This is a genomic window from Rhodoferax sp. GW821-FHT02C08 (assembly GCF_059421805.1).
Window position 1 is genome coordinate 230,059 of sequence record NZ_JBWKVR010000006.1, and the last position, 57,359, is coordinate 287,417.

General features: G+C 59.2%; 55 protein-coding genes and 1 tRNA gene (2 of these 56 only partly in view). 8 read left to right on the plus strand and 48 right to left on the minus strand.

What is annotated here, in order from left to right:
* The 10 genes from ntrC to AC07VY_RS10075 all read right to left on the minus strand — a co-directional run.
* Positions 1-583, minus strand: the 5' portion of a protein-coding gene (gene ntrC / locus AC07VY_RS10030) for a nitrogen regulation protein NR(I) (protein ID WP_495076715.1). 971 nt of this gene lie to the left of the window's left edge; only the first 583 of its 1,554 coding nucleotides appear in the window; the start codon lies at positions 581-583; its stop codon lies beyond the left edge, outside the window.
* Positions 584-622: 39 nt separating this feature from the next.
* A complete protein-coding gene (glnL, locus tag AC07VY_RS10035; protein WP_495076716.1) occupies positions 623-1,696 on the minus strand; it encodes a nitrogen regulation protein NR(II) in 1,074 nt (357 codons plus the stop codon).
* 5 nt (positions 1,697-1,701) lie between these two features.
* The gene (locus tag AC07VY_RS10040; RefSeq protein WP_495097379.1) at positions 1,702-2,193 is read right to left on the minus strand and encodes a hypothetical protein; all 492 of its coding nucleotides are present in this window, start codon (positions 2,191-2,193) and stop codon (positions 1,702-1,704) included.
* A gap of 160 nt (positions 2,194-2,353) precedes the next feature.
* A complete protein-coding gene (gene glnA / locus AC07VY_RS10045) occupies positions 2,354-3,769 on the minus strand; it encodes a type I glutamate--ammonia ligase (RefSeq protein ID WP_495076717.1) in 1,416 nt (471 codons plus the stop codon).
* 211 nt (positions 3,770-3,980) lie between these two features.
* Positions 3,981-4,820, minus strand: coding sequence for a competence/damage-inducible protein A (locus AC07VY_RS10050; RefSeq protein WP_495097299.1), 840 nt, complete (start codon positions 4,818-4,820; stop codon positions 3,981-3,983).
* Positions 4,786-5,691 carry an EI24 domain-containing protein gene (locus tag AC07VY_RS10055; RefSeq protein WP_495076719.1) on the minus strand — a complete coding sequence of 302 codons (906 nt, stop codon included), beginning with the start codon at positions 5,689-5,691 and terminating at the stop codon, positions 4,786-4,788. The genes AC07VY_RS10050 and AC07VY_RS10055 overlap by 35 nt, the downstream gene beginning before the upstream one ends.
* Positions 5,692-5,715: 24 nt before the next feature.
* On the minus strand, positions 5,716-6,693 hold the full coding sequence (locus tag AC07VY_RS10060; protein ID WP_495097300.1) for a sterol desaturase family protein: 978 nt from the start codon (positions 6,691-6,693) through the stop codon (positions 5,716-5,718).
* A 7-nt stretch (positions 6,694-6,700) separates the two neighbouring features.
* On the minus strand, positions 6,701-7,522 hold the full coding sequence (locus tag AC07VY_RS10065) for a polysaccharide deacetylase family protein (protein ID WP_495097301.1): 822 nt from the start codon (positions 7,520-7,522) through the stop codon (positions 6,701-6,703).
* On the minus strand, positions 7,488-8,471 hold the full coding sequence (locus AC07VY_RS10070) for a YncE family protein (protein WP_495097302.1): 984 nt from the start codon (positions 8,469-8,471) through the stop codon (positions 7,488-7,490). The genes AC07VY_RS10065 and AC07VY_RS10070 overlap by 35 nt, the downstream gene beginning before the upstream one ends.
* A gap of 87 nt (positions 8,472-8,558) precedes the next feature.
* Positions 8,559-9,314, minus strand: coding sequence for a 16S rRNA pseudouridine(516) synthase (locus AC07VY_RS10075; RefSeq protein ID WP_495097303.1), 756 nt, complete (start codon positions 9,312-9,314; stop codon positions 8,559-8,561).
* A 154-nt stretch (positions 9,315-9,468) separates the two neighbouring features.
* Between AC07VY_RS10075 and AC07VY_RS10080 the strand changes: the two genes are divergently transcribed.
* Both AC07VY_RS10080 and AC07VY_RS10085 read left to right on the plus strand, forming a co-directional pair.
* Entirely contained in the window at positions 9,469-9,972 is a 504-nt protein-coding gene (locus AC07VY_RS10080; protein ID WP_495097304.1) for a hypothetical protein, read from the plus strand.
* Positions 9,973-10,051: 79 nt separating this feature from the next.
* The gene (locus tag AC07VY_RS10085; RefSeq protein ID WP_495097305.1) at positions 10,052-11,533 is read left to right on the plus strand and encodes a DegQ family serine endoprotease; all 1,482 of its coding nucleotides are present in this window, start codon (positions 10,052-10,054) and stop codon (positions 11,531-11,533) included.
* An 87-nt stretch (positions 11,534-11,620) separates the two neighbouring features.
* On the opposite strand, the gene AC07VY_RS10090 is transcribed toward AC07VY_RS10085, so the two are convergent.
* Genes AC07VY_RS10090 through AC07VY_RS10105 form a run of 4 tightly spaced genes read right to left on the minus strand, consistent with a single transcriptional unit; the run spans position 11,621 to position 16,701 of the window.
* On the minus strand, positions 11,621-13,186 hold the full coding sequence (locus AC07VY_RS10090; protein WP_495097306.1) for a DHA2 family efflux MFS transporter permease subunit: 1,566 nt from the start codon (positions 13,184-13,186) through the stop codon (positions 11,621-11,623).
* Between the two features lie 33 nt (positions 13,187-13,219).
* A complete protein-coding gene (locus AC07VY_RS10095) occupies positions 13,220-14,587 on the minus strand; it encodes an HlyD family secretion protein (RefSeq protein WP_495097307.1) in 1,368 nt (455 codons plus the stop codon).
* Positions 14,588-14,633: 46 nt separating this feature from the next.
* Entirely contained in the window at positions 14,634-16,154 is a 1,521-nt protein-coding gene (locus tag AC07VY_RS10100) for an efflux transporter outer membrane subunit (RefSeq protein WP_495097308.1), read from the minus strand.
* Entirely contained in the window at positions 16,144-16,701 is a 558-nt protein-coding gene (locus tag AC07VY_RS10105; protein WP_495097309.1) for a MarR family winged helix-turn-helix transcriptional regulator, read from the minus strand. Before AC07VY_RS10105 ends, AC07VY_RS10100 begins: the two co-directional genes overlap by 11 nt.
* Before the next feature lie 77 nt (positions 16,702-16,778).
* On the opposite strand from AC07VY_RS10105, the gene AC07VY_RS10110 reads away from it, so the two are divergent.
* The 3 genes from AC07VY_RS10110 (at position 16,779) to AC07VY_RS10120 (ending at position 22,320) form a co-directional block, all read left to right on the plus strand.
* Complete coding sequence (locus AC07VY_RS10110) at positions 16,779-18,584, plus strand: ABC transporter transmembrane domain-containing protein (RefSeq protein ID WP_495097310.1); 1,806 nt, start codon at positions 16,779-16,781, stop codon at positions 18,582-18,584.
* Positions 18,585-18,709: 125 nt separating this feature from the next.
* Positions 18,710-20,902, plus strand: coding sequence for a YccS family putative transporter (yccS, locus tag AC07VY_RS10115; RefSeq protein WP_495097311.1), 2,193 nt, complete (start codon positions 18,710-18,712; stop codon positions 20,900-20,902).
* Positions 20,903-21,012: 110 nt separating this feature from the next.
* Entirely contained in the window at positions 21,013-22,320 is a 1,308-nt protein-coding gene (locus AC07VY_RS10120) for a Glu/Leu/Phe/Val family dehydrogenase (protein WP_495097312.1), read from the plus strand.
* A 36-nt stretch (positions 22,321-22,356) separates the two neighbouring features.
* Here the strand turns inward: AC07VY_RS10120 and AC07VY_RS10125 are convergent, their stop codons facing one another.
* From AC07VY_RS10125 to ypfJ, 24 genes are all read right to left on the minus strand, one after another.
* Positions 22,357-22,824, minus strand: coding sequence for a DUF1178 family protein (locus tag AC07VY_RS10125; RefSeq protein ID WP_495097313.1), 468 nt, complete (start codon positions 22,822-22,824; stop codon positions 22,357-22,359).
* A 6-nt stretch (positions 22,825-22,830) separates the two neighbouring features.
* A complete protein-coding gene (locus AC07VY_RS10130) occupies positions 22,831-23,430 on the minus strand; it encodes an NUDIX domain-containing protein (protein ID WP_495097314.1) in 600 nt (199 codons plus the stop codon).
* Between the two features lie 79 nt (positions 23,431-23,509).
* Positions 23,510-23,812, minus strand: a complete 303-nt coding sequence (locus AC07VY_RS10135) for a DUF2818 family protein (RefSeq protein ID WP_495097315.1) — start codon at positions 23,810-23,812, stop codon at positions 23,510-23,512.
* Positions 23,813-23,849: 37 nt separating this feature from the next.
* Positions 23,850-25,337: an NADH-quinone oxidoreductase subunit NuoN gene (gene nuoN / locus AC07VY_RS10140; protein WP_495097316.1), complete on the minus strand. Its 1,488-nt coding sequence runs from the start codon at positions 25,335-25,337 to the stop codon at positions 23,850-23,852.
* Between the two features lie 25 nt (positions 25,338-25,362).
* On the minus strand, positions 25,363-26,835 hold the full coding sequence (locus AC07VY_RS10145) for an NADH-quinone oxidoreductase subunit M (protein WP_495097317.1): 1,473 nt from the start codon (positions 26,833-26,835) through the stop codon (positions 25,363-25,365).
* Positions 26,836-26,847: 12 nt separating this feature from the next.
* Complete coding sequence (nuoL, locus tag AC07VY_RS10150; RefSeq protein ID WP_495097318.1) at positions 26,848-28,908, minus strand: NADH-quinone oxidoreductase subunit L; 2,061 nt, start codon at positions 28,906-28,908, stop codon at positions 26,848-26,850.
* 6 nt (positions 28,909-28,914) lie between these two features.
* Entirely contained in the window at positions 28,915-29,223 is a 309-nt protein-coding gene (nuoK, locus tag AC07VY_RS10155; protein ID WP_490590185.1) for an NADH-quinone oxidoreductase subunit NuoK, read from the minus strand.
* Entirely contained in the window at positions 29,223-29,882 is a 660-nt protein-coding gene (locus AC07VY_RS10160) for an NADH-quinone oxidoreductase subunit J (RefSeq protein ID WP_495097319.1), read from the minus strand. The genes nuoK and AC07VY_RS10160 overlap by 1 nt, the downstream gene beginning before the upstream one ends.
* Positions 29,883-29,930: 48 nt before the next feature.
* Positions 29,931-30,443: an NADH-quinone oxidoreductase subunit NuoI gene (gene nuoI / locus AC07VY_RS10165; RefSeq protein WP_495097320.1), complete on the minus strand. Its 513-nt coding sequence runs from the start codon at positions 30,441-30,443 to the stop codon at positions 29,931-29,933.
* A gap of 12 nt (positions 30,444-30,455) precedes the next feature.
* A complete protein-coding gene (gene nuoH, locus AC07VY_RS10170; RefSeq protein ID WP_495097321.1) occupies positions 30,456-31,538 on the minus strand; it encodes an NADH-quinone oxidoreductase subunit NuoH in 1,083 nt (360 codons plus the stop codon).
* The gene (gene nuoG / locus AC07VY_RS10175; RefSeq protein WP_495097322.1) at positions 31,535-33,679 is read right to left on the minus strand and encodes an NADH-quinone oxidoreductase subunit NuoG; all 2,145 of its coding nucleotides are present in this window, start codon (positions 33,677-33,679) and stop codon (positions 31,535-31,537) included. The genes nuoH and nuoG overlap by 4 nt, the downstream gene beginning before the upstream one ends.
* 14 nt (positions 33,680-33,693) lie before the next feature.
* Positions 33,694-35,046: an NADH-quinone oxidoreductase subunit NuoF gene (nuoF, locus tag AC07VY_RS10180; RefSeq protein WP_495097323.1), complete on the minus strand. Its 1,353-nt coding sequence runs from the start codon at positions 35,044-35,046 to the stop codon at positions 33,694-33,696.
* Positions 35,046-35,549 carry an NADH-quinone oxidoreductase subunit NuoE gene (gene nuoE / locus AC07VY_RS10185; RefSeq protein WP_495097324.1) on the minus strand — a complete coding sequence of 168 codons (504 nt, stop codon included), beginning with the start codon at positions 35,547-35,549 and terminating at the stop codon, positions 35,046-35,048. Before nuoE ends, nuoF begins: the two co-directional genes overlap by 1 nt.
* 7 nt (positions 35,550-35,556) lie before the next feature.
* Entirely contained in the window at positions 35,557-36,810 is a 1,254-nt protein-coding gene (locus AC07VY_RS10190; RefSeq protein WP_495097325.1) for an NADH-quinone oxidoreductase subunit D, read from the minus strand.
* Between the two features lie 14 nt (positions 36,811-36,824).
* Entirely contained in the window at positions 36,825-37,433 is a 609-nt protein-coding gene (locus tag AC07VY_RS10195) for an NADH-quinone oxidoreductase subunit C (protein ID WP_495097326.1), read from the minus strand.
* Position 37,434: 1 nt separating this feature from the next.
* Positions 37,435-37,911, minus strand: coding sequence for a NuoB/complex I 20 kDa subunit family protein (locus tag AC07VY_RS10200; protein WP_495097327.1), 477 nt, complete (start codon positions 37,909-37,911; stop codon positions 37,435-37,437).
* Positions 37,912-37,915: 4 nt separating this feature from the next.
* Positions 37,916-38,275 (minus strand): NADH-quinone oxidoreductase subunit A, encoded by a 360-nt coding sequence (locus AC07VY_RS10205; protein ID WP_495097328.1) that lies wholly within the window; start codon positions 38,273-38,275, stop codon positions 37,916-37,918.
* 61 nt (positions 38,276-38,336) lie between these two features.
* Positions 38,337-38,421, minus strand: a tRNA-Leu gene (locus tag AC07VY_RS10210).
* Positions 38,422-38,537: 116 nt separating this feature from the next.
* On the minus strand, positions 38,538-38,927 hold the full coding sequence (gene secG, locus AC07VY_RS10215; protein ID WP_495097329.1) for a preprotein translocase subunit SecG: 390 nt from the start codon (positions 38,925-38,927) through the stop codon (positions 38,538-38,540).
* 37 nt (positions 38,928-38,964) lie between these two features.
* Positions 38,965-39,708 carry a triose-phosphate isomerase gene (gene tpiA, locus AC07VY_RS10220; RefSeq protein WP_495097330.1) on the minus strand — a complete coding sequence of 248 codons (744 nt, stop codon included), beginning with the start codon at positions 39,706-39,708 and terminating at the stop codon, positions 38,965-38,967.
* Between the two features lie 4 nt (positions 39,709-39,712).
* Positions 39,713-40,720 carry an NAD(P)H-quinone oxidoreductase gene (locus AC07VY_RS10225; protein ID WP_495097331.1) on the minus strand — a complete coding sequence of 336 codons (1,008 nt, stop codon included), beginning with the start codon at positions 40,718-40,720 and terminating at the stop codon, positions 39,713-39,715.
* Between the two features lie 72 nt (positions 40,721-40,792).
* Entirely contained in the window at positions 40,793-42,922 is a 2,130-nt protein-coding gene (gene pnp, locus AC07VY_RS10230; protein WP_495097332.1) for a polyribonucleotide nucleotidyltransferase, read from the minus strand.
* A 265-nt stretch (positions 42,923-43,187) separates the two neighbouring features.
* Positions 43,188-43,454 (minus strand): 30S ribosomal protein S15, encoded by a 267-nt coding sequence (rpsO, locus tag AC07VY_RS10235; RefSeq protein ID WP_495097333.1) that lies wholly within the window; start codon positions 43,452-43,454, stop codon positions 43,188-43,190.
* Between the two features lie 137 nt (positions 43,455-43,591).
* Positions 43,592-44,473, minus strand: coding sequence for a KPN_02809 family neutral zinc metallopeptidase (gene ypfJ, locus AC07VY_RS10240; RefSeq protein ID WP_495097334.1), 882 nt, complete (start codon positions 44,471-44,473; stop codon positions 43,592-43,594).
* 134 nt (positions 44,474-44,607) lie between these two features.
* Here ypfJ and AC07VY_RS10245 point away from each other — a divergent pair, with 134 nt between their 5' ends.
* On the plus strand, positions 44,608-45,834 hold the full coding sequence (locus AC07VY_RS10245) for an adenylate/guanylate cyclase domain-containing protein (RefSeq protein WP_495097335.1): 1,227 nt from the start codon (positions 44,608-44,610) through the stop codon (positions 45,832-45,834).
* Here the strand turns inward: AC07VY_RS10245 and AC07VY_RS10250 are convergent.
* The 9 genes from AC07VY_RS10250 to guaD form a co-directional block, all read right to left on the minus strand.
* Positions 45,831-46,649 (minus strand): M55 family metallopeptidase, encoded by an 819-nt coding sequence (locus AC07VY_RS10250; protein ID WP_495097336.1) that lies wholly within the window; start codon positions 46,647-46,649, stop codon positions 45,831-45,833. The two genes, AC07VY_RS10245 and AC07VY_RS10250, sit on opposite strands and share 4 nt — an antisense overlap.
* A gap of 12 nt (positions 46,650-46,661) precedes the next feature.
* The gene (locus tag AC07VY_RS10255; RefSeq protein WP_495097337.1) at positions 46,662-47,708 is read right to left on the minus strand and encodes a P1 family peptidase; all 1,047 of its coding nucleotides are present in this window, start codon (positions 47,706-47,708) and stop codon (positions 46,662-46,664) included.
* 5 nt (positions 47,709-47,713) lie between these two features.
* The gene (gene gsiD, locus AC07VY_RS10260) at positions 47,714-48,601 is read right to left on the minus strand and encodes a glutathione ABC transporter permease GsiD (protein ID WP_495097380.1); all 888 of its coding nucleotides are present in this window, start codon (positions 48,599-48,601) and stop codon (positions 47,714-47,716) included.
* Between the two features lie 14 nt (positions 48,602-48,615).
* A complete protein-coding gene (gsiC, locus tag AC07VY_RS10265; RefSeq protein ID WP_495097338.1) occupies positions 48,616-49,536 on the minus strand; it encodes a glutathione ABC transporter permease GsiC in 921 nt (306 codons plus the stop codon).
* 19 nt (positions 49,537-49,555) lie between these two features.
* Positions 49,556-51,091, minus strand: coding sequence for a glutathione ABC transporter substrate-binding protein GsiB (gene gsiB / locus AC07VY_RS10270; RefSeq protein WP_495097339.1), 1,536 nt, complete (start codon positions 51,089-51,091; stop codon positions 49,556-49,558).
* Positions 51,092-51,141: 50 nt separating this feature from the next.
* On the minus strand, positions 51,142-53,001 hold the full coding sequence (locus AC07VY_RS10275; RefSeq protein WP_495097340.1) for a dipeptide ABC transporter ATP-binding protein: 1,860 nt from the start codon (positions 52,999-53,001) through the stop codon (positions 51,142-51,144).
* Complete coding sequence (locus AC07VY_RS10280; RefSeq protein ID WP_495097341.1) at positions 52,998-53,834, minus strand: class II glutamine amidotransferase; 837 nt, start codon at positions 53,832-53,834, stop codon at positions 52,998-53,000. The genes AC07VY_RS10275 and AC07VY_RS10280 overlap by 4 nt, the downstream gene beginning before the upstream one ends.
* Positions 53,835-53,875: 41 nt before the next feature.
* Complete coding sequence (gene dcd / locus AC07VY_RS10285) at positions 53,876-54,442, minus strand: dCTP deaminase (protein WP_495097342.1); 567 nt, start codon at positions 54,440-54,442, stop codon at positions 53,876-53,878.
* 84 nt (positions 54,443-54,526) lie between these two features.
* The gene (gene guaD, locus AC07VY_RS10290) at positions 54,527-55,810 is read right to left on the minus strand and encodes a guanine deaminase (protein WP_495097343.1); all 1,284 of its coding nucleotides are present in this window, start codon (positions 55,808-55,810) and stop codon (positions 54,527-54,529) included.
* 34 nt (positions 55,811-55,844) lie between these two features.
* On the opposite strand from guaD, the gene AC07VY_RS10295 reads away from it, so the two are divergent.
* Both AC07VY_RS10295 and AC07VY_RS10300 read left to right on the plus strand, forming a co-directional pair.
* On the plus strand, positions 55,845-56,627 hold the full coding sequence (locus AC07VY_RS10295) for a tetratricopeptide repeat protein (protein WP_495097344.1): 783 nt from the start codon (positions 55,845-55,847) through the stop codon (positions 56,625-56,627).
* 23 nt (positions 56,628-56,650) lie between these two features.
* Entirely contained in the window at positions 56,651-57,061 is a 411-nt protein-coding gene (locus tag AC07VY_RS10300) for a hypothetical protein (RefSeq protein WP_495097345.1), read from the plus strand.
* A 73-nt stretch (positions 57,062-57,134) separates the two neighbouring features.
* Here AC07VY_RS10300 and AC07VY_RS10305 read toward each other — a convergent pair whose 3' ends face one another.
* Positions 57,135-57,359 carry the 3' portion of an acid phosphatase gene (locus AC07VY_RS10305; RefSeq protein WP_495097346.1) on the minus strand. 1,461 nt of this gene lie beyond the right edge of the window, so the window shows 225 of its 1,686 coding nt (coding positions 1,462-1,686); its start codon lies beyond the right edge, outside the window — the gene reads right to left on this strand; the stop codon is at positions 57,135-57,137.

Consider the following 57,359-nt stretch of genomic DNA (forward strand, 5'->3'; position numbering starts at 1 on the left):
TGGCCACGAACGGGCCGTTGGCACGTGGCGAGTGCTTGTGCAGTGCGCGCGCCACCAGCTCCTTGCCGGAGCCGGATTCGCCGGTGATCATCACCGTCACGTTGCTTTGGCTGAGCCGACCGATGGCACGGAACACGTCCTGCATGGCGGGCGCCTGACCCAGCATCTCGGGGGTGTCGGCCATGCGTTCTTCGGCCACTTCCTCGCGCTGGCTTTCTTCCACCGCGCGACGGATAAGCTCCACAGCCTTGGGCAGGTCAAAAGGCTTGGGCAGGTATTCGAAGGCCCCGCCCTGGAAGGCTGATACGGCACTGTCCAGGTCGGAGAACGCGGTCATGATGATGACCGGCAGGCCGGGGTGCTTGGCTTTGACCTTTTCCAGCAGGTCCAAGCCGGAGCCGCCTGGCATGCGGATGTCGCTCACCAGGATTTGGGGGCCGTCCTCTTCGCCATTTTCTTCCAGCGCCAGCAATACATCGCGCGGGTTGGTAAAGCTGCGCGTGGGCAAGTCTTCACGCAGTAGCGCTTTTTCGAGAACGAAGCGTATGGATTGGTCGTCGTCTACTATCCAGATCGGCTTCATAAGAGAGGGCACCTCGGGTCAAGCTGCGTGAATCAATTTCTACGGCAGCGGTATTAATAATTTAAAGTCCGTTCGGCCCGGAACACTGTCACATTCGATCAAGCCATGGTGTTGCTGCACGAAGGTTTGCGCCAACGTCAGCCCCAGCCCGGAACCACCATCTCGCCCCGACACCAGCGGGTAAAAAATACGGTCCTTGATCGACTCCGGTACACCCGGGCCGTTGTCGATGACATGCAATTCCAGTGCCAATCGATAACGTTGTTTCCCAAACGTTACCTGGCGTGCAATACGCGAGAGAAAAGTAATCTGCGCGTCCCCTTCGGCAATGCGTTCACTCAAGGCCTGGGTTGCGTTATGGGCCACATTCAGCACCGCTTGGATGAGCTGTTCGCGGTCGCCGCGAAACTCTGGAATCGACACATCGTATTCACGCTCAATCTTCAGCCCGCGCGGGAATTCGGCCAGTATCAGGGAGCGCACACGCTCGCAGATTTCGTGGATATTCACATCGCTGACCACGTGCGGACGGCGGTGCGGCGCCAGCAGCCGGTCCACCAGACTTTGCAGGCGGTCGGCCTCATGGATGATGACCTGGGTGTACTCAATCAGTTCGCGCGACTCGATCTCCATCTCCAGCAACTGGGCAGCGCCACGTATGCCGCCCAGCGGGTTCTTGATCTCGTGGGCCAGGTTACGGATGAGTTCCTTGTTCGCCTGGGCCTGGTCGATCAAACGTTCCTCGCGGTCCTGCTTGGCCTGCTGCTCCTGCGGCAGCAACTCGATGATGACCTCGCCCGGACGCTCGGTCTGCGCCAGGATCACGTGTACCGGCACCGGTTCGTGGTTCAGGCGCTTGAGCCAGGCGTCGTAGCGCAGGGCCGCGAACTCATTGCTGCCTGCCCCCTCCAACGCGTTCTGCAAAATGTGCGGCTCGGTGAAACAGTCCGGGAAGTGCGAGCCTTCGATGGTGCGGCGCGAGGTGCCCAGCGCGTCTTCCAAGGCTGCATTGGCAAACATCACCGCGCCGTCGCTACGCAGCACCGCCACCAGCGTGGCCAGCAAATCAAACGCCTGAAAGCGCGCAATATGGGGGTTGGTTGGGGTGTTCAAGGTAGTCAGGGGGTAGTTTTAGGAGGAGGAAGACGGGCCAGCTCACGCTTCAGCCCAGCGATATCGCTCTCATTGCGGGCAATGGCAGCCTTGAGCTCGGCTACACGGTCTATGTACTTCTGGTAGTTACGGGCTTCTCCGCCCTGCTTCTCAGGCTCGCCCTGGTTGTACTCCTTGAGCAGGTCTGCCTGCCGGGCTTCGGCCTTTTTCAGCTCGGCTTCCAGGATCATCCGGGCGTCGCTGTCGCGCGCACGCTGCTCGGCGCCGCCACCATTATTGGCCGCTGGCGCACGCACGGCCGCCGCGTTCGCATCGGGCCGCGGGGCCTGGATCACGCTGACATTGCCACCCTCTACCAATTTGCAGCCACGGGCTGCAGCGGCCTTGGGGTCTTTGATGGAATTGGTGTATTCGTTGCCGCAGCGGTAAACCGCGTTGTCTTGCGCGAAAAGCGGCGCCGAGGCAGCCGCCAAAATCAGTAGCCAATAGGGTTTCATGCTCATGGAATATGCCGACAGGGCCTTATCTGAATGGGTTGCCGCAACGGTACTCTGTTTCTATTGCTTTCCCAAGCCAAAACGCAAAAAGGACGGCTTGCGCCGTCCTTATGAGAAGCCTGGTTGCGCGTTGCGAGCGTTCCCAGGCTAGTAGCGCTGCTTACAGCGAATAGTACATGTCGAATTCCACCGGGTGGGTGGCCATGCGCAAGCGCGTGACTTCCTGCATCTTCAGGTCGATGTAGGCGTCAATGTAGGCATCGGTGAACACACCGCCCTTGGTCAGGAACGCACGGTCTTTGTCCAGGCATTCGAGCGCTTGGTCCAGGCTGTGGCAGACGGTAGGGATCAGCTTGTCTTCTTCGGGTGGCAGATGGTACAGATCCTTCGTAGCGGCTTCGCCAGGATGGATTTTGTTTTCCACGCCGTCCAGACCCGCCATCAGCAGAGCCGAGAAGCCCAGGTAGGGGTTCATCAGTGGATCGGGGAAACGTGCTTCCACGCGGCGGCCCTTGGGGTTTGCCACGAAAGGAATACGAATCGAGGCCGAGCGGTTCTTGGCCGAGTAAGCCAATTTCACAGGAGCTTCGAAGCCAGGAACCAGGCGCTTGTAGCTGTTGGTGCCGGGGTTGGTGATGGCGTTCAGAGCACGGGCGTGCTTGATGATGCCGCCGATGTAGTACAGCGCGAATTCAGACAGACCTGCATAGCCGTCGCCAGCGAACAGGTTCTTGCCGTCTTTCCACACGGACTGGTGCACGTGCATGCCGGAACCGTTGTCGCCAACGATGGGCTTGGGCATGAAGGTCGCGGTCTTGCCATAGGCGTGGGCGACGTTCTGGATCACGTACTTTTGCAGTTGGACCCAGTCTGCGCGCTGGATCAGCGTGCTGAACTTGGTACCCAGTTCCATTTGGCCGGCGTTGGCCACTTCGTGGTGGTGCACTTCGACGGGAATACCCAAGGATTCCAGCACCAAGCACATTTCCGAACGCATGTCCTGGAAGCTGTCAACTGGTGGCACGGGGAAGTAGCCGCCCTTGACTGCGGGACGGTGGCCGGTGTTGCCGTGTTCGTATTCCTTGCCGGTGTTCCAGGAAGCTTCTTCCGAATCGATCTTGGAGTAGCAGCCGGACATGTCGTTTTGCCAGCGCACGCTGTCAAACACGAAGAATTCGGGTTCTGGTCCGAAGTAAGCGGTGTCGCCCAGGCCGGAGGCCTTCATGTAGGCTTCTGCGCGCTTGGCCAGCGAACGGGGATCGCGCTCGTACGGCTTGCCGTCGGCTGGATCGACCACGTCGCAGGTCAGGATCATCGTCGTTTCTTCGAAGAACGGGTCGATGTTGGCGGTGTTGGCATCGGGCATCAGTTGCATGTCCGAAGCTTCAATGCCCTTCCAACCAGCAATCGAAGAACCGTCAAAAGCATGGCCTGACGTGAACTTGTCTTCGTCGAAGTGCGACACAGGCACGGTCACGTGCTGTTCCTTGCCGCGGGTATCGGTGAAGCGGAAGTCAACAAACTTGACTTCGCTTTCTTTCACCATCTTCATCACGTCTGCGACGGTCTTTGCCATCAAGAATCTCCTGGTTAGGTTGAGCAAAAATAAATCAACAAGATGGGAATGCAGTTTCTATGCCACCAGCCGAGGCCGTTTGTAAACACATTCACCCTTGTATTTTGCCTTGGCCGCAGCGGCCTTCGGCGGGAATACGGCCCATCCGAGAAACAAATACCTGCGCCAATGCACCAAATTGGATTGTCATTTTTGCACCAAATATGTGCAATCAAGAACGCACCAATTCCGGGCCCAATTGCACATCAAAATTGTGCAGGCCCGCCAACAAAGCCGGGTAAGCCAGCTCCACCAGGCTGGGCAAACCCTTCACGCCCAGCTCAATATGGCGGCCATGCTCGGCGTGGTCCACGCTGGGCAGACTGAATACCTTGACGCCTTCAAAACGCTGCTCCATAGCCTCCATCAGCGGGGTCAACGTGGCCTCCATGCTGCCGTACACGATGACCGATTTTTCCACCCAGGCCGCCTGCTGGAACCAGGGCTGGTAGTACTGGTCCAGTACCCATTCCACCATGGGCCAGGCCATCACCGGGAAGCCGGGCACAAAATGCACATGGCCCACGGAGAAGCCTGGAATCTTGTTGTAGGGGTTGGGAATGATGCGGGCACCTTGTGGAAACACGCCCATATTCAGTCGGTGGATATTGTCTGGACGGTCCGGCTCATACAAAGTGCCTTGTTCACGCGCCGTATCCTGCATGCGCTCGCGTATCAAGGCCTCGGCCTGCGGATGCAAGGCCAACGGCACATCCAAGGCCCGCGCGGCACACTGGCGCGTATGGTCGTCGGGCGTAGCGCCTATACCGCCGGTGGAAAACACCACGTCACCCGAGGCAAACGCGCGGCGCAAGGTACTGGTAATGCGCTCAGGATCATCGCCTACGTATTCGGCATAGCCCAGCTGCAAGCCGCGTGCGCCCAACAGTTCGATGACCTTGGGCAGGTGCTTGTCGGCACGCTTGCCAGACATGATCTCGTCGCCGACGATGACCAGGCCGAAAACCGGCGCCGACTCAAGGGGCTGGGAGGATGGGATTGGCAGGCTCATGGACAACAGATTCCGTTTTAGGTTCGACATCGACAACCGGGCCCGCAGCGGCGCGGGGCGGCACGGCAGACACAGGCACCTCGGCACGCAATGCCTGCAATGCGGCCAGCACATAGTGGGTAAACCACAGCGAGGAAAACGCAAACACCAGGGTGTAGATCCATATCGCTAGAGGCACCAGCACCACAAAAGCGGCGGCAAACAAGGCACCCGAGGCCCACACCAGGCTGGGCGCAGCGCCCAGGTAGCCGGCCAACACCCCCATACCCAGCAGCGTGACACGGTGGCGGCGGAATATCTCACGCCGCTCCTGCTTGCTGGCATGCACGGCCAGAGCGTCATAGGCCATGACGCGGTAGGTCAGCCAGCCCCAGATCAAGGGCGGCAGTACCAATATCAAGGGCGGCACCAGCCACAAGGGCATGGACACCACCATGGCCACCACCGCAAGCAGCACCGAACCCAGGGCCCAGAACAATCCGCCAACCAGGGTGCCGCCGTTTTTCTTCTCCAATTGCGGAAAGCGCCGCTCAGCCACCAGGGACACCAGGGCCGGCGTCATCATCAGGGCCACGGCCAGGAGGGACAACACCACGATCAGCGGGGTGATGGCAAAGATCACCAGCAAGGGCGCCAGCGCCACCTTGAGCTGGCCGACACCCGCAGTCTCCAGCCAGGTCCACATGCGGCCTACCCACTCAGATGCGTCCAGCATGCCGCGCACAGCATCCAGGGCAGGTTCCCAGTAAAAGTAGCCCAGGCCCAGCGACAAGGCCACCATCAACAACAGGGGTAGAAACGAGAGTGCAATTACCCGGGGGTGCACGCAGTACGCCACGGCGCGCCAGAAAGAATCAAGAAGCAACTTCATGGGGGCAAGCATACCCGCATGCGGTTAAGGCCTGGTAACGGCCAAACTTGCCCACAGCCGGCGCAAACCCAGCCACTGCTGGCGCCAGAAACCGCGGCCGTAGTCGCGCCCGCCCTCGCTCTCCAGTTGGTCGCGGATGCCTGTGGGGTCATAGCGCAGCTCGAAGTTCGCGGTACCGAACAGCATGTCCCACCATGGCAGCAGCACACCAAAGTTGTGGCCGCCCAGGGTGTTCTTACCCGCGGACTCATGGCCGATGCCAATGCTGTGGTGCAGGCGGTGAAAGCGCGGGCTGACCCACAGGCGCTCGCCCACACAGCCAAACCAGAGCCGCACATTGGCGTGCTGCAAGCTCTCGCTCAGTTGTGTAAAGGCCACGATGGCGATGAACTGTCCCGGCGCCACGCCAATCAGCTGGGCCACCACCACCACGATGATGTCACCAATCACGTCGTCCAGCAGGTGGTTGCGGTTGTCGCTCCACAAGGTCATTTGCTGCTGCGAGTGGTGTAGCGAGTGCAGGCCCCACCACCATTCAAACTGATGCTGGCCCCGGTGCACCCAGTAGCCCAAGAAGTCGAACGCTACCAGGTACAGCGCAAAACTGACCACCGGCAGATCGGTCACGCCGGGCCACAGGGCATCCAGGTGCCAGGTGCCCATGCCGGCGACCCGCAGAGTGCCAAAAATGCCGTCCATCACCGGGTCCAGGGTAAAGAACAATGCCAGGCGGAACAGGCCCAGGCGATGCACCAAGGTGTAGACCATGTCGATACGGATAGCCGCGCGGTCCTGCATAGCCTCTACCGGACGCCAGCGTTGCAAGGGCCCCAGCACCGCCACCAGCACCACCAGCTGCAGCAGGCCGACCAGCAGCCAGCCTGTGGCATCGAATGCATCTTCCACCAAGCCGCCCAGGCCCATGCCGAACACCAGGGGTTGCACAGCGGCCTCGAACAGCCATTGCTGCGCGTCAGAAAACAAATTGCTCAGTACATCCATGGGCAGATTATTGGGGATGGACAGAAATCCACGCGGTGTAGTCGGGATGCTCGCGCAGCGTGCGGAAGCAGAAGCCGCGCTCCTTCAGACCCACGATCAGCGGCTCCAGCACGGCCGGCGCCCATGGGTCTTTGCGCGACCAGATGCCCAGGTGGGCCATCAAAATATCGCCGCTGCGAATATTGCGCAGTGACTGGGCTAGCAACTGGGCATTGCTGGCGCGCTCGCTGGACAGCTCATCGCCCAGAAACCCGGCCGGCGCCCAGCCCACGTGGGCATAGCCACAGCCCTTTGCGGCCGCCAGCAAGGCCGGTGAAGTCTTGCCGCCAGGCGAGCGAAACAAGGGCAGCGGCACCTGGCCGGTCATGGCCTGCAGGCGCTGGTTGGCATGGCGGATTTCTTCGCAGTATTGTGCTGCCGTCCAGGTGAATTCCTTGTCGGCATCCGGCCCGGCCGAGGGCTTGACGCGGAATTGGCCGGGGCTGCCGGCCACATCGCCGCGCCAGTACACATGGTCGAAGGTGTGCGAGGCAAAGGCATGGCCCTCTGCGGCACGGGCCTTCCACCAGGGAGCCCAATGCTCGCCCATGCTGCCATCGCCCTCCTGCGTGCGCTCGTGGGCACCAAAGAAGGTGACCTTGACCTGCTGGCGGTTCAGCACCTCGGCGATCAGCGGGGCCACGCCCATATGGCCGGTGTCAAAGGTCAGATAGACCGGTTTATCACAAGGTTTTTCAGCTGTAGCACAGATGGCACCTGCGCCAGCCGCTATCAATACCGCAGCAAAACCAACTTTAGCGGGGAGCGTGGTCCAGCGTCCAAACGCCATGGGGAGATCTTCCAACATTGATTTGTCGCACCACTTTCTTGGATTCCACATCCACCACGGTGAGCTTGCGGGCCCAGCGCGAACCGACATACAGCAGCTTGCCGTCGCCAGACACGTCCATGCAGTCCGGCCCGCCGGGCGCAGGATAGGTAGCGACCGACTCCAGGGTTTGTAAATCGATCTTGCTGATGCTGTTGCTGACGCGGTTGCTGACGTAGACATGGCGCTTGTCGCCCGCCGCCCGGAAGGCGTGCGAGCCCTTGGCGGTGGTAATCACCTTGGTCCGCACCGGGGTTTTGCCGGAGACGTCATAGACCTCCACGCCCTCCCCGCCCGTCAGCCCCACCAGCAGGGTCTTGTCGTCGGCGGTGCCGAACACATCGGCCGGCATGGAGCCCGTGGGCGTGCGCCATTTGATGCTTTGCGTCGCCAGGTCCACCGCCACCAGCTCGTCACTGTCCTGCATGGTGGAGTAAATCGTGGTGCTCTTGCTGTCTATCCACAGGTGGCTGGGCGTTTTGCCAGTGGAGATGCGCTTGGCCAGCGTGATGTCCTTGCCGTCCCAGCGGTAAATGTCGATATGGTTCAGCCGATTCGCCGCCGTAACAAACCACTTCATGTCGGGCGAAAAGCGCAGCTGGTAGGGGTCGAGTATGTCGCGCACCACGCGCTGCACCTCGGCCGTTTTCGGATCGACGAAGGTCAGCGTATCGGCCAGGGCATTGGCGATGATAAGCGACTTCTCGTCCGGTGTCAGGTACAGATGATGCGGCTCTTTGCCGGTGGAAATCCGCTTGGTCTCAAGCCAGGTGGCGGGGTCCACCACGCTGACGCTGGCATCCAGCGAATTCAGCACAAAGATCGGAGAGGACTGGGCCTGGGCGGCCAAGGGCGCAGCGGCGGCGAAGACAAAGCCCCAAGAGGCAACACAACGGACAAACAACTTCACGGCACACCACAGGTAAAAGACAACCGTCAAGTGTAGCCGCCGGGGGCCAGCAACTTTTGCCAGCCGGTGTAACAAGCCCGGAGAGGACTACGCCAGATCTTTGGCCGACAGCAGCGCCAAATCTTCCGCGCTCAGCCAGCGCCACTGGCCGGGCAGCAGGTCCGCCGGCAGCGCAAAGCCGCCCTGTTGCGAGCGGTGCAGGCCCTCCACCCGGTTGCCTACCGCCGCCAGCATGCGCTTGACCTGGTGGTACTTGCCCTCGGTCAGCGTCAGGCGCAGGTGGTGGCTGCTGACGGCTTCACAGGCGGCTGCGCGCACCGGCTTGGGGTCGTCGTCTAGCACCACGCCCTCCAGCAGGCGCGACACCTGCTTCTCGTCCAGCGGATGCTTGGTGGTGACCTCGTAGACCTTGGGCACATGCTTCTTCGGCGATGTCATGCGGTGGATGAACTGGCCGTCGTCGCTGAGCAGCAGCAAACCTGTCGTATCCTGGTCCAGCCGACCCACGGCCTGCACGCCCTGCAGCGCACCCTTTTGCGGCCGCAAACGCAAAGGCGACGGCAGCAGCGTATAGATGCTGGGGTAGGTGGAAGGTTTTTGCGAACACTCGGTGCCCGCAGGCTTGTTCAGCAGCACGTAGGCCAGCTGGTGGTACGACCAGTCCACGCCCTGGACCCGGAAGCGCAGCCCTTGCGCTTCCAAATCCATAGCAGAGTCCGTAACCACTACGGGCGCTGTGCCCGTGTTGTCCATATAGACCTCGACCAGGCCCTGCTGAACCAGACCGGCGCACACGCGACGTGTGCCAAAGCCTTGCGAATAAAGAATGTCTTGAAGCTGCATGCCCCGAGTATCGCAAACAGCTGGCGGCGCCCCGCCTCGTCGCTCACAGGCGACAACCGGGCGGCCATGGCCGCCAACCTCCCTAATATCAACGAAAAAACATGCGGCGAAAACATACACAAGGTTTACAAATGTTTATCCCATGGAGACACAAATGCGCGAGCTATTCACCACCCTGTTTGTTTTTGCCGCAGCCTTCATGCTGTGGCGAACCATGCGTCCGCAACGCCACCACCATGGCTACCAAGTGGTGTCTCCCTCGCAGCTGCCCTTGGAGGCCGAAACGCCAGATGCGCAGCTGTACAAATGGCCATCGCTGGGGCTGTTCAGCTTCACGCTGAGCGACGGCGACCAGCACCAGGCCGCGCTGAAAGACATCGCCGACGGCACGCCCATAAGCTCGTCAGGCGCGCGGGTGCTGGCCGCGCTGCACACCGGCGCCAACAACCCAGACATCTGGAAACCGGTGGAAGTGCGAGTCCACGGGAAACGCGTGGGCTTTTTATCCAAGGGCGACGCCACCCGCTTCCAACGCCGCCTGGCCTATGAGGGCCGGGCCGGCCAGACCACCTGCTGCGACGCGCTGATCACCCTGGAAGACACGGGCGGCCAACCACGCTACGTGCTGCGCCTAGACCTGAAGGAATTCCGGCATTAAGCCCCAGACTCTTTAAGACTGGCCTAAGCCAGCATCCCCATAGTCGAGCCATCGCAACGCTCTTCCAAAGGATGCATCCATGAAAACGCAATCGCTTCACAACACCAAACTGGTATTGGCTCTAGTCGCCGCAGGGGCGATCGGCGGCATCGGTGGCTCACTGGTCCACAACATAGACCAGGCCCATGCGACCCCGCCCGTGGTCAGCAGCGCCAGCAACGCCCCCATCGCATTACCCGACTTCGCGCAGATCACCGCCCAGAATGGCCCATCCGTGGTCAACATCAGCGTGGTCGGCAGCACCAAGACATCCAACGACGACAGCGAAACCGCGCAGCGCCAGGGCCGCGACGACCCATTTGGCAACGACCCACTGTTTGAACTGTTCCGCCGCTTCCAGCAGGGCCAGGGCGGCCAGGCACCGAAAGCCATGCCCACGCATAGCCAGGGCTCGGGCTTCATCGTCAGCGCCGACGGCATCATCATGACCAACGCCCATGTGGTGCAAGACGCCAAGGAGGTCACCGTCAAGCTCACCGACCGGCGCGAATTCATCGCCAAGGTGCTGGGCTCCGACCCCAAGACCGACGTGGCCGTACTGAAGATCGACGCCAAGAACCTGCCCGTGGCCACCATCGGCAAGACCAGCGACCTGCGCGTGGGCGAATGGGTGCTGGCCATAGGCTCGCCATTCGGCTTTGAAAACACGGTCACCGCCGGCGTGGTCAGCGCCAAGGGCCGTACCCTGCCCGACGACGGCGCGGTGTCCTTCATCCAGACCGATGCGGCCGTCAACCCCGGCAACTCCGGCGGCCCACTGTTCAATACGCGCGGCGAGGTGATCGGCATCAACTCGCAGATCTACACCCGCACCGGCGGCTACCAGGGCGTGTCGTTTGCCATTCCCATGGACCTGGCCAGCAAGATCAAGGACCAGATCGTGGCCCACGGCAAGGTGGAACATGCGCGCCTGGGCGTGGCGGTGCAAGAGGTCAACCAGACCCTAGCCGACTCCTTCCACCTCGACAAGCCTGAAGGTGCACTGGTCTCCAGCGTGGACAAATCCGGCCCTGCCGCCAAGGCCGGGCTGGAGCCGGGCGACGTGATCCGCAAGGTAGACGGCCGCACCATCGTGTCCTCGGGCGATCTGCCGGCGGCCATCAGCCTGTCTGCACCGGGTGAAAAAGTGCAGCTGGACGTGTGGCGCAAGGGCTCGGCCCAGACCATCGAGGTCAAGCTGGGCAGCGCCAATGACAAGCCCGAACAAGTTGCCAGCAGCAAGGAACCCGCATCCCAAGGTCGCCTGGGCCTGGCGCTGCGCCAGCTGCAGCCTGAAGAGCTACGCTCTGCCGGCGTGGAAAACGGCCTGCTGATCGAAAACGCTGGCGGTGCCGCCGCCAATGCGGGCGTGCAGAGCGGTGACGTGCTGCTGGCCATCAACGGCACGCCGGCCAAGAGCGTAGAGCAGGTCCGCGCCGTGGTGGCCAAGGCCGACAAATCGATTGCGCTGTTGATACTGCGCGACGGCGACAAGATCTTCGTGCCCGTACGCATAGGCTGAGCGAACAACGGGCCCTGAGCGGCCCATAAAAAAGGGGCTGGTTCCATTGGGAACCAGCCCCTTTTTTGCGCTTGCGTGGCGGACTTTTTAGTGCGCGCCGGCGGCTGCCTCCGAGGCAGCCGCACCTGCGGCCTGGGGCCTACGGGTGATCCACACCAGCGGTATCAGCATCAAAAACAGCATGGACGAGGCAAAGAACACATCGTTCGCCGCCAAGGTTGCGGCCTGTTGGCCCACCAGGCGGTTGACCTGCTCCAAAGCCTGCTGCGGGTCCAGACCCGCATTGCCCAGACCCGACAAGGCGCCAGTCGCCACCTGCCGCCCGTGGTTGATGTACTCCACCAGCTGCGCGTGGTGCAAGGCCGTGCGGTTTTCCCACACCGTGGTGACCAGGGATGTCCCCATGGCACCGGCCGTGATACGCACAAAGTTGGTCAGGCCAGAGGCCGCGGGAATGCGGTCTGGCGGCAGGCCGGAAAGCGTCAGGATACTCAGCGGAATGAAGAAGAAAGCCATGGCCACGCCCTGCACCAGGGTCGGCACCATCAACGTGGCTTCATCGGCCTGCACGTTGAATTTGGAACGCATCCACAGCACCAAGCCAAACACGATGAACGCGAACGAGGCAAACCGGCGCGGATCCATCTTGCCCACGTTCTTGCCCACGATGGGCGACAGCACGATGGCGAACAAGCCCACCGGCGCCAGGATGAAGCCAGCCTGGGTGGCGGTGTAACCCATGTACTGCTGCAGCCACAGCGGCAGCAAAACCACGTTGCCGAAGAACAAGCCGTAACCCACCGACGTCGCCAGCGTGCCGGCCCAGAAATTACGCCGGGCGAACAGGCGCAGATCCGTCACCGGGTGCTTGTCGGTCAGCTCCCAGGCCAGGAAGAACAAAAAGCCCACCAGCGCCACGGCTGCCAGTATCTGCACCTCGGTGGAGTGGAACCAGTCCAGCTCCTTGCCCTTGTCCAGCATGATCTGCAAGGCACCCACCCAGACCACCAGCAGGCCCAGACCCACGCCGTCGATCGGCAGCTTCTTGGTCTGCGACTCGCGCTTGTGGTACAGGGTCCAGGCGGCGCCAGCGGCCAAGATGCCCACCGGTATGTTGATGTAGAAAATCCAGGGCCAGGAGATGTTGTCGGTGATCCAGCCGCCCAGCAGCGGCCCCATCACCGGCGCCACCAGGGTGGTCATGGCCCACATCGCCATGGCGGTGCCCGCCAGCGCCTTGGGGTAGCTGGACAGCAGCAGCGCCTGCGACAGGGGGATCATCGGTCCGGCCACAAAGCCCTGCAGCACACGGAACGCGATCAGCATGCTCATGTTTGGCGCCAGGCCGCACAGCCACGAGGCCAGCACAAACATGACGATGCTGAGCGTGAACAGGCGCACCTGGCCAAAGCGCTGCGACAGCCAGCCCGTCAACGGCACCGAGATGGCGTTGGCCACGGCAAAGCTGGTAATCACCCAGGTGCCCTGGTTGGGGCTGACACCCAGGTCGCCAGCGATGGCAGACAGTGATACGTTGGCGATCGAGGTGTCCAGCACGTTCATGAACGTGGCGGTGGACAAGGCGATCGTGCCCCACATGCGGGCCGAGCCCTCTAGCGGCGGGGGCGGAACATAGTTGAGGTTGGAGGACATGGCTTCAGACCCGTAGTACCAGCCGCAGCCGGCTTATTGCACCTGTGCAGGAAGGGACGCGGCGGCCAGGGCCGCAGGTGCTTCAACCGCCTTGGAAGCCTTGGGCACATCATTGCGCGCCACCACGGCACGGCCACCCAGGTTGGCAGCGATCACGCGCTGCACTTCCAGGTCGGCGCCCTTGTCGGTGGGGGCGGCCAGCCTGGCCAGCGATGCGCTGCGCGGCGCATCGGCCAGCATCTTGCCGTCTTGCTTGGTGACATCGATGGTCGCGTCCATGGACAGGCCCACGCGCAGGGGGTTGTCCACCAGTTGCTTGGCGTCCAGGGCGATGCGCACCGGCACGCGCTGCACCACCTTGATCCAGTTGCCGGTGGCGTTCTGCGCCGGCAGCAGGGCAAAAGCAGCGCCGGTGCCCACGCCCAGGCCTTCCACCGTGCCGGTGTATTCCATCTTCTTGCCGTACAGGTCGGCGGTTAGCTTCACGGGTTGGCCGATACGGATATTGCGCAGCTGCACTTCCTTGAAGTTGGCGTCCACCCAGACCTGGTTCAGCGGGATGATGGACATCATGGGCGTGCCGGCGGCGATGCGCTGGCCGAGTTGCACCGTGCGCTTGGCCACATAGCCGTCCACCGGCGCCACCACGGCGGCGCGCTGGGATGCCAAATATGCCTCACGTACGCGGGCGGCGGCGGCCAGCACATTCGGGTGCTGTTCGACGCTGGTGCCTTCGGTCATCGCCTGGTTGCTGGCCAGTTGCTCTTGGGCTGCAGCCACGCCGGCCTGGGCCGAGGCCACGCTGGCCTGCACAGTAGACAGGCCCGCCTTGGCGTTGGCCAGCTGGGTCTGGGCGTGGCTGAGTTCTTCCTTGGACACGGCGCCGTTGCCAGTCAAGGACTGGCGGCGGCGCAGGTCATCGGCGGCACGCTCCACCTCGCTCTGGGCACGGGCAATGTCGGTCTGGCTACGCGCCACATCTGCCGTACGCTGGGCCACCTGGGCCGAGAGCGCGGAGTTGTTGGCGTACAGGGTACGCACCTGCCGCACGGTCTGGGCCAGGTTGGCTTCGGCCTGGTCGAGTGCCAGCTTGGCATCAGCGGGGTCGAACTGCACCAGAGGCTGGCCGGCCTTCACGAAGTCGGTGTCGTCAGCCATGATGGTCATCACGTTGCCGCTGACCTGGGGCGTGATCTGGATGATGTTGCCCTGCACATAGGCGTTATCGGTGTTCTCGTAATGACTGGCAATGACGGCGTCGTAGGCAGCCCAGCCCAGCCCAGCCAGCACCACCACGCTGGCGATGGTGATCAGCGCCTTCTTGCGCTGGGGATTACCGGCGGGGGCAGTAGAAGCAGTAGGGGTTTCGGAGGCAGCGGGAGTATTTACGGATTCGGTCATGGTGTTCACCTGCGTTCAATAAGGTATGAGTAGGGAGGGACAGAGCTCAGCGCACGAGCCCATTGTTTTTTGCATCCGATGGGGCGCTGGCGTACTGGCCATCTGCCCCGGCCGCTGCGTTTTTTGCAGCATCCTGGCTTGCATCCATTTGGGCTTCGGAGTAGCCACCGCCCAGTGCGCGCACCAGGGCGACCTGGGTGTCCAGCGCACGCGCGGCCAGGTCTACCTGGGTACGGCGTTGGTTCAGCACGGCGGTTTCGGCGCTCAGTACGTTCAAGTAGTTGCCCAGGCCGGCGCTGTAGCGCTGCACGGCGATCTCATACGCCGACTCGGCTGCCTGCTGGGCGGCACGCTGTTCGACCTGCTGGCGGGTGATGGACTGCTGCGAGGCCACCTGGTCGGCCACATCGCGTACGGCGTCGATCAGGGCGGCGTTATAGCTTTCCACCGCGGCGTCCAGGTCAGCCGTCTTGCCCTTCAGGCCGGCACGCAAATGGCCTGCGTCGAATATGGGCAGATGGATGGCCGGGCCTATGCCCCACTGCCGGCTACCCGATTCCAGCAGCTTGTCCAGGCCAATACTGGAAAAGCCGGCAAAGCCCACCAGGTTGATATTGGGATAGAACTGGGCCTTGGCGCTGGCCACGTCCGAGCTGGCCGCCTCCACGCGCCAGCGGGCGGCGGTGATGTCGGCACGGCGGCCCAGCAGGTCGGCCGGCACGGCAGCGGCAGACGCTATGTTCTTAATAGCATCTAGCGCAGGTAGATTCTGCGCCAGCGCCAGATTTGGCTGACCTACCAACGCAGCCAGGGCATTGCGCGTCAGGGCGATCTGCTCTTGCACGGCTTCGACCTGCTGGCGCGCCTCGGGCAGACTGCCCTCGCTTTGGCGCAGCTCCAGGCGCGTATCCAGGCCGGCGCTGACGCGGTCGCGCACCAGGTTCAATAGCTCGGTGCGCTGGGCCAGGGTGCGATTGGCCAAGCCCAGCTGAGCGTTCAGGCGCAGCAACTGGAAGTAGTTGCGGGCCACCTGGCTGGCCAGCAGGACGCGGGCGGCCTGGGCGTCGGCCTGGGCGGCCTTGGTCTGGCCCACGGCGGCGTCCAGCGCAGCGCGGTTCTTGCCGAAGAAGTCCAGCTCCCAGCTGGCTTCGAGCTGGGCGGTGCCCGAGTCATAGATATTGCCGGCCAGGGGCGCGGGATACAGGCCGTTGGCGGTGTAGAGCTGGTGCGTGGCATCCACGCCGGCATTCACCTTGGGCAGCAGTGCCGAGTGGGCCACGTCGGTACCGGCCTGGGCGCGGCGCACACGGGCCTGGGCGAGTTGCAGACTGGGGCTGGATTGCAGGGCCTGGGTGATGAGGCTGTCCAACTGGGCATCCTGGAAGCCCAGCCACCATTGCGCATCTACTGCTGTGGCCTGGGCACTGGCATCCAGCCCCAAGGACTGGGGCGTGCGCAGTTGCGCTTCAGGCTTGATGCCGGAATAGTTGGCGCAGGCAGCCAGGCCGGCCAACAGGGTAGCGGCCAGCGCAAAACGTGGCAGGCGGTGGATCGATTTACTGCGCATCTTTTTCTCCGGCGGTATTGTTTGCGTGTGCCTGTACGGCGGCGGCGTTATCCAGAATGCGTTGCAAAAAGCTCTTCAGGGTTTGCCATTCCTCGCGGCTGAAACCGGACAAATAGGCGTTGTGCACATTGCTGAGCACCGCGGGCACGTCCTTCACGGCTTCGCGGCCGGCATCGGTCAGCGCCAGATTGACCACGCGGCGATCCTGCTCGGAGCGCTCACGCTGGCACAGGCCCTTGGCTTCCAGGCGGTCCAGCAGGCGGGTCATGCCGCCCGCGTCCAGGGTGCACTGGCGGGCCAGCTCAGCTACCGTGGAGGCATTGGTATAGGCCAGCTTGAACAGCGGCTTCCACTGGGCATTGGTCAAGCCACTGGGCTCGAACTGACGCTCCATCTCCTGCGTGAAGGCAGCCACCACGCGGGACATCAGATGGCCCACGCTGTCGCCTCCGGCAACATAGTTGTCAGGTTGATAAAAATCGACCGGCGGCGGTAAGGGGGCGACGCTGGTCGCGTTCACGGCGTCTGAAGAGTTATTTGCAGTCATGGTCAAATATTAATTGCCTAGACAATTAATGTCAAGTCTTTGTTTGTTGCATCATCAACTATGGCTACACTCCGGGTATGGCAACCTCCCCCTCCTCTTCCCAAGCCGCCAAAGGCTCTCCGCGCTCCCTGTCCGGCCTGCTGCCGTTCTTACGGCCCTACCGCGGGCGGATCGCACTGGCCATCGTCTTCCTGATCCTGGCGGCGGGCGCCACGCTAGCCTTTCCGCTGGCGCTGCGCTCGCTGATCGACCAGGGCCTGGTGACGCAGGGCGCGGACGGCGGTGTGGACCGCGGGGCGCAAATCATGGCGCTGCGCAACCATTTCTTCGAACTGTTCGCGGTGGCAGCGGCGCTGGGCCTGTTCTCGGCGGCGCGCTTCTACACCGTGAGCTGGCTGGGCGAACGCGTCACGGCCGACATCCGCAACGCCGTCTACGCCCATGTGCTGAAGCAAAGCCCGCAGTTCTTTGAAACCACCCAGACCGGCGAGGTGCTGTCGCGCCTGACGGTGGACACCACCCTGGTCCAGACCGTGGTCGGCTCGTCGCTGAGCATGGGCTTGCGCAATGCGGTGATGGGTGTGGGCGCTTTGGGCGTGCTGGTCTGGACCAACCCGCTGGTGATGACCCAGGTGTTTGGCGTGCTGCTGCTGATCGTGCTGCCCAGTGTGTGGTTTGGCCGCCGGGTGCGCAAACTGTCGCGCGCCAGCCAGGACCGCGTGGCCGACAGCAGCGCCATCGCCGCCGAGGTGCTGAACGCCATTCCCGTGGTGCAGGCCTATACCGCCGAGGGGCGCGAAGCGCGCCGCTTCAACGACTCCACCGCCGCCGCCTTCCAGACCGCCGTGGGCCGCAGCAAGGCACGTTCGGTGCTGGTGGCGTTCATCATCACCGCCACCTCCGGCGCGCTGCTGTGGGGCCTGTACCAGGGAACGCAGGCGGTGCTACAAGGCAGCATCTCGGCGGGCCACCTGGGGCAGACCGTGGTCTACGTGATCATCCTGGCGGGCGCCACCGCCGTGCTGGGCGAGGTGTATGGCGATGTGTTGCGCGCCGCCGGCGCCAGCGAGCGGCTGATGGAACTGCTGGCCACGGAGTCGCCCATACAGTCCGCACCGAATGCGGCTCCTACGCAGACAACATCTGCGGGAAGCGCTATCAATTTAGAAGCAATCGAGTTCCGCTACCCATCGCGCCCGCTGCAGCCGGCGCTGAGCCAGTTCAACCTGGATGTGGCACCCGGTGAGACCGTGGCCCTGGTGGGCGCCAGCGGCGCAGGCAAGAGCACGGTGCTGCAACTGCTGCTGCGCTTCTACGACCCGCAGGCCGGCAGCATCCGTATCAACGGCGTGGACACGCGCGCCATGGATCTGCAGGACCTGCGCCAGCACATCGGCATCGTGCCGCAGGACGCGGTAATGTTCTCCACCAGCGCGCTGGAAAACATCCGCTACGGCCGGCCCGATGCAACCGATGCCGAGGTGATGGCGGCCGCCGAGTCGGCCTTTGCCCACGGCTTCATCACCGCCCTGCCCGATGGCTACAACACCTTCCTGGGTGAACGCGGCGTGCGCCTGAGCGGCGGCCAGCGCCAACGCGTGGCGATTGCCCGCGCCATGCTGAAAAACGCCCCGCTGCTGCTGCTGGACGAGGCCACCAGCGCACTGGACGCCGAGAGCGAGCGCATGGTGCAGGCCGCGCTGGAATCCGCCATGCGTGGCCGCACTACCCTGGTCATCGCCCACCGGCTGGCCACGGTACAACAGGCCGACCGCATCGTGGTGCTGGACCATGGGCATATCGTGGAGCAAGGCACGCACGCCGAGCTGGTCGCAGCCGACGGCGTCTACGCCCGGCTAGCCGCCCTGCAGTTCACGAGCTGAAGTCGCCAGCGCACGGGCTCTGGCACGCCATTTGCGACACGGTTTATTTGCATAAAATATGCCTCCAGCGCAGTATTTATCTGCGCCAGCAGCTATTTTTTAGATAGCAACCCGTGTAAAGCCCTATGCCCTTCTTCCCGCTGCCCCAGTTCTTGCGCCGCCTCTGGGCGCTGGACACCTTCCCCTACAGCCTGCGCATCTTCATCGCGCTGAGCACCACCATGGCTGTGGGTTGGGAACTGGACGAGATGGCGCTGGTGATGCCTATCTTTCTGGGCACCATCGCCTCGGCCCTGGCCGAGACTGACGACAACTGGCGCGGCCGCCTGCACGCCCTGCTGGTCACCCTGCTGTGCTTCACGCTGGCGGCCTTTACCGTACAGTACCTGTTTCCACACCCCTGGCTGTTCCCCTGCGCGCTGGTGCTGGCCACCTTCTGCCTGACCATGCTGGGCGCCATCAGCCCGCGCTACCAAGCGATTGCCTATGGCACGCTGATTCTGTCGATCTACACCACCATCGGCATGGACCAACGTGGTGGCTCGGCCAGCGCGTTCTGGCTGGAGCCCATGCTGCTGGTGGGTGGCGCGGCCTGGTACGGGCTGCTGTCGGTACTGTGGTGCGCCTGCTTTCCGCACCAGCCGGTGCAGCAGAACCTGGCGCAGCTGTACCGCGTGCTGGGCGACTATCTGCGGTTGAAGGCCTCGCTGTTCGAGCCCGTTCGCGGCATCAACCAGGAGGTCAAACGCCTGGCCCTGGCGCAACGCAATGGCACGGTGGTCAACGCGCTGAACACCGCCAAGGAAAGCATTCTGAACCGCCTGGAGGCCGCGCCCAGCCGGCCACTGCAGCACTATCTGCGGCTGTACTTCATCGCCCAGGAGGTGCACGAGCGCGCCAGCTCATCGCACTCGCCGTACAGCGAGCTGACCGACACTTTCTTCCACAGCGATGTGCTGTTCCGCTGCCAGCGCCTGCTGACGCTGCAGGGCAATAGCTGCAACCGCCTGGCCCGTGCCATCCTGCTGCGCCAGACCGTGCGCGAAGACAGCGCAGGCAACCAGGCCCTGCAGGACCTGCAAGACTCCCTGGCGCATCTGGAAGGCCACCAGCTGGCGCAAACTGCCGCCTGGCAGCGCCTGCTGGCACCCCTGCGCGCCCTGGCCAAGAACCTGGGCACGCTGCAGGCCCGGCTGGCCCGCGCCAGCCTGCCTGACGACAACACCGAGCCGCAGGACGACAGCCTGCTGGATCGCTCGCCGCAGTCGCTGCGCGAAGCGGTGGACCGCATACGCCTGCAGCTGACGCCCTCGGCCCCACTATTCCGCCACGCGCTGCGCCTGAGCATTGCCCTGGCCGTGGGCTACGGCCTGTTGCACTGGGTGCATGCCCGCCAGGGCTACTGGATTCTGCTGACCACGGTGTTCGTCTGCCAGCAAAGCTTTGGTGCCACCCGCAAGCGCATGGCGCAGCGCATCAGCGGCACTCTGCTGGGCCTGGTGGCGGGCTGGGCGCTGTTCCGGCTGTTCCCCAGCCTGCTGCTGCAAGCGATGTTTGCGGTGGCGGCCGGCGTGGTGTTCTTTAGCACGCGTACCCGGCGCTATATGCTGGCCACGGCCGCCATGACGCTGCTGGTACTGCTGAGCTTCAACCAGCTCGGCGACGGCTACCAGCTGATCGTGCCGCGCATGGTGGACACGCTGCTGGGCAGCCTGATTGCCGGGCTGGCGGTGTTCCTTATCCTGCCCGATTGGCAGGGCCGGCGCATGCACGTGGTGGCCGCCCGCACGCTCACCACCTGCCATGCCTATCTGCGCGAAATCATGGCCCAGTACCAGACCGGCAAGCGCGACGACCTAGCCTACCGCCTGGCCCGGCGCAACGCGCACAACGCCGATGCCGCGCTGTCCACCGCGCTGTCGAATCTGTTCCAGGAACCCGGCTTTCTGCAGGGCCGGGGCGATAGTGGACTGCGCTTTTTGCTGTTGTCACACACGCTGCTGAACTATCTGTCAGCCCTGGGTGCGCACCGTGAAACCCTGGCCGAAGCCACCGGCGACACGCCCACTGCGCAGGCGGCCAGCCTCGCGCAGCGCGTGCTGGAGCAACTGGCCAACAGCCTGGCCAACAGCCAACCGCTGGCTCCAGCAGACGCATCCGAGCCCATCTTGTTGGAAATGCTGCAGCGCACACCCGAGGACGCACCACCGGCCCAGCGCGTCGTGCACACCCAGTTGGCGCTGATTTACCAGCTGCTGCCCCAGCTGCGCGTGCAAGCTGAACAGCTGCTGCAGCTGGATGGCAAGCCGGCCGTGTAACGGCTTTGTTCTCTTTATGCATTAAACACATAACATGCATAGAACCTGGCGTTAGACAAAGGCACAAGGCGGTTCTAAGCTCGCGGCTTCAACGTCCATCAAGGAATTTCATGTTGCAAGTACCGTCCACCACGGCCCCGACCGTGCACTCGCTGCCCTCTTACCTGAACGCCGACCACCTCGGTCCCTGGGGCATCTTTCTCAAGCAGGTTGACCGGGTGGAGCCCTATCTGGGCAACCTGGCGCGCTGGGTTGAAACCCTGAAACGCCCCAAGCGCATTCTGGTGGTGGACGTGCCGATCCACCTGGACGACGGCACGGTGCGCCATTTCGAAGGCTACCGCGTGCAGCACAACACCTCGCGCGGCCCAGGCAAGGGCGGCGTGCGCTTTCACCAGGACGTGACCTTGTCCGAAGTGATGGCACTGTCAGCCTGGATGTCGATCAAGAACGCGGCCGTGAACGTACCCTACGGCGGCGCCAAGGGCGGCATCCGCGTGGACCCCAAGACCTTGTCACGCGGCGAGCTGGAGCGCATGACGCGCCGCTACACCAGCGAGATCGGCATCATCATCGGCCCCAACAAGGATATTCCGGCGCCGGACGTGAACACCAACGAGCAGATCATGGCCTGGATGATGGACACCTATTCCATGAACCAGGGCTCAACAGCCACTGGCGTGGTGACCGGCAAGCCGGTGGACTTGGGCGGTTCACTGGGGCGCCGTGAAGCCACGGGCCGCGGCGTATTCACCGTAGGCGTGGAAGCCGCCAAGCATATCGGCTTGGACGTATCCACCGCCCGCGTGGCCGTGCAAGGCTTTGGTAACGTGGGTGGCGTAGCGGGCAAGCTGTTTGCGGAAGCCGGCGCCCGTGTGGTGGCCGTGCAAGACCATGGCGGCACCATCTACCGCGAAGCCGGCTTGGACGTACCCAACCTGCTCAAGCATGTGCAAGCCACAGGCAGCGTGGGTGGCTTTGAAGGCGCGGAAGTCATCAGCAATGACAAATTCTGGGAAGTGCCCTGCGACATCCTGATCCCGGCCGCCCTGGAGCAACAAATTACGGCGGCCAACGCCGGCCGCATCCAGGCCCGACTGGTGATCGAGGGCGCCAACGGCCCGACCACGCCGGAAGCGGACGACATCCTGCATGAACGCAACATCCTGGTACTGCCCGACGTGATCGCCAACGCCGGCGGCGTGACGGTGAGCTACTTCGAATGGGTGCAGGATTTCTCCAGCTTCTTCTGGGACGAAGACGAGATCAACGCCCGCCTGGTGCGCATCATGAAGGAAGCGTTCTCTGCTGTCTGGCAAGTCGCGCAAGACAACAAGGTCAGCCTGCGTACCGCCACCTTCATCGTGGCTTGCAAACGCATTCTGCACACCCGCGAACTGCGCGGCCTGTACCCCTGATGCCAGAGCGGGGGCCAACGGCCCCTGCCACGGGTATTACTGCAAACGGCCTTTGAAGCCGGCAGGGATGGGCAAAGGCAATACGTCTATGCCCTCGTCCAGCAATGCCTCGGTTTCTTCAGGCGAGGCCTGGCCGAGGATGTTGCGCGCCTCGCTCTCGCCGTAGTGCATCTTGCGCGCTTCTTCGGCAAACTGGGAGCCTACGTCTTCCGTGTTGTCCAGCACATGGCGCAGCAGCTTCATCCAGGCCACTTGGGGCTCAGACGCCGCCGGTAAAGCCACATCGGTGCCCGCAACCTTTGCTGGCTCAGCCGAGTTGGCTGTCGGGGTTTGCGTCGCACCCAGATTCAAACGCGGCGCACTCAACATCTTGGTGATATGGGTGTCACCGCACATGGGGCATTCCACCAGGCCTCTGCCAAGCTGGCTCTGAAAGTCGTCCTCCGAGCCAAACCAACCTTCAAAGCTGTGCCGGTGCGCGCACTGAAGATCCAGAACTTTCATATGGACTCAGTCGACGGCCACCAACGCGTCGGCAGTCTGCCAGTCCAGAGACCAGGCACCCGATGCCACGTTCTGCAACCACAGTGCAGCCGTCAGCGTTTTGCCGTCCGTAACCTGGCCATCGCGGCACCATTGCAACAGCTCGGGCAAGCTCGCCGTGAAAACATCCAGAAACTCACCAGCGTCCAGCTTGCGCTCGCCAAGGCTTAGCCCGCGCGCAAACCAGATGTCAATGAACTCTGTCGAATAAGCAATCACAGGGTGCAACTGGCCGGCATGGGCCCACTCTGTGGCGGTATAGCCAGTTTCTTCCAATAGCTCGCGCTGCGCACAGTTGAACGTGGATTCGCCTGCGTCCAACTTGCCCGCCGGGAATTCCACCATCACCCGCTGCAAGGGATAGCGGTACTGGCGCTCCAACACCAAGCGTCCGTCGTTCAGCATGGGAATCACCATCACGGCGCCCGGGTGGTTCACATATTCACGCGTGGCGCTACTGCCATCCGGCAGCCGAACCGTATCGCGAAAAGCATGCAAAAAGCGCCCGCGCAGCAACTCCTCGCTATCGGTCTTGTGCTCGATCAAATGCTGGTCGTTGGATGGCATAAGGGTGCAGCAGATAAGGTGGCGAAGAAAGAATCAGAAAAGCCCTGCTGCAGGCAGCAAGCCATCATGGCAGTGTGGCTCAGCGACTGTGCTTGAGCAGATAACGGTAGACAAACCCTGGAAATGCGAGGGTCAAAAACAACGTTCCCGTGATGGCGTAAAACTCCCAGCCTTGGGATGCGATTTGTCCGGCGTGGTTCTCCAAAAACAAACCCAAACCGCCCACCAGCACATAGAGGAGCAGTAACTCGCCCAACCGAACGCCCAAGGATTTACCCCGGGACACGGATATCAAACCAAACAAACGTTGGCTCACAAAAGGCAAGTTGGCCGCACACAAGGCGGCCAACAAAACCAGCCAAACAGATACTGTTTGGGTCAACTCAATATCCAGCCAGCATAGGCAGCATCCAAGCCACTCAAGTACCCAGTGTCAACACGATGGAGCGTGCGCACAAGGCCATCAAACCACCAGGAACCAAACCCAGCAACAGAACCAACGCGCCATTCAGAGTCAATACAGCACGTACATCCAGTGGGGCTGATACCGTGCTGGCGGTAATGGGTGCGTCAAAGTACATCACCTTCACCACGCGCAAATAATAGAACGCGCCAATCAAGGACATGATCACGGCAAAAATTGCCAAAGCGATATAGCCGGTGTAGCCAGAGGCAATCAACGCTTGCAGCACCGAGAGTTTGGCGTAGAAGCCGACCATAGGAGGGATGCCAGCCATGGAGAACAAGCAGATGGCCATCACGGCGGCATACAAGGGACTGCGCTCATTCAAGCCAGCCAAATCAGAGATTTCTTCGCTTTCAAAGCCTTCGCGAGCCAGCAGCAAGATCACACCGAAGCCAGCCAGGGTGGTCAATACATAACTCACGACATAAAACATCGATGAGCTGTAAGCATTCGCGGCAGACAAGGTGTCGCCATTGACCACACCAGACAACAGACCCAATAAGACAAAGCCCATTTGAGAGATGGTGGAATAAGCCAACATGCGCTTCAGATTGGTTTGGGCCACGGCAGCCAGGTTACCCACCAGCAGGGAGCCGATAGACAACACCACCAGCATCTGTTGCCAATCTATCGCCAGAGGCAGCATGCCCTCTACCAACAAGCGGATCACGATGCCGAATGCAGCCAGCTTGGGAGCACCGCCGACCATCAAGGTCACCGCCGTGGGAGCGCCTTGGTAAACGTCTGGAATCCACATATGAAAAGGCACAACACCGAGTTTGAACGCCAAACCAGCAACCACAAACACCAGACCAAACACCAGCACCTGGTGCTTAACTTGCCCGGAAGCAATCACCTTGAATGCCTGGCCCACCTCCAGGGTTCCTGTTGCGCCGTACATCATGGACAAGCCGTATAGCAAGAAGCCAGATGCCAGCGCCCCCAACACAAAGTACTTCATGGCGGCCTCGCTAGCAGTAGCGTTGTCGCGGCGCAAAGCCACTAGCGCATAACTGGACAAAGTAAGCAGCTCCAGGCCCATGTAGATGACCAAGAAGTTGTTACCCGAAATCATCACACACATGCCCAACAGCGCAAACAAGCTGAGGGTGAACATTTCACCACCGCGCAGCATGTCACGATCGGCCGCATAAGGACGGCCATATACCAAGGTCACCATGACCGCAACCGTTGCAAAACATTTCAGCCAGTTGCCCATAGGGTCGCTGACCACCATATTGCCAAAGCCGTACAGCGTGGTATTGCCGCTGGCGTAGGAACCCTGCAGGAATGCAACGAAGGCCAGCGTGGCCATCGTCAAGATATAGGTCCCGGTTCTACGAGGGCTTTTCACACCCAGGTCGACCAAGGCAATAACACAGGTCATCGCCAACAAAATAATCTCTGGATAAACCGTAATCCAACTGATTGTGTCAATCATCTTATCGTTCTCAATTCAGTGGTGTTTACAACTTGGAAATCGCAACATGCTTGATCAAATCGGCAACCGAAGCGTCCATCACGTCGGTAAACGGTTTCGGATAAATCCCCATGGCGAGAACAGCAATTGCCAACAGCGCCAGCATCAAAAACTCGCGGGCATTGATATCCGTAAGTTCCTTGACATCGTCATTGGCCACGGGTCCGAGATACACCCGTTTAAACATCCACAAGGTATATGCAGCGCCAAAAATCAATGCGGTCGCCGCGCCAAAACCGATCCAGAAGTTGAACTTGATGGCACCCAAAATAACCATCCACTCACCCACAAAGCCCGCAGTGCCCGGCAAACCACAATTTGCCATGGCAAACAACAATGCAAACGCAGCAAACTTGGGCATGGTATTGATTACACCGCCGTAGCTTGCAATTTCACGTGAATGCACGCGGTCATACAGTACGCCAATGGACAAGAACATAGCAGCCGACACAAAGCCATGCGCAATCATCTGAACCAAAGCGCCCGAAATACCCAAGTCATTGAATATGAAGAAACCCAAGGTCACGAAACCCATGTGAGCGACGGATGAATACGCAACGAGCTTCTTCATGTCCTGCTGCACCATCGCAACCAAGCCGACGTAAATCACAGCGATCAAGGAGAAAGCGATCAACAACCAAGCCCATTGGTGAGCCGCATCGGGCGCAATGGGAAGTGAGAAACGCAGGAACCCGTATGCGCCCAGCTTGAGCATGATCGCAGCCAAGACGGCCGAACCACCGGTAGGTGCCTCCACATGCACATCCGGCAACCAGGTATGTACAGGCCACATGGGAACCTTGACGGCAAATGCAGCAAGAAAAGCAAAGAACAACAAGGTCTGCGTGCGGCTATCCAAGCGCAGCTGGTGCCAGGTAGCGATATCAAAGCTACCACCTGACTTCACGTACAAGAAAATCAATGCAACCAGCATCAGCAAAGAGCCTAGCAGGGTGTACAGAAAGAACTTGAAGGCTGCGTATATCTTGTTTGGACCACCCCAGATACCGATGATCAAGTACATCGGAATCAGAGTGGCTTCAAAGAATACGTAGAACAAAATCCCGTCGAGCGCACAAAACACACCGATCATCAATCCACTCAGGATCATGAAAGCGCCCATGTACTGGTTGACGCGGCGGGTAATTACCTCCCATCCAGCGATAACCACAACCACGTTGATAAACGCGGTCAAGATCACAAACCATACAGAAATGCCATCCACACCTAGGTGGTAGAAAACATTGAAGCGCTCAATCCAGCTTGCCTTTTCCACGAACTGCATAGCTGACGTCCCAAGTTGAAAACCTTGGTAAATCGGCAATGTGACTAGAAAACTCAGCAATGCACCAATCAGTGCAATCCAACGCACGGCCCGAGCATGCTCATCACGCCCCAGGGCCAAAAGTACAACGCCAAAGAATATAGGTATCCAAATAGCTAGGCTCAACAGTCCCATTTTTCTTTTCCCTTATTTGACGAGCCGGACCAAAGCCATAAACTGATCGTGCCAGACGAAATATGTCATCAATACAAAGACACCGGCAATCATGGCAAAGGCATAGTGGTAGATAAAACCGGTCTGCACCCAACGTACCAAGCCAGATACCCAGCCCACAATTTTCCAGGAACCATTGACCACAGCCCCGTCGATGATCACGCGGTCACCCACCTTCCACAGCAATGAGCCCAACAAACGCGCTCCACGAGCCAATACGTTTTCATTGAACCAATCCAAGTAATATTTGTTTTCAAGCAGCGTGTAAATTGGCTGGCAAGCACGCTTGATGGTCGCTGGCACGGCAGGATTGACCATGTACATGTAATAAGCAACCACCACACCGGCCAAGGCCAATATGAAAGGCAAAGAGGTCAAAGCATGGATAGCCATTGCCATGGGACCGTGGAAGCCCTTGGCCAACTCCTCCATTGCCGGGTGACGCTCCGCGTCTACAAAAATGGCCCCCTTGAAGAAATCACCGAACAACATCCGATCAATCGTCATCCATCCCAAAATCACAGAGGGAATTGCCAACAAGACCAAGGGCACAGTCACGACCAAAGGAGATTCATGGGGCGTATGCACCTCATGGTGACCGTGGTGGTCGGCATGATCATCATGGTGACCATGATGGGCGTCTGGATTTTGATCGAAACGCTCTTTGCCATGGAAGACCAGGAAGTAGAGACGGAAGGAATAAAACGCCGTCACAAACACGCCAGCCAAGACAGCAAATGAAGCAAAACCTGCACCGGGCAAATGGCTCTCTTGCACAGCTTCAATGATGCTGTCTTTGGAGTAAAAGCCGGAAAATAACGGAGTTCCGATCAGCGCCAAAGAGCCCAGCAACGAAGTAATCCACGTAATTGGCATGTAGCGACGCAGACCGCCCATCCAACGAATGTCCTGGTTGTGGTGAACGCCCATGATGACCGAACCAGCAGCCAAAAACAGTAGTGCCTTGAAGAAAGCATGGGTCATCAAATGAAACACGGCAACCGAATAGGCCGAAGCACCCAGTGCGACAGTCATATAGCCGAGTTGCGACAACGTTGAATACGCCACAACGCGCTTGATGTCGTTCTGAATAATGCCAAGGAACCCCATAAACAGCGCAGTAATAGCGCCGATGACCATAATGAAATTGAGCGCGGTATCGCTCAATTCAAACAGTGGAGACATGCGAGCGACCATGAAAATACCAGCGGTAACCATCGTCGCAGCATGAATCAATGCAGAAATAGGAGTCGGGCCTTCCATAGAGTCCGGCAGCCAAACATGCAAAGGAAACTGTGCGGACTTACCCATGGCACCAATGAACAAGCAAATGCAAATTACTGTAACCAGCATCCACTCAGTACCAGGGAACACAAGCTTGCTCAACTCATCGGCCTTCCCAAAAGCCTCTGCGTAATTCAAAGTACCAGCATAGGCAGCAATCAGACCAATGCCGAGAATGAAACCGAAGTCACCTACACGGTTAACCAAAAATGCCTTCATATTGGCAAAAATGGCAGTAGGCCGGTTAAACCAGAAACCAATCAACAAATAAGACACTAGGCCCACCGCTTCCCAGCCAAAGAATAGCTGAAGCATGTTATTGCTCATCACCAACATCAACATGGAGAATGTGAATAACGAGATGTAGGCAAAAAATCGGTTATAGCCTTCATCCTCCTCCATGTACCCGATGGTATAGATGTGCACCATGAGAGACACAAAAGTCACCACACACATCATCATCGCGGTCAGACCATCGACAAGAAATCCGACCTCCATGCGCAACCCACCAACCACCATCCAGGTGTAGAGAGTTTCACTAAAACGAGCTCCATCCAAAATAACGCTTTTGAGCGTCATAGCCGACAAGATGAAGGCAACGAATACACCCAGAATAGTCAGACTATGGCTAGCGCGCCGACCAATTAAATTGCCACCAAATGCGGTACCAAAAATACCGGCCAGAAGAGCTCCTGCAAGTGGGGCCAGTGGAACTGCAAGAAGAGTAGAAGCGGTAAGGGTTTGAGTCATTTCTTATTAACCCTTGAGCGCATTGAGTTCATCCACATTGATGTTGGACTTATTACGGAAGAGAAGCACCAGAATAGCCAGACCAATAGCAGATTCAGCAGCAGCCACCGTCAGGATAAAAAACACAAATATTTGCCCACGCATATCATTCAGATAGTACGAGAAAGCCACAAAGTTCATATTCACAGCCAAAAGCATTAGCTCAATTGCCATCAACAAAACGATAAGGTTTTTTCGATTCAGAAAGATGCCAATAACCGACAGGGCAAACAAGATTGCCCCCAGCGACAAAAAGTGACCTAGCGTTAACGTCATTATTTTTTCTCCACGCTCGCAACAACGACCGCCGCCGCCTCGGTTTGAACAGGTTGCGTCACTTTCATCTTGATAATTTCTACGCGATCACGCGCCTTCACTCGAACCTGATCAGATGGGCTGGCATGCTTACTATCCTTGCGCTGACGCAAGGTAAGTGCAATAGCAGCCACAATCGCCACCAGCAAAATAACCGCGGCTATTTCCAAGGGATACAAGTACTCGGTATACAACAGCTTCCCCAACTCTTTGGTATTAGAAAACTGAGGTACTACAGGCACTAAGGCAGCAGAATTGCGAGCCTCCTCCGTTAGACGGAATCCACCCATCAGCACGGCTGCCATCTCCAAAGCGATCAAAGCGCCAATAGCGGCAGCAAATGGGAAATGTTTCCAAAAGCCTTGTCGCATGGAATCGATATTGATATCCAACATCATCACGACAAAGAGAAACAGCACCATCACGGCGCCGACATAGACCAGTACCAAGGCTATGGCTAGAAACTCAGCCTTGAGCAAAATCCAAATCGCCGCAGCCTGGAAAAACGCCAATACGAGGTAAAGCGCTGCGTATACAGGGTTGCGCGATGTAATGACGCGAAACCCAGCGAACAACAACACCGCTGAGAAAAAGTAAAAAAGGCCAGTCTTAACGTCCATGGATCGATTCTTGTTTTATAGGATCAAAAGGATTGCGATCAGAGGATATCAACGGTATTTGGCATCTGCAGCACGGGCAGCTGCAATTTCCTTCTCATACCGATCACCAACGGCCAGCAACATATCTTTGGTGAAATAGAGATCACCACGCTTTTCACCGTGATACTCAAAAACATGGGTTTCCACGATTGAATCGACGGGGCAGCTCTCTTCACAAAAGCCACAAAAAATACATTTGGTCAGATCAATGTCATAGCGGCTGGTACGACGCGAACCATCAGCACGCACATCAGACTCAATCGTGATAGCCATTGCTGGACACACGGCTTCGCAAAGTTTGCAGGCAATACAACGCTCTTCACCATTTTCGTAACGACGCAAAGCGTGCAGACCGCGAAAGCGCGGCGATATGGGCGTCTTTTCCTCTGGGAATTGCACAGTAATCTTGCGCCGGAACGCGTGCTTTCCTGTAAGCGCCAAACCTTTGAAAAGCTCCACCAGCATAAAACTGGAAAGGAAATCTTTCAGTGAAAAGGCGGGAGAAGCCAATGTAGAAGACATGAATGACTCTCTTTACTTCCAGATATTTAACGACGTTTGCATCCACGCACCCACAACAACCAGCCACACCAAGGTAATTGGTATGAAAATCTTCCAACCTAGGCGCATGATTTGGTCATAACGAAACCGTGGGAAGCTGGCACGTACCCATAGAAACATAGTGACGACAGCAAATGTCTTGATGCCCAACCAAATCCAGCCTGGAATAAGATTGAACAACGCGCCGTCAATCGGAGAGAGCCATCCCCCCAAAAACATGATTACGGTCAAGATAGAAACCAGCCACATATTGGCGTACTCGGCCAAGAAGAACATGGCAAAGCTCATCCCAGAGTACTCCACCATATGGCCTGCAACAATTTCAGACTCTCCCTCAACCACGTCAAAAGGATGTCGATTTGTCTCAGCCAAACCGGAAATGAAATACACAACAAACACCGGTAACAAAGGCAGCCAATTCCATGAGAGGAATGTCAGGCCCTTGTCTGCAAACATACCCTTAGCCTGCCCCAACACAATGTCGGTCATATTCAAGCTGCCAGATACCATCAACACAATTACGAAACAGAAACCCATAGCGATTTCATAGCTCACCATCTGCGCAGAAGCACGTAGTGCGCCTAAAAAAGCATACTTGGAATTGGATGCCCAGCCGGCAATAATGACGCCATACACCTCCAAAGATGTAATTGCCATCAAAAACAGTAAACCTGCATTGATATTGGACAGCGCAACTTCAGGACCGAATGGGACCACCGCCCAAGCAGCCAAGGCTGGCATGATCGTCATAATCGGACCCAAGAAAAACAGCCCCTTATTTGCTACCGAGGGAAGAATAATTTCTTTGGTGAGCAGCTTCAGTGCATCTGCAATAGGTTGCAGTAACCCCAGAGGACCGACGCGATTAGGACCAATACGAATTTGGGTCCAGCCGATTGCCTTACGTTCCCACAAAGTAAGGTAAGCCACACATCCCATCAACGGCAGCAACACCGCAACGATCTTGATAAGCGTCCAGATAACAGGCCATGCACCAGCAGCCCACCAGTTCGCAGCAACCAGCCCCTGGCCAAAACCGAATATCGAATCGATCATGCCGTCACCTCATTCACGCTGGATGCACGACGAGCATCCGCAGTAAGCTGCAATGACGTAGCGCGGCGCACAATACCGTCTAATTGGTAAAGGCTTGCAACGGTCGGCGTAGCTACATTTGCAGAACTCAGATCCACGTTTGCCTGGGTTTTATTGCTCAGCATATCGACAGAAACACTTGCAGCACCAAGCAAACCCGTTGTCGCCAAGACATCCTGTGATGACTCGAAGTCAAAACCAGGAACCTTCAACAGGTTCGCCAATACACGCAAAACCTTCCATCCTGGTCGAGTTTCAGCCAACGGCCGAACCACCGCATGAAAACCTTGGATACGGCCTTCGGCATTCACAAAAGTACCTGCTGTCTCAGAAAATGGCGCAATAGGCAAAAGCACATCGCTGAACGCTAAGTTGGCCTTGAAAGGACTTAACGTAACCACCATTTCAGCTTTAGCCAGAGCCGATGCTGCATTAGCACCAGCTGCAGAATCAAACTCTGGCTCCGTATTCAAAAGCAGAACCGCCTTCAAAGCACCATTCAGCATGATCTGAGCGTTCAATCCGCCTTGCCCAGGAAGTGCATTGACCAATTGCGCACCCACGGTATTTGCTGCTTCCGTCAGATAACCAATAGAAGCACCAGTTTGCTCAGCAATCCAATTTGCCAAAGCAAGAATACTGGAAGCCTTGGCGTGATGTGCTGCAGCATTACCCAGCAACACGGCTTTTCTATCCCCCCCCAACAGAGACTTGGCAATTGCAATCGCAACCGCGGTTGCCTCACCCTTTGCAGGCGGAGCAACACCCTTTTCCGATGCAATTGCTACAGCAACATCAGCCAGAACCTGAACCCATTGCGCAACTGGCACCAGCGTGGAATAAGCCAAAGGCATGGCCCACGCGTCGGGCTGAGCCAACTCAACTTCAGAATTTATAGCACTCACAGCACAACCTTTGCGCGCCGCCTGGCGAATGCGTTGTGCAAATAAGGGATGATCCTTGCGCAGATTGGATCCCACCACCAGGACACGTTGCAACTGACTCAGACTTGCAATGGAAGTGCCCAGATAACGTACACCTTCGTTTGGAGCAAACTCAGCATTACGCATGCGATAGTCAATATTTTCACTACCCAAACCGCGTACCAACGCACCAGCAAGAACCAGTTCCTCAAGAGTACTGTGCGGGCTCACCAAAGCACCAATGGATGCAGCGCCGTGCTGTTCCTTGATCTGCTGCAGGCCATTAGCAACATATTCAAGTGCGGTTTGCCAATCTACCGACTTCCACTCCCCGCCCTGCTTCAGCATAGGCGCAGTAAGACGCTCGGTACTATTCAATGCCTCATAGGAGAAACGATCGCGATCAGCAATCCAGCATTCATTTACCGCTTCGTTTTCCAGCGGCACAACACGCATAACCTTATTGTTTTTAACTTGCACAACAAGATTTGCGCCCGTAGAGTCATGCGGGCTTACTGATTTGCGGCGTGACAACTCCCAGGTACGAGCGCTGTAACGGAAGGGCTTGCTGGTCAACGCACCGACAGGGCAAATATCGATCATATTGCCCGACAACTCTGAATCCACAGTCTCGCCCAGCACTGTCGTGATCTCGGAGTGCTCACCCCGGTGGATCATTCCAAGCTCCATCACACCTGCAACCTCTTGGCCAAAGCGCACGCAACGCGTGCAATGTATGCAACGGCTCATCTCCTCCATAGAGATCAAAGGACCCACATCCTTGTGGAAGACAACCCGTTTTTCTTCCTCGTAACGAGAAGAAGAGCCGCCATAACCCACAGCCAAATCCTGCAGTTGGCATTCACCACCCTGATCGCAAATAGGACAATCCAAAGGATGGTTGATCAGCAAAAACTCCATCACGGACTGCTGGGCCTTAATTGCCTTGTCGCTCTTGGTGCGAACAATCATTCCTTGTGTGACAGGCGTAGCACATGCAGGCATGGGCTTGGGAGCCTTTTCCACATCCACCAAGCACATACGGCAGTTGGCCGCAATACTTAACTTCTTGTGATAACAAAAATGCGGAATATAGGTTCCCGCCTTTTCAGCAGCATGCATAACCATGCTGCCTTCGACGATTTCCACCTTTTTGCCGTCGAGCTCGATTTCTACCATGTACTTTCCCTTGATCAGGCGTGCGCCGCAGCCTGTGGATTCTTGTTTTGGATCAACGCCTCGAACTCTGGGCGGAAATGCTTGATCATAGCCCGCACGGGCATGGCAGCAGCATCACCCAGCGCACAGATCGTGCGACCTTGGATGTTGTCGGCCACCGAGTTCAGCAGGTCTAAGTCGGTCGCCCTGCCCTCCCCTCGCCATATGCGGTCGATCACACGCCACATCCATCCCGTACCTTCCCGGCACGGCGTGCACTGACCGCAGGACTCATGCGAATAGAAGTATGACAAGCGCAGCAAGCTTTCCACCATACTGCGAGAGTCATCCATCACAATCACGGCGCCAGAACCCAGCATCGAACCTGCTTTGGCAATGGAGTCATAGTCCATGGTGCACTGCATCATGATGTCTGCAGGTAGCACAGGCGCAGAAGACCCTCCAGGAATTACGGCCTTCAAACTACGGCCTTTGCGAACGCCGCCCGCCAATTCCAGCAATTTGGAAAATGGCGTTCCCATTGGAATTTCGTAATTGCCAGGACGCTCTACATCGCCACTCACAGAGTAGATCTTTGTGCCGCCATTGTTAGACTTACCGCATTCCAAATAGGCTTGACCACCATTGCGGATGATCCAGGGAACGGCAGCAAAGGTTTCTGTATTGTTGATGGTCGTGGGCTTTCCATACAAGCCAAAACTTGCAGGGAATGGAGGTTTGAAACGCGGTTGCCCCTTCTTACCTTCCAAGGACTCCAGTAACGCTGTTTCTTCTCCGCAGATATAGGCACCGAAGCCATGTGAAGCATGCAGTTGGAAAGTGTAGTTACTTCCCAAAATATTGTTGCCTAAAAGCCCCGCACTGCGCGCCTCTTCAAGCGCCTCTTCGAAGCGCTCATAGGTTCCAAAAATTTCACCGTGGATATAGTTGTACCCAACAGAGATCCCCATTGCATACGCAGCAATCGCCATACCTTCGATCACGATATGCGGGTTATATTGCATGATGTCGCGGTCTTTGCAGGTCCCAGGCTCACCCTCGTCTGAGTTGCACACCAGGTATTTCTGCCCCGGAAATTGACGTGGCATGAAGCTCCACTTCAACCCCGTAGGGAAACCTGCTCCACCTCGGCCACGTAACGCGGATTCCTTGACTGTCGCAATCACCTGATCCTGGGTCAGACCTTCACCACCGTCTTTTCCCAAAATCTTGCGCAACGCCTGGTATCCACCGCGGGCTTCATAGTCCTTCAAACGCCAATTACTACCATCCAGATTTGCAAAAATCTGGGGATTAATATGCCGATCATGGAAACAGGTCTGAACACCTGTAGCCTTGAACTGAGAAAGGATTTGTTCAGCAGACATTACTTAGCCTCCACTGGCAGCACACTGGATGCACGCAATCCATCCACCAACTGATCCAACTTATCGTTGCTCATAAAGCTGCACATGGTACGGTCGTTCACCAACATGACCGGAGAATCTGCACACGCGCCCAGACACTCACTTTGCTGCAAAGTAAACAAACCGTCAGGGGTTGTTTCATTCATGGCAATACCCAACTTGTGCTCAAGATGCTTCAATGCCTTGGCACCATCTCGCAACTGACAGGGCAAATTGGTGCACACGTTGAGCTTGAAGCGGCCTGTCGGCGCTTGGTTGTACATGTTGTAGAAGGTCGTCACTTCATGCACGGCAATCTGCGGCATATCCAGATATTCGGCCACGACCTTCTCACTTTCAGCGCTTACATAGCCAAGCTCTTGCTGAACAATAGAAAGGCAAGCCATTACAGCGGATTGCTTTTGGTCAGACGGAAACTTCGCCACTTCGCGGGCGAAACGGGATTTTGTTGCTTCAGAAATCATGTGTGCATCACCTGTCAATTTCGCCGAACACAATGTCCATCGTGCCGATCACAGCAACAGCATCGGCAATCATGTGCCCGCGAGACAACTCATCCATTGCAGCCAAGTGCGCAAAACCGGGTGCACGAATCTTCAGCCGATAAGGCTTGTTGGCACCATCGCTAACCAAGTAAATACCGAACTCACCCTTAGGGTGCTCCACGGCGGCATACGCCTCACCCATCGGTACGTGGAAACCTTCCGTGAAAAGTTTGAAATGGTGGATCAACTCCTCCATATTCGCCTTCATAGACTCACGTGCAGGCGCAGCAACTTTGTGGTTGTCGGTAATAACCGGACCAGGATTCACACGTAACCAATCTACGCACTGCTTGATGATCCGGTTTGATTCGCGCATTTCCTGGACTCGAACCAGGTAACGGTCATAACAATCCCCCGTCTTACCAACAGGAATATCAAACTCGACCTTGTCATAAGCATCGTAAGGCTGCTTTTTACGCAAGTCCCATGCAACACCGGAGCCTCTCAGCATTGCGCCCGAGAAACCTAGGTTTAGAGCACGCTCGGGAGTCACCACCGCAATGCCAACCGTACGCTGCTTCCAGATACGATTTTCCGTCAGCAAGGTTTCGTATTCATCAACGCACTTTGGGAATCTGGTGCAAAAATCGTCAATGAAATCGAGCAAACTGCCCTGGCGATTTTCATTCAACTTTGCCATGGTCTTCGCATTTTTGATGCGACTGGCCTTGTATTGCGGCATGGTGTCCGGCAGATCACGGTACACACCGCCTGGACGGAAGTAAGCCGCATGCATACGCGCACCACTCACCGCCTCGTACATATCAAACAGATCTTCACGCTCGCGGAAGCAATAGATCAGTACGTTCATCGCTCCACAGTCTAGGCCGTGCGCACCCAACCACAGCAGATGGTTCAATAAACGGGTGATCTCCGCAAACATCACGCGGATGTATTGCGCACGCAGCGGCACATCAATGCCCATCATTTTTTCGATGGCAAGACAGTAAGCCTGCTCATTCGCCATCATTGACACATAGTCAAGACGGTCCATATAGGGCAGCGACTGGATAAAAGTCTTGGATTCGGCCAACTTTTCAGTGGCGCGGTGCAACAAACCGATATGCGGGTCCGCGCGCTGGATAACCTCGCCATCCAACTCCAAAACCAAACGTAAAACGCCGTGCGCGGCCGGATGTTGGGGCCCAAAATTGAGCGTGTAATTCTTGATTTCAGCCATGAGCTATCCTGCGCTTAGTGCAAGCCACCATAGTTGTCTTCCCGGATGATGCGCGGGGTAATTTCCCGCGGCTCGATAGAAACCGTTTGATAGACAACACGTTTCTGTTCCGGGTCGTAGCGCATTTCGACATGCCCCGAAGTTGGAAAGTCTTTGCGGAAAGGGTGACCGATAAAGCCATAGTCCGTAAGGATCCGACGCAAATCGTTGTGCCCCTCAAAGAGAATGCCAAAAAGATCAAATGCCTCGCGCTCAAACCAGTTGGCTGAATTCCAGACTGCATCAACAGAATCCACCAAAGGGAAATCATCGTCGGCGCAAAACACCTTCAGTCGCAAACGCTGGTTCAAACTAACCGATAGAAGTTGCAACACAACGCCATACCGTGGACCGTCATACTCGCCATCACGAAATGAAGAGTAATCCAATCCACACAGATCCATCAGTTGCTCGAACTTGCAACCTGGTGCGTCACGCAGCAGCAGCGCCACCGCCGCGTAGTCGGCTGGCGCCACGACCACCTCAACCTCGCCCAACGCAATGGTTATCTGGCGTGCTCGGTCACCGAGCACATTTTCAATAATTTCTTTAAGCGCCTGGGGCTGAACAGCGTATGCAGTCATCTCAAGCCCTCGCAATCGTATTGGTGCGCCGAATCTTTTGTTGCAACTGAATCACACCGTACAACAAGGCTTCAGCGGTGGGCGGACAACCAGGCACATAGACATCGACAGGCACAATGCGATCACAACCACGCACTACCGAATAACTATAGTGGTAGTAACCACCGCCATTGGCGCATGAGCCCATGGAAAGAACCCAGCGCGGCTCCGGCATCTGGTCATAGACCTTGCGCAGGGCCGGCGCCATCTTGTTGCACAACGTGCCTGCAACAATCATCAAATCGCTTTGACGCGGGCTGGGGCGGAACAACATACCGAATCGATCCAAGTCGTATCGCGCCGCACCCGCATGCATCATTTCGACAGCACAGCAAGCCAAACCGAACGTCATCGGCCATAGCGACCCCGTCTTAGCCCAGTTCACCACCGAGTCATAAGACGTGGTGACGAACCCTTCTTTCATGACACCTTCAATCATCTTATTACTCCCAATCCAGGGCGCCTTTTTTCCACTCGTAGACAAAGCCAACGACCAGAATGCCCAGAAAAATTATGACGGCCCAAAAACCAACCACACCGACCTCCTTCAGCGCTACCGCCCAAGGAAACAGAAAGGCAATTTCCAGATCGAACAATATGAAAAGAATGGCAACGAGGTAATAGCGCACATCGAACTTCATGCGCGCGTCCTCGAAAGCCTCAAAGCCGCATTCGTAAGGGGAGTTCTTAGCCCCATCAGGACGATTGGGCCCAAAGATATGACCAAGCACTTGGGGCGCTACACCGACCCCCACTCCAACCAAGATGAACAAAAGGACTGGGAGGTATTGGTCGAGGTTCATCTTGAAATTTCTATCACCGCTAAAACCTGTCAAACCTTGCTGGCTTGACAGGCCTTTTTGTTGGTGCCGTCGGCGAGACTCGAACTCGCACAGCTTTCGCCACTACCCCCTCAAGATAGCGTGTCTACCAATTTCACCACGACGGCGGTTTCTCTGTACAGATGGCATGAGGAGCCTTGCGGCTTTTGGCTTTCAGTACAGCAATAGAGTTTACCCGAAACACCCCTCCATTTCAGAGTGCACTCGGTAAATTCAACACAGATTATTTCGTCGGAATTTGACCGGCACCAGAGCTCGGCACAACAGCTGCAGCAGGCTCATTTTTTGCTCCAGCAGCAACACCAGAAGCAGCCGCATCGGGCGCAGCGGCGCCGGCAGCCGGGCGATCCAAAACACTACCCGAACTCACGGGACGCGCACCATTGAAATACGCCAGAGCCAAGGTACACGCAAAAAACACCGCAGCCAAAATGCCTGTAGTGCGAGAGAGGAAATTGGCGCTTCCGCTGGCACCAAAGAGACTGCCAGAACTACCGCTACCAAAAGCCGCACCCATATCAGCGCCCTTGCCATGCTGAACCAGGATCAGACCAATCATGCCAACCGCCGCCAGCATCTGTACCGCCAACAGAAGGGTCAATAAAAAATTCATTTGGAACTCCTAAATCTAAGCTATTAATATTGATTAACTATTGAGCAGCTGCAACGATAGTCAGAAAATCAGCAACTTTGAGCGAGGCACCGCCCACCAAGCCACCATCGATATCCGCCTGGGACAGCAAATTCGCCGCATTGGCAGCATTCATGCTGCCGCCATACAGAATAGGGATGAGATCGGCATGGCTGCTAGCCGCCCGAAGCTGAGCACGCAACAACGCATGCACTTGCTGAGCCTGCTCTGGCGTAGCGGTCTTGCCGGTACCGATAGCCCATACAGGCTCATAGGCCAGCACAATTTCGCTAATGCAATGGCCATTGGCATGGATCACAGCCGCAAGCTGGCGCTTCACAACCTCTTCGGTTTTACCCGCTTCACGCTCAGCCAGGGTTTCACCCACACATACGATCGGCGTAACACCATTGGCTAGTGCGCACTGGGTTTTTGCCGCAACTACCTCGTCTGTTTCTCCATGGTATTGACGGCGCTCCGAATGACCAACGATGGCGTAACGCACGCCAAACTCCTTGAGCATAGCGGGTGACAGCTCGCCGGTGTAAGCACCTGACGCATGCTGGGAAACATCCTGCGCTCCCAAAAAAATAGCACTAGATGCAAGCAAGGTCTGCGCCTGAGACCAATATGGCGCGGGGACGCAAACCGCGACCCCACAAGTCGACGCAGCCACACCTGCAGTCAATCCTTCCAACAGTGCCTGGTTAGCAGCCAGGCTACCGTTCATTTTCCAGTTACCAACAATCAGTTTTTTCTTCATAAAACTACCAAGTCAAAATGATTTTCCCAACATGCTGGTTCGACTCCATCAAGGTGTGCGCCTGAGCCGCCCCAGTCCATCCCGCCTTGTCACCAACAGCAGCAAACACCTTATGAACCACCGGCTTGATCGCCCCAACCTCCAACAGAGGCCATACACAACTCTTCAATGCGGCTGCAATTTCTGCCTTGAAGACCGCGGAACGGGGACGCAAGGTCGAACCGGTGATGGTCAAACGCTTACGCAACACCAGCCCCGCGTTGAACTCACTCTTGACCCCGCCCTGGACCGCAATAATCACCAAACGACCATCTTCGGCCAAGCACTGGATTTCGCGCGCTACATAACCTCCGGCAACCATGTCCAACACCACGTCTACACCAGCGCCACCAAATATCCTTTGGATCTCCTCGACGAAATCATGGGTTTTGTAGTTGATCGCATGGTCAGCCCCCAGCGCCAGACAAGCAGCACATTTCTCAGCACTCCCCGCCGTCACAACAACCGTGGCCCCCATGGCCTTAGCCAGCTGGATGGCCGTTACACCAATGCCACTGCTACCGCCCTGTACCAGCAAGACCTCACCTTTTTGCAAACGAGCTCTGTCGAAAATATTGCTCCAAACGGTAAAAAACGTTTCAGGCAATGAGGCTGCCTCGACATCAGTCCATCCAGCAGGAACCGGCAGACATTGGGCAATGGGCGCCACACACATCTCCGCATAACCGCCGCCAGCGACCAAAGCACAGACCCGATCACCAACAGCAAAGCCCGCCTCGGCCATAGCCAGCAGGTCACCCGCCTCCACGACGCCAGCGACCTCCAGGCCCGGGATATCCGAAGCACCGTCCGGTACAGGGTAATGGCCTGTGCGCTGCAATACATCTGGTCGGTTGACGCCACTGGCAGCTACACGAATCAGCAACTCACCCGCCTTGGGGACGGGCACAGGCCGATCCACCAGACGCAAAACGTCAGGTGAACCATAGGCTTGGATCTCGACAGCCTTCATCACGGCGTTAATACAGGGAAGGCCCCACCTCCGGCAGGTGGCCGCATTGGAACGCGACCACCACACACCAGATCAGTGCTGGGGTTCTTGGTTATAAGCAGCTGGCGCCGGACGGTCCAACAAGGCCTTCATGGACAATTTGATGCGGCCTTTTTCATCCGTTTCCATCACCTTAACCTTGATGATCTGGCCTTCGGTCAGATAGTCAGACACCTTTTCCACACGCTCGTGGGCGATCTGGCTGATGTGCAGCAAACCATCCTTGCCAGGCAGCAAATTAACCAGCGCACCAAAGTCCAAAATCTTGGTGATCGGACCTTCGTAAACCTTGCCGATTTCGACTTCGGCCGTGATCTGCTCGATGCGGCGCTTGGCTTCTTCGGCCTTGGCTGGATCACTGGAAGCGATGGTGATGGTGCCGTCTTCTTCGATGTTGATCTGGGTGCCGGTTTCTTCGGTCAGCGCACGGATCACCGCACCGCCCTTACCGATCACGTCACGGATTTTTTCCGGATTGATCTTCATGGTGAACAGACGCGGCGCGAAAGTCGAGACTTCGGTCTTGGCTTCCGACATCGCATCCATCATCTTGCCCAGGATGTGCAGGCGAGCCTCCTTGGCTTGCGCCAGCGCGACCTGCATGATTTCCTTGGTGATGCCCTGGATCTTGATGTCCATCTGCAGCGCGGTAATACCGTTGGTGGTACCGGCCACCTTGAAGTCCATATCGCCCAGGTGATCTTCATCACCCAAAATATCGGTCAGCACGGCGAAACGGTTGCCGTCCTTGATCAGGCCCATGGCAATACCGGCCACGTGGGCTTTCATCGGCACGCCAGCGTCCATCAGCGACAGGCAGCCGCCGCAGACCGAAGCCATCGACGACGAACCGTTCGATTCGGTGATTTCCGACACCACGCGCATGGTGTAGGGGAAGTCTTCCTTGCTCGGAAGCACAGCGACCAGAGCGCGCTTGGCCAGACGGCCGTGGCCGATTTCGCGGCGTTTCGGCGTGCCCACGCGACCGGTTTCGCCGGTGGCAAACGGAGGCATGTTGTAGTGCAACATGAAGCGGTCTTCGTACTCACCGGCCAAAGCATCGATACGCTGTGCGTCGCGCTCAGTGCCCAGCGTGGTGACGACCAACGCCTGGGTTTCACCGCGAGTGAACAAGGCCGAGCCATGGGTGCGGGGCAACACGCTGTTGCGAATTTCAATCGCACGCACGGTACGCGTGTCACGGCCATCGATGCGGGGCTCGCCAGCCAGAATCTGGCTACGCACGATCTTGGCTTCGATATCGAACAGCATACCTTCCACAGCAACGCTGTCGAAAGCCGCGCCATCGGCCTTCAAGGCGGCCATGACTTCGGCGTACGCAGCGCGGCAGGCCTGGGTACGAGCTTGTTTGTTACGGATTTGGTAGGCAGCGTTCAGCTTGTCACCGGCCAATGCGCCGACCTTGGCGATCAGCGGCTCATCCTTGGCAGGTGCCTTCCAGTCCCACACAGGCTTGCCAGCGTCACGCACCAGTTCATGGATGGCGTTGATGGCGATATTGCCCTGCTCATGGCCAAACACCACAGCGCCCAGCATGATTTCTTCGCTGAGTTGCATGGCTTCGGATTCCACCATCAGCACAGCAGCTTCGGTGCCCGCCACGACCAGATCCATGATGGAGTCTTTACGAGCCGTCTGACCTGGGTTCAGCACATATTCGCCGTTGACGTAACCCACGCGGGCCGCACCAATCGGGCCGCTGAATGGCACACCACTGACGGACAAAGCCGCGCTGGTAGCGATCAAGGCAGCAATATCAGCATCCACTTCAGGATTCAACGACAGTGTGTGCACGACCACGTGCACTTCGTTGAAGAAACCTTCAGGAAACAGCGGGCGGATCGGACGGTCGATCAGGCGGCTGGTCAGGGTTTCGAACTCACTGGGGCGGCCTTCGCGCTTGAAAAAGCTGCCAGGGATCTTGCCCGCAGCGTAGGTCTTTTCCAGGTAATCCACTGTCAGTGGGAAGAAATCCTGGCCGGCTTTGCCTTCAGTTTTGGCAACCACCGTGGCCAACACCACGGTGCCATCCATATCCAGCAGCACGGCGCCGCTGGATTGGCGAGCGATTTCGCCTGTTTCCATGGTGACGGTATGGCTACCCCATTGGAAGGTCTTAGTTACTTTTTTGAACATGGTCATCTTTGGTCTCCTGGAAGAAAAACAGAACCCGAGGGGTCTATCCTTGGATCGCGGCCGTTTGCAAGGCCGGCTTGTGACAACAACCCAACCCGGGCTGAAAAGGCCAGAGAACCTCAGCTATACGATGCCATTCCATAACAACCAGCTACATGGCTCTTATGGAATGACACAGCGCGTACTCTGCGGTTGGACTCTGGGGGCAAAAACAAACAAAAACGCCTGAGCTAGTGAACTAACTCAGGCGCTTATGCATTGGGTATCCGACTTACTTACGCAGACCGAGCTTAGCAATCAAAGCTGCGTAACGGTCATGGTCCTTGGCGTTCAGGTAATCCAACAGCTTGCGGCGACGGCTCACCATACGCAGCAGACCGCGACGACCATGGTGGTCCTTGGCGTGGGTCTTGAAGTGAGGGGTCAGTTCGTTGATGCGAGCGGTCAGCAGTGCAACTTGCACTTCTGGGCTGCCGGTGTCCGTTGCGCTACGTGCGTTGGCCTTGACAACTTCGGCCTTGATAGAGGATGCGATCATGTATATATCCGTTGTGTTTAACTTGCGTTGGTAGATGGAATTTCAGCCAACGTGCGCCTTGCAGGATGCAAAGCCTTCAAATTATAGCGCGTAACGCACAACAGGCCTGCACCGGGGCTACCAAAGGCCGTCAAACATCACAACTGGCGGACACTGAAGGTATCGCAGGACTTCACTGCGCCGGTCTGTAAACCCGTGCTGAACCACCGCTGGCGTTGGGCACTGGTGCCATGGGTGAAGCTATCTGGCACCACTTCGCCCCCATTGGCGCGCTGCAGAGCGTCGTCACCGATCTTGGATGCAGCATTCATCGCCGACTCGATATCTCCGTCTTCCAGCATTTTGCGGGCATCCCGCGCGTGGTGGGCCCATACACCAGCAAAACAATCGGCTTGCAATTCCAGGCGCACGCTCAGGGCGTTGTATTGGACTTGGCTAACTTTGCCACGCGCCTGGTCCATCTTTTCGCTGATGCCCAGCAGGTTTTGCACGTGGTGCCCCACTTCGTGGGCGATCACATAGGCCTGGGCAAACTCCCCCGGAGCGCCCAGACGGGTGCGCAGAGTTTCATAGAAAGCCAGATCGATATACACCTTTTGGTCGCCCGGGCAGTAAAACGGCCCCATGGCCGTCTGCCCCTTGCCGCAGGCCGTAGGCGTTGCGTTGCGGAACAGCACCAGCTTGGGCGCAATGTAGTGGTTGCCGTTCTTACTGAAGACCTCGGTCCAGACGTCCTCGGTATCGGCCAGCACCACGGATACGAACTTAGCCATCTGGTCGTCCTTGGGTGGGCGGTGGGCTGGCACCTGCTGCACTTGGCCAGACGGTGTACCACCGCCACTGAGCAGCCCCAAGATGGTCAAGGGATTCACCCCCAGGACCCAGCCGCCCAGCAAGGCAATCACAATCGTGCCAATACCAATGCTGCGGCCGCCCAGCATGCCACCGCCGGAACCGCCATCGCCGGCGTCGCGGCGGTCTTCCACGTTATCGGACTCGCGGTTGCCTTCCCATTTCATACGCTATCTCCATGTTTCGGAGCACGATGGTACCGTGCAGGTAGCAATGCGATTTACACACGATGTACGATTCTTCCGCGCAGCCATGTTTACACAAACAATTCGACAGACAGTGGTTTTCTAGAAAACGCTCCATGAACATATTGGGATTCACTGAAAAGCCAACCGTGCTGGTCATAGACGACACCGCGGACAACCTCACCCTGATGGCCGCATTGCTAAAGGACAGCTACCGGGTGAAGGTAGTGAACCATGGCGAAAAAGGCCTGGCCATCGCCGCCTCGAACACACCACCAGACCTGATACTGCTGGACATCATGATGCCCCAGATCGACGGCTACGAGGTATGCCGCCGGCTCAAGGCCAACCCGGCCACGCGCAACATACCGGTGATATTTCTCACGGCCAAGTCGGATGACGAGGCCGAAGAAAAAGGCTTCGAGCTGGGTGCGGTGGACTACATCACCAAGCCCATCTGCCCGCCCATCCTGCTGGCCCGCGTGCACAACCATATTGCACTGAATGTGCGTACGGCCATGCTGCATTCACTGTCACAGAAGCTGTCTCGCTACCTGTCGCCCCAGGTCTACAAATCGATTTTTGAGGGTGCCCAAGATGTGTCCATCCAGGCGGTGCGCAAGAAGCTGACCATCTTCTTTTCGGACATCAAGGACTTCACCCAAACTGCCGAAGGCATGCAGCCTGAGGACCTGACTTACTTTCTGAACAGCTATTTCTCGGAAATGTCGAAGATTGCGCTGGAGCATGGCGCCACCATCGACAAATTCGTGGGCGATGCGATGCTGATCTTTTTCGGCGACCCCGAGACCCGTGGCGTACAGGAAGACGCCTTACAGTGTGTGCGCATGGCGGTTGCCATGCAGCGGCGCATGCATGCGCTGCGCGACATCTGGCGCGACAAGGGCTACAGCCACCCGTTCCAAGTGCGCATTGGCATTAACACCGGCTTTTGCCACGTGGGCAACTTCGGCAGCGAACAACGCATGGACTACACCGTCATAGGTAACGAAGTCAACCTCGCCGCCCGCCTGGAACAAAACGGCGAGCCAGACAACGTCATGCTGTCGTACGAAACCTATGCGCTGGTGAAAGACGAATTTGAGGCCGAAGAACGCGAACCGATCGCAGCAAAGGGCATTTCGCATGAAATCCGCTGCTTTGTATTGCGTGACATAGCCCCGACACAAAGTGCAGCGGACGCACTGCACCAGCGTTATCCCGGGCTGCGCTTGGCTGTAGACCTGGAAAAGCTCGACGCAGAGAGCCGCGAGCGTGCCGTACAAGACCTACAGAGCGCCATCGACAGCATCCGCCAGTTACCCCCCTCCACTCCCGTCTAACGCAGCATGGCCGACATGGCCGACAAGCTGTTCAGCGTGCGCACCACATGCTGCACACTGGGGCCGGTGAACTCGAGAGTGACGCCATCCACCCGCTCGATACCGGGCAAAACGGCAAACAGGTCGGCCAGGCCCGGGCCCTGGGTCTGCAAACGGCACTGCACCGGAGCGTCCACTGTGCGCACAGGCGGTATATGTACATCGGCCACCGCTTCGCGCGCCGCCGTCTCGATGGCCCCGCAGGCCGCCGACGGCGACAAGGACACTCCACTTGCGTGCCCCTGGGCGGTTTTGGTCACCACAAAGCGTGCGCCCGGAAACAGCGGCTCGGTCTCGGCCTTGAACACGTCGTCACCGCTGGCCAGCAGCACGGGCACACCCTGCTCAGCCGCAAGCGCACCGTACAGGCCAGCCTCGCCCAGCTCCTGGCCCTGCAGCCAGACGCGCGCAAACGCAAAGCTGTTGATGGTGTGCGCCAACACACCGCGGCTTTGCGAACGCGCGTGATAGCCCACCATGAACACGCCGTCGCAGCCCTGCTCCAGCCCCCCCATCATGCCCAGCACGCGCGGCTTGCCCAGCACCACCTGGGCGCGCGGGTCCAATAGGTCGGGCAGCAGGTTGCGGAAGCCGCCGTGCGAATCGTTCACCAGCACCGTGGTCGCGCCGCCCGCAAAAGCGCCGCGTATCGCCGCATTTGCCTCCTCGGTCATCAAACGGCGAGCCCGCTCGTACTCGGTATTGCCGGCACGGGTCTGCTCGGCGTGGAATACGCCGGCCACGCCCTCGATATCTACTGAAATCAAAATTCTCATGGTCTACACATCCTAGTGGGAGACCAGCGCCCGCCAGTCGGGCGCTATATCTCTGATAGCTGCTCGCGCACGTCCTTCGTGCCCCAGCACGGTTTTTGCTTCAAAAAGCGCGTGCACGATGGCCTGCTCGGTCGCCTGGGCTGCAGCCTCGAACAAGGCATCCATTGAACTCTCGTGCAGCAAGGGCTGGGCGCGCAAATGCCCCACATCCTGCTGCGGCACGGTATAAGCCGTAGAAAAAGCCAGCGCGATATCACCGCTGCCATGGCCGAAGTCCGAGCCCGTGCGGGCCAAGCCGGCACTGGCGCGCACCGCCAGCCGCCGCAGTTGGCGCGCATCCAAAGGCGCATCCGACGCCAGCAACATGATGATGGAGCCCAACTCGGGTACTGCCGGGCCGGCTTTCAGGCGCTGCACCAGCAGCGGGCCGATGCGGCGCCCAGCCAGGGTCAAGGCCTCCAGCCGGCCAAAATTAGCCAGCACCAAGGCGCCCACGGCAAACGGCCCGGCGGTCGTCGCGGCGATGCGCGAGGCCGAGCCTATACCGCCCTTGAGTTCAAAACAGCTCATGCCCCGACCCGCACCCACCGCCCCCTGGGCGAACTGCGTGCTGCATGCCGCATAGGCTTGCAAAAAATGCGCCTCGTCCACAGCAAAAGCCTGCAAATCGTTCAGATACCCGTCATTGCACTCCAGCACCAACGGGTTCACCGTGGGCAGGCCGCGACCAATGCCAGGGTTATCCGCCACCGCCAGCCGAGTGATCGCCGTAGCCACGCGGCCCACGGCAAAGGTATTCGTCAGGGCAATGGGCGACTCCAGCGCACCCAGCTCCTGCACTTGCAGCAGCCCCATGCTTTTACCGAAGCCGTTGATCACCGCCAGCCCGGCCGGCGTCTTGTGCATGAACGGGTCTTGGCCATGGGTGCGCAACACGGTCACGCCGGTTTGTATGCCGCCCTGGGCCAGGGTGCAGTGGCCGACCTGCACACCGGCTACGTCGGCGATGCTGTCCAGCGGCCCACTGGGCAGATCACCAATGCGCAGCGATTCGAACACGGGGTTCAATTGTCCAGCTTGGGGTCCAGCGCGTCGCGCAGGCCATCACCCAGCAGATTGAACGCCAGCACGGTGAAGAAGATGGCCAGGCTGGGGAATAGCGCGATATGCGGCGCGCTCATCATGTCGGCGCGGGCCTCGTTCAGCATGGCGCCCCACTCGGGCGTGGGCGGCTGCGCGCCCAGGCCTAGAAAGGACAGACTGGCCGCCGTGATGATGGAGGTACCGATGCGCATGGTGAAGTACACCACCACCGAGGAGATGGTACCCGGAAAGATGTGGCGGGTGATGATGGTCCAGCCGGACGCGCCGATGGAGCGCACGGCTTCGATATAGGTCAGGTGCTTGAGCGCCAAGGTATTGCCGCGCACCAGGCGCGCAAACGCGGGCACGCTGAAGACGGCGGTGGCCAGAATCACGTTCACCATGCCGCTACCCAAAATGGCCACGATGCCAATCGCCAGCAAGATGCCGGGGAAGGCAAACAGCACGTCCGATATACGCATCACGATGCGGTCCCACCAGCCCTCGTAGTAGCCGGCCAGCAGACCCAGCACGGTACCCACCAAGGCGCCCACCGCCACCGAGATAAAGCCCGCAGCCAGCGAGATGCGAGCGCCCATCAGGATGCGGCTGAAGATGTCACGGCCCAGAGGGTCCACACCGAACCAGTGCGCAGCCGAAGGCGTGGCGTTCAGGGCGTCGTAGTCGAAATAATTCTCGGCGTCATACGGCACCAGCCAGGGGGCCAGTACGGCAACCAGCACCAGCGCAAGCACAAAGCCCCCGGCCACCAAAGCCAGGCGCTGGCCCTGGAATTTGCGCCAGAACTCAGTCCAGGGGGTGCGTACACGCTCTTGGGTCTTTTGGGGCTCTGGCGCAGATGGAGTCATCACAAGTAGCTATATTATTTGTAGCGTATCGCTGGATTGATCACGGCATACAGCACGTCCACCACCAGATTGATCAAAATGAACTCCAGCGAAAACAGCAGTACCTCGGCCTGGATCACCGGGAAGTCACGCATCTCCACCGAATCCACCAGCAACCGGCCCATGCCGGGCCAGTTGAAAACCTTCTCCACCACGATCGAGCCGCCCAGCAAGAAGCCGAACTGCAGGCCCATCATGGTGACCACCGGGATCAACGCGTTGCGCAGGCTATGCTTGACCACCACCACAAACTCGTTCAGCCCTTTGGCGCGGGCGGTGCGCACATAGTCTTCCTTCAGGATGTCGATGAAAGACGAGCGCGTGAAGCGCGCCATCACCGCCGCCACGCCGGCCCCCAGCGTCAGCGACGGCAGAATGTAGTGCCGCCAGGAATCGGCCCCCACCGTGGGCAGCCAACCCAGTTGCACCGAGAACACCTCCATCAGCAGCATGCCCAGCGCGAACGACGGGAAAGAGATTCCGGTGATGGCCAGGGTCATGCCCAGCCGGTCCGGCCATTTGTTGCGCCATACGGCAGACACCGTACCGATCACCAGGCCCAGTAACACCGACCAGCCCATGGCCGCCACGGTCAGCCAAAAGGTGGGCATGAAGCGCTCGGCGATCTCGGTGGACACCGGGCGCTTGCTACGCAGTGAAATGCCGAAATCGCCCTGCAGCGCATTGCCCATGAAGCGCACAAACTGCTGGTGCATGGGTAGGTCCAGCCCCAGGTCTTTGCGGATCATCTGAACCACCTCCTCGCCCGCCTCGGGTCCGGCCGCCAGCCGCGCCGGGTCGCCCGGCAGCAAATGCACGAACAGGAACACCAGGGCCGCCACGATCAACAAAGTGGGCAGCAGGCCCAGCAGGCGTTTGAGGATGAAATTCAGCATGTCGTCAAAGGCAAGCGGCTTACTTCAGCTCGACTTCATCGAAGTTGAAGGACTGGTCTGGCATCATGTAGAAGCCATTCAGGTTCTTGGTGCGGGCCGACAGCAACTGCTCGGTGGCCAGGAAAATCCAGGGTGCGTCCTTCCAGATTTGCTGCTGGGCACTGGCGTAGAGCTTGGCTTTTTCGGTGGTGTCCACCGTGGCCAAGGCCTTGGCGATGTCGGCATCGACCGCGTCGTTCTTGTAGTACGCGGTGTTGAATGCCTTGGGCGGGAAGGACTCCGACGCCAGCAGGGGGCGCATCGCCCAGTCGGCCTCGCCGGTAGACGAAGACCAGCCCACGTAGTACATGCGCACCGGAGCCGTGGCCGGGTCTTGCCAGCTTTCCACGCGCTCCACCCGTTGACCCGCTTCCAGCGCCAGCACCTGGGCCTTCACGCCCACCACGCTAAGTTGCTGCTGGATGAACTGGATCAGCTTCTGGCCGGTGCTGTGGTTGTAAGCCGACCACAGCGTGGTTTCAAAGCCGTTCGGGTAGCCAGCCTCCTTCAACAGCTCGCGCGCCTTGACGGGGTTGTAGGGCCAGGGACCGAGCTTGGTGGAATAGGCCACATCCTTGGGCACCACGCCTTCGGAGGGGATGGCATAACCGCCGAACACCACCTTGACCAGGGCTTCCTTGTTGATGGCGTAGTTCAGCGCTTCGCGCACCTTGGGGTTGTCGAACGGCTTTTGCTGCGTGTTCAGCGAGATGTAACGTTGCACGATGGACGGGGTGACCGTCACTTCCAGGTTCGGTTTGCTCTTGAGCTGCTCCGACTGCTCAGGCGGCACGGGGTAGGTGAAGTTGGCTTCGCCGGTCTGCATCATGGCGGCACGCGAATTGTTGTCCACCACGGGGCGCCAGGTGATGGTGTCCACCTTGGGGTAGCCCTTGCGCCAGTAGCCGCCAAACTTCTCGACCTTGATGTAGTCGGTCTGCTTCCATTCCACAAACTTGAACGGGCCGGTACCCACGGGGTTGCGGCCAATGTCCTTGCCAAACTTCTGCAAGGCAGCGGGCGAAATGATGACGGCCGACGGGTGCGCCAGGGTGTTCACAAAAGCCGAGAACGGTTCCTTGAGCGTGAAGCGCACCGTGCTGGCGTCCACCGCCTCGGTCTTGGTGATGTTCTTGTACAGGCCGTAGCGCTTGAGCTTGTTGTCGGGGTTGGTGACGCGGTCGAAATTGATCTTGACGGCTTCGGCGTTGAAGTCCGTACCGTCCTGGAACTTGATGCCCTTCTTCAGCTTGAAGGTGTACGTCAGGCCGTCCTTACTGGCGGTATAGCTCTCGGCCAGCACGGGGCCCATCTTCATGCTTTTATCAAAGCCCATCAGGCCCTGGTAGAAGGACTTGGCGACCGCTTGCGACAAGGTGTCCTGCGAGTCGTACGGGTCCATGGTGGTGAAGTTGGAGAACACCGCCACCACCACATCTTTGGCAGCGTATGCGTGGGACACAAAGGCGGCCGACAAGGCCAGCGCTACAGACAGTTTCGTCAAACGGGGTTTCATGCGAATACTCCAAAGTTACCAAAAATCCCGGCTACCGGGTACCAAACTATCTAGTAGACACCACCTACCTTGTGCCGTGCCACAAAATGGCCCGGCCCCACCTCCAGCAGGGGTTCTACCTGCGGCAAATCGCCCAGCGCGCGAATCGGACTGGGGATGTCGCCCACCAGCAGCTCACGCTTGCCGCGTCGGCGCGCCGGGTCGGCTACTGGCACCGCCGACATCAGGCGGCGGGTGTAGGCGTGCTGCGGGTTCTCGAACACGGCGCGGCGTGGGCCGATCTCGACGATCTGGCCCAGGTACATCACCGCCACGCGGTGGCTGATGCGCTCCACTACCGCCATATCGTGCGAGATGAACAAAAAGGCGATGCCAAATTCGCGCTGCAAGTCCAGCATCAGGTTCACGATCTGCGCGCGTATCGATACGTCCAGCGCCGACACGGCCTCGTCGGCAATCACCACCTTGGGGTTCAACGCCAGGGCCCGCGCAATCGCGATGCGCTGGCGCTGGCCGCCAGAGAATTCATGCGGATACCGCTGGGCCGCGCTGGCGGGCAGGCCCACACGCTGCAGCAGCTCGGTCACGCGCTGCTCGGCCTGCGTACCCTGGGCCACGCCGTGCACCAGCAGCGGCTCCATGATGGCAAAGCCCACGGTGAGCCGAGGGTCCAGCGAGGCAAATGGGTCTTGAAAAATGAACTGCACGTCGCGCCGCAAGGCCTGCAGCGCGCGGCCCTGTAGCGGCGCAATCGCGCGCCCGGCCACGTCCACGCTGCCGGCATTGAACTCCACCAGCCGCGCCAGCGAGCGCCCGGTGGTGGACTTGCCACAGCCCGACTCGCCCACCAGGGCCAGGGTTTCGCCCGGCTGCAGGCTGAAGCTGACCTGCTCCACCGCGCAGACCTGGCGCGTCACCCGGCCCAGCACACCGGTACGCACCGGGAAGCGCGTGGTCAGCGCCTGCACGCGCAGCACCGGCGGCGCCTGGCGCTGCACCGTATCCGGCAGCGGCTGATCGAGCACCGCAGAGGCATCAGCGTCCAGCAGCGGAAACTTGGCTGGCGTGTCGGTGCCATGCATGGCGCCCAGCGTAGGCACGGCCGCCAGCAAGGCTTTGGTATAGGCTTGTTGAGGGGCTGCAAACAGAGCAGCGCAGTCGCCCTCTTCCACCGGATCGCCACGGTACATCACCAGCACGCGGTCGGCCATCTCGGCCACCACGCCCATGTCGTGGGTGATGAAAACCACGCCCATCTGCATTTCGTCTTGCAGCATGCGGATGATGGCCAGCACCTGGGCCTGGATGGTCACGTCCAGCGCGGTGGTGGGTTCGTCGGCAATCAGCAGACTGGGTTTGCAGGACAAGGCCATGGCAATCATCACGCGCTGGCGCATGCCACCTGACAGCTGGTGCGGAAAGCGGTCCAGTACATTTTTAGCCTCAGGGATACGCACCAGGTCCAGCATGCGCAAGGCCTCGGCACGGGCCGCTGCGCGGGCCAGACCCTGGTGCAGGCGGATCGACTCGGCGATCTGCTCACCCACCGGGAACACCGGGTTCAGCGAGGTCATGGGCTCCTGGAACACCATGGCCATCTCAGCCCCACGGATGCGCCGCATGGTGGCCGGGCTGGCCCGGGCCAGATCCAGCACCGAGCCGTCGCGCCGGTGGAAATCCATTTGACCGCTGACGATACGGCCACCGCCGTTTTCCACCAGACGCATCAGCGCCAGCGAAGATACCGACTTGCCCGAACCCGACTCGCCCACGATGGCCAGGGTTTCACCCGCATTGACATGGAAGGACAGGTCGCGCACCGCGTCCACGACGCGCTCCTTGGTTTCAAAGCGTACGCCCAGGTGGCGCACATCCAGAACACGGCGAGGCTTTGCGCCCTCCACCGTCACGCAGCCACTCCGCGCAGCAGCCGGGCCGTGCTGTAACTGCTGTCAGCCGGTTCCTGCAGACTACTCCAGACCTGGGCGCCTTCCACGAAGACCTTCAGCTCGCCGGGCTCGAAGCTGGACCAGGGCTCATCCGTGGTCAGCGGCTCGGTGGCCACCAGCACCATGCGGTCGCTTTCGCTGTTGACCTCACGCAGGTCCAGCGTCATGTCGCAATCGACCAGGCGCGCGGTCTGGAACGGGTGCTGACGCGACACCCAGCTGAGCTTGGTGGAGCAATGCGCGTACATGGCCTCGCCGTTGGACAGCAGGAAATTGAACACGCCATGGTCTGAAATACGGCGCGACAAACCGGCCAGCACCGGTGCGATCTGCTTCCAGCTGGGCGGGCAGGCGCCGCAGAACACGCTGCGCAGCTCCTGCAGCATCCAGCAAAAGGCTTTTTCGCTATCGGTCGTGCCCACCGGCAGGTAGTTGCCCACCAGGCCGGGGTGGAAGTTCTTCAGGTCGCCGTTGTGGCAAAACACCCAGTGCTGGCCCAGCCATTCACGCTGGAACGGGTGGCAGTTAGACAGGGTGATCTGGCCCTGCGTAGCCTTGCGGATATGCGCCAGCACGGACTTGGATTTGATCGGATAGCTGCGCACAAAGTCGGCCAGCGGCGAGTCGCTGGCCCGGCCGTCGTCGATGAACAAGCGGCAACCGGTGCGCTCATAGAAGGCGATACCCCAGCCATCTGCATGCTCACCCGTCTGGCCGCCCCGGGCGGAAAAGCCGGTAAACGAGAAGTTGATGCTGGCGCTGCTATTGCAGTTCATGGCGAGCATTTGGCACATGGTGGTTTCTTTCCTTGGATTCGCCTAATGCCCAGCAAAAATCAGGCCCGGGGCAGGGTCACTCCCACCTGGCCTTGGTATTTGCCGCCACGGTCTTTGTAGCTGACTTCGCAGACTTCGTCGCTTTCAAAGAACAGCACCTGGGCACAGCCTTCACCCGCGTAAATCTTGGCGGGCAGCGGCGTGGTGTTGCTGAATTCCAGCGTCACATAGCCTTCCCACTCGGGTTCGAAAGGGGTCACGTTAACGATGATGCCGCAGCGCGCGTAGGTGGATTTACCCAGGCAGATGGTCAGCACATTGCGCGGAATGCGGAAGTACTCGACCGTGCGGGCCAGTGCAAAGCTATTGGGCGGGATGATGCAGCTATCGCCAGAGAAATCGACAAAGCTTTTTTCGTCGAAGTTCTTCGGGTCCACCACGGTGCTGTGGATATTGGTGAAGACCTTGAACTCGGGCGCACAGCGGATGTCGTAGCCGTAGCTGCTGGTGCCGTAGCTGATGATTTTGTTGCCATCTCGCTCGCGGATCTGGCCGGGCTCAAAGGGTTCGATCATGCCGTGTTGCTCGGCCATGCGGCGAATCCATTTGTCGCTTTTGATTGTCATAAAGATGTCTTTCGGTGAACGGCGATTGTAGCGTGCGGCATCCTTGAATGCTATCAACTTAATAGCTATATCGACATAAGCAATCTACAGCGCCTGCGAAATCACCGTGCGCTCCACCAGACGGTCGTCGCCCAGAATAATGCAGCCAAACAGCAGCTCGTCCAGGCTGTGCGCCCGCGAGGTCTTGCGTGCCAGCAGCGGCGTGGCCTGCGGGTTCAGCACCAGGAAGTCGGCCTCGCAGCCCACCGCCAGATTACCCACAACCCCGCCCAGGCCCAGCGCGGCGGCGGCGCCCGCCGTGTGCTGCCACCACAGCTGCTGCGGACCCAGGGACAGGCCGGCCTTGGTCTGCCCCTCTCTCCCCACGTAATAGGCAGCTCGCATGGTGTGGAAGGGGCTGAAGCTGGTGCCGCCGCCCACATCGCTGGCCAGGCCGTAGCGGAAGCCCGCGCGGTCCGCCTCGGCGTAGTCGAAAAAGCCACTGCCCAGGAACAGGTTGCTGGTCGGGCTGACGGCGGCCACGGTGCCGCTGTCGCGCATCAGCGCGCGGTCGATGGCGTCAAAGTGAATGCAGTGCGCGTACACGGCACGCGGGCGCAGCAGGCCGAAGTCCTGGTACACCTCCAGGTAGCTGCGCGCATCCGGGAACAGCTCCTTGACCCAGGCGATCTCGCCCAGGTTCTCGGCCACATGCGACTGCACCCATACATCCGGGTAGCGCGCAGCCAACTCGCCCGCTCCGCGCAGCTGCTCCGGCGAGCTGGTGGGCGCAAAGCGCGGCGTGATGGCATAGCCCAGGCGGTCCACGCCGTGCCAACGCTGCAGCAGGTCTTCGGTGTCGATCAGGCTTTGTTCGGTTTCGTCGCGCACGCCGTCGGGTGAATTGCGGTCTTGCAGCACCTTGCCGGTCATCAGGCGCATGCGGTGGCTTTGCGCCTCGGTGAACAGGGCATCCACCGAGCTGGGGTGCGAGGTGGCGAATGCCAGCGCGGTCGTCACCCCATTGCGTAGCAGTTCTGCTATGAAAAACGCAGCTACTTCCGCAGCATAGGCGGGCGAGGAAAAGCGTTTTTCTGCAGGAAAAGTGTAGTTCTCCAGCCAGGGCAGCAAGCCGTCGGCTGGGGCGCCGATGATGTCAGTCTGCGGATAGTGGATGTGCATGTCCACAAAACCCGGCGCCAGGATGCGCCCAGGCAGGTGTTCCACGGTCAATCCCGGGTATTTGGGCCCCAGCGTACGGTAGGGGCCCACGGCCTGCACCACCCAGGTGCCCAGGGCATTGGGGCCGACGACCAGCAGGCCGTCCTCCTCGTACAGGGCGGTTTGGTCGTCGGCAAAACGGAGAATAGCGGCGCGGTAAGCTTTCATATCTGACAAGCTTACGCATAATTCAGGCCATTTGATGTATTCCAACATGCCGATATCGACTTCTATCCATGCGCTACCGACCCGCCTGGAAGACCTGAACACCCTCCCCGCCGACCAATGGCAGGCCATTCTGGCCAGTCCGCCCGACCAGGCCCTGCCCTGGGTGCGCACCGCCGCCGAGCTCGGCCATGCCGACGCGCAGTCGGTGCTGGGCCAGTGGCTGCTGGAGGGCCGCGGCCTGGACAAAGACGCGGAGCAGGCCCTGGACTGGTTTCTGAAGGCAGCAGCCCAGGGCCACCCGATCGGTATGAACATGGCCGGCCGCTGCCTGGAAAACGGCTGGGGCACGGCGCCCGACCTGTTTGGCGCTGTCGCCTGGTACAAAAAAGCCGCCAGTCGCGGCCTGGACGCCGGCCTGTACAACCTGGCCAACCAGCTGGCCGCCGGCCACAGCGTGCCGCAAGACCACGCCGCCGCGCTGCAGCTGTACCGCCAGGCCGCCGACCAGGGCCATGCCAAGTCCATGACCAAGATCGGCCGCTATTACGAGGACGGCCTGGTGGTGGAGCAGGACCGGGACGCCGCCTTCTTCTGCTACCAGGAAGGCGCGCAGGGCGGCGACTTTCGCGGGCAGTTCAACTACGCCAGCATGCTGGCCGAGCGCGGCCGCCTGGCCGAGGCCCTGGAGTGGCTGGCCAAAGTGCCGCTCACCGCCACCAAGGCCTACCTGGAGAAGACCGGCGCCCTGCTGCAGCAGTCTGGCAATGCGGAATTCCAGGGCGTCGGCAAGCTGTTCCTGCAGCACGCCGGGCACTGAACCCTGTTCCTATCCGGCTGACCATGGCTGTTGTGCACCCCGTCTTCCCCATCCGCACCGAATGCCCGCCCGGCGCCTGCAACTGCGGGCGCGACGCGCTGCTGCAAAACCCCGACGGCGACCTGCGCGTGCTGCGCCTGACGCGCGAGGACGAAAAGCGCCTGGTGCAGCGCCTGGAAAACCTGAGCAGCCTGGGCGACCTGCGGCGCATGGAAGAGCGGATGGAGCAACAGGTCGGCATACGCCTGAGCATCAGCAGCAGCCCGAACGAGGTCCGCACGCTGCGCGGCATCGTGATCCTGGTGCACGAGCAGCCCGGCCTGTGCCGCAAGACGCGCCAGGCCATACCGGCAGCCATCAAGCGCAGCCTGGAACTGCACCCCGAGATTGCCTACGACATCCTGAACGTGGGCGGCCTGTTCGAAGGCAGCTGAACGCCGCCCCGGCGTTTACTACAGTTTTAGTAGCTGCTAGCGCAGGTAGTACCTGCGCTAGCGGCCTATTTCATCAAGATTTGAATTGCAGGGCGTTGGTCATGTCGCCCATGGGCTGCTGGCCGCGCGCGACCATGGCGTCATCGCGCTCCTTCAGCCCGTCCAGCTTCTCCAGGCCGAACACGCGGGTGATCAGGCGCAGGATGGAGCCGGTGTCGTAAATGGTGTGGTCCACCGTACCCTTGCGGGCGAAAGGCGAAATCACCATCGCCGGCAGGCGCGTACCCGGGCCCCAGCG

What these genes read in the sequence shown, in the direction of transcription:
- AC07VY_RS10040 (WP_495097379.1), bottom strand. Translation starts at nt 2,193, where the DNA reads ATGAAACCCTATTGGCTACTGATTTTGGCGGCTGCCTCGGCGCCGCTT.
- glnA (WP_495076717.1), bottom strand. Translation starts at nt 3,769, where the DNA reads ATGGCAAAGACCGTCGCAGACGTGATGAAGATGGTGAAAGAAAGCGAA.
- AC07VY_RS10050 (WP_495097299.1), bottom strand. Translation starts at nt 4,820, where the DNA reads ATGAGCCTGCCAATCCCATCCTCCCAGCCCCTTGAGTCGGCGCCGGTT.
- AC07VY_RS10055 (WP_495076719.1), bottom strand. Translation starts at nt 5,691, where the DNA reads ATGAAGTTGCTTCTTGATTCTTTCTGGCGCGCCGTGGCGTACTGCGTG.
- AC07VY_RS10060 (WP_495097300.1), bottom strand. Translation starts at nt 6,693, where the DNA reads ATGGATGTACTGAGCAATTTGTTTTCTGACGCGCAGCAATGGCTGTTC.
- AC07VY_RS10065 (WP_495097301.1), bottom strand. Translation starts at nt 7,522, where the DNA reads ATGGCGTTTGGACGCTGGACCACGCTCCCCGCTAAAGTTGGTTTTGCT.
- AC07VY_RS10075 (WP_495097303.1), bottom strand. Translation starts at nt 9,314, where the DNA reads ATGCAGCTTCAAGACATTCTTTATTCGCAAGGCTTTGGCACACGTCGC.
- AC07VY_RS10080 (WP_495097304.1), top strand. Translation starts at nt 9,469, where the DNA reads ATGCGCGAGCTATTCACCACCCTGTTTGTTTTTGCCGCAGCCTTCATG.
- AC07VY_RS10085 (WP_495097305.1), top strand. Translation starts at nt 10,052, where the DNA reads ATGAAAACGCAATCGCTTCACAACACCAAACTGGTATTGGCTCTAGTC.
- AC07VY_RS10090 (WP_495097306.1), bottom strand. Translation starts at nt 13,186, where the DNA reads ATGTCCTCCAACCTCAACTATGTTCCGCCCCCGCCGCTAGAGGGCTCG.
- AC07VY_RS10095 (WP_495097307.1), bottom strand. Translation starts at nt 14,587, where the DNA reads ATGACCGAATCCGTAAATACTCCCGCTGCCTCCGAAACCCCTACTGCT.
- AC07VY_RS10100 (WP_495097308.1), bottom strand. Translation starts at nt 16,154, where the DNA reads ATGCGCAGTAAATCGATCCACCGCCTGCCACGTTTTGCGCTGGCCGCT.
- AC07VY_RS10105 (WP_495097309.1), bottom strand. Translation starts at nt 16,701, where the DNA reads ATGACTGCAAATAACTCTTCAGACGCCGTGAACGCGACCAGCGTCGCC.
- AC07VY_RS10110 (WP_495097310.1), top strand. Translation starts at nt 16,779, where the DNA reads ATGGCAACCTCCCCCTCCTCTTCCCAAGCCGCCAAAGGCTCTCCGCGC.
- yccS (WP_495097311.1), top strand. Translation starts at nt 18,710, where the DNA reads ATGCCCTTCTTCCCGCTGCCCCAGTTCTTGCGCCGCCTCTGGGCGCTG.
- AC07VY_RS10120 (WP_495097312.1), top strand. Translation starts at nt 21,013, where the DNA reads ATGTTGCAAGTACCGTCCACCACGGCCCCGACCGTGCACTCGCTGCCC.
- AC07VY_RS10125 (WP_495097313.1), bottom strand. Translation starts at nt 22,824, where the DNA reads ATGAAAGTTCTGGATCTTCAGTGCGCGCACCGGCACAGCTTTGAAGGT.
- AC07VY_RS10130 (WP_495097314.1), bottom strand. Translation starts at nt 23,430, where the DNA reads ATGCCATCCAACGACCAGCATTTGATCGAGCACAAGACCGATAGCGAG.
- nuoN (WP_495097316.1), bottom strand. Translation starts at nt 25,337, where the DNA reads ATGATTGACACAATCAGTTGGATTACGGTTTATCCAGAGATTATTTTG.
- AC07VY_RS10145 (WP_495097317.1), bottom strand. Translation starts at nt 26,835, where the DNA reads ATGGGACTGTTGAGCCTAGCTATTTGGATACCTATATTCTTTGGCGTT.
- nuoL (WP_495097318.1), bottom strand. Translation starts at nt 28,908, where the DNA reads ATGACTCAAACCCTTACCGCTTCTACTCTTCTTGCAGTTCCACTGGCC.
- nuoK (WP_490590185.1), bottom strand. Translation starts at nt 29,223, where the DNA reads ATGACGTTAACGCTAGGTCACTTTTTGTCGCTGGGGGCAATCTTGTTT.
- AC07VY_RS10160 (WP_495097319.1), bottom strand. Translation starts at nt 29,882, where the DNA reads ATGGACGTTAAGACTGGCCTTTTTTACTTTTTCTCAGCGGTGTTGTTG.
- nuoI (WP_495097320.1), bottom strand. Translation starts at nt 30,443, where the DNA reads ATGTCTTCTACATTGGCTTCTCCCGCCTTTTCACTGAAAGATTTCCTT.
- nuoH (WP_495097321.1), bottom strand. Translation starts at nt 31,538, where the DNA reads ATGATCGATTCGATATTCGGTTTTGGCCAGGGGCTGGTTGCTGCGAAC.
- nuoG (WP_495097322.1), bottom strand. Translation starts at nt 33,679, where the DNA reads ATGGTAGAAATCGAGCTCGACGGCAAAAAGGTGGAAATCGTCGAAGGC.
- nuoF (WP_495097323.1), bottom strand. Translation starts at nt 35,046, where the DNA reads ATGTCTGCTGAACAAATCCTTTCTCAGTTCAAGGCTACAGGTGTTCAG.
- nuoE (WP_495097324.1), bottom strand. Translation starts at nt 35,549, where the DNA reads ATGATTTCTGAAGCAACAAAATCCCGTTTCGCCCGCGAAGTGGCGAAG.
- AC07VY_RS10190 (WP_495097325.1), bottom strand. Translation starts at nt 36,810, where the DNA reads ATGGCTGAAATCAAGAATTACACGCTCAATTTTGGGCCCCAACATCCG.
- AC07VY_RS10195 (WP_495097326.1), bottom strand. Translation starts at nt 37,433, where the DNA reads ATGACTGCATACGCTGTTCAGCCCCAGGCGCTTAAAGAAATTATTGAA.
- AC07VY_RS10200 (WP_495097327.1), bottom strand. Translation starts at nt 37,911, where the DNA reads ATGATTGAAGGTGTCATGAAAGAAGGGTTCGTCACCACGTCTTATGAC.
- AC07VY_RS10205 (WP_495097328.1), bottom strand. Translation starts at nt 38,275, where the DNA reads ATGAACCTCGACCAATACCTCCCAGTCCTTTTGTTCATCTTGGTTGGA.
- secG (WP_495097329.1), bottom strand. Translation starts at nt 38,927, where the DNA reads ATGAATTTTTTATTGACCCTTCTGTTGGCGGTACAGATGCTGGCGGCG.
- tpiA (WP_495097330.1), bottom strand. Translation starts at nt 39,708, where the DNA reads ATGAAGAAAAAACTGATTGTTGGTAACTGGAAAATGAACGGTAGCCTG.
- AC07VY_RS10225 (WP_495097331.1), bottom strand. Translation starts at nt 40,720, where the DNA reads ATGAAGGCTGTCGAGATCCAAGCCTATGGTTCACCTGACGTTTTGCGT.
- pnp (WP_495097332.1), bottom strand. Translation starts at nt 42,922, where the DNA reads ATGACCATGTTCAAAAAAGTAACTAAGACCTTCCAATGGGGTAGCCAT.
- rpsO (WP_495097333.1), bottom strand. Translation starts at nt 43,454, where the DNA reads ATGATCGCATCCTCTATCAAGGCCGAAGTTGTCAAGGCCAACGCACGT.
- ypfJ (WP_495097334.1), bottom strand. Translation starts at nt 44,473, where the DNA reads ATGAAATGGGAAGGCAACCGCGAGTCCGATAACGTGGAAGACCGCCGC.
- AC07VY_RS10245 (WP_495097335.1), top strand. Translation starts at nt 44,608, where the DNA reads ATGAACATATTGGGATTCACTGAAAAGCCAACCGTGCTGGTCATAGAC.
- AC07VY_RS10250 (WP_495097336.1), bottom strand. Translation starts at nt 46,649, where the DNA reads ATGAGAATTTTGATTTCAGTAGATATCGAGGGCGTGGCCGGCGTATTC.
- gsiD (WP_495097380.1), bottom strand. Translation starts at nt 48,601, where the DNA reads ATGACTCCATCTGCGCCAGAGCCCCAAAAGACCCAAGAGCGTGTACGC.
- gsiC (WP_495097338.1), bottom strand. Translation starts at nt 49,536, where the DNA reads ATGCTGAATTTCATCCTCAAACGCCTGCTGGGCCTGCTGCCCACTTTG.
- gsiB (WP_495097339.1), bottom strand. Translation starts at nt 51,091, where the DNA reads ATGAAACCCCGTTTGACGAAACTGTCTGTAGCGCTGGCCTTGTCGGCC.
- AC07VY_RS10280 (WP_495097341.1), bottom strand. Translation starts at nt 53,834, where the DNA reads ATGTGCCAAATGCTCGCCATGAACTGCAATAGCAGCGCCAGCATCAAC.
- dcd (WP_495097342.1), bottom strand. Translation starts at nt 54,442, where the DNA reads ATGACAATCAAAAGCGACAAATGGATTCGCCGCATGGCCGAGCAACAC.
- guaD (WP_495097343.1), bottom strand. Translation starts at nt 55,810, where the DNA reads ATGAAAGCTTACCGCGCCGCTATTCTCCGTTTTGCCGACGACCAAACC.
- AC07VY_RS10295 (WP_495097344.1), top strand. Translation starts at nt 55,845, where the DNA reads ATGTATTCCAACATGCCGATATCGACTTCTATCCATGCGCTACCGACC.
- AC07VY_RS10300 (WP_495097345.1), top strand. Translation starts at nt 56,651, where the DNA reads ATGGCTGTTGTGCACCCCGTCTTCCCCATCCGCACCGAATGCCCGCCC.